The following is a 56819-nucleotide window of genomic DNA, read 5'->3' on the forward strand; positions in this document are numbered from 1 at the left end:
CATCTTCTGCGAATAGCCGTTAAGCAATATTGCCGCACCGCTGGTACCGAAAGCTTTGTTGAGCGTGACCACCATTATGGTGTTCTCATTCAACGCCGGGCTGTGCGAGCGAACATAGCCGATCCCGCGCTCGCCATACGCGGAGATAGAGTGGGAATCATCGTAAAACACCATTAGGCCGTATTTGTCTTGTAGCTCGGCCAACTCTTTAACCGGCGCATATCCCCCCAGGCTATCGCTGCCATCAACCACGTAGCAGACCCGTTCGTATTTCTTGCAGCAGTCCTTGATGAAGTCGAGGTCATGGTAATTGCAGGTAACAACCTCGGTTTCATCGGCACAGGCAGGTTTAGCCGCAGCCAGCGACACATGAGCGTGCTTGTCGAAGATCATTAAAGGCCGCACACCGTTACCCAAATGCCCGGAGGCGATCAAAGGGAGCAGTCCCCCACTGATGCTGCTGGCCGACACGCCGCTGAGAACATCGGCCTGGAACAGTTCGCCGAGCGACTCCTCCAGCGCTTTCAGCACCGGGAGCTGAACCCGGCTACGGGCGATGCAGTGATCCAGCACGCCATAACGACGAATGGCATCGATGGCCCCCTCGATGACCTTCGGATGGGAATCCAGATTCAGGTAAGAACAACAGCTAAAGTTGATAAACTGATGGCCACTTTGGGTCGACAAAAGATCATTATCGAGCCCGGCAATAATCCCTGCGAGCCCATTCTGCTCTGACATATCCCAGAAAGGGTTACCAATACCGATAGCTTTGTCATTGTTGCGAAACTGGTTAGTTGGGACAATCCTCTTACGGCTGGTCATCAAGTTCCTTCCTTCTTGGTAGGTTCTGGTTGATAGTTGTAGATGCCTTTGAACTTGCGGTAGGCGGCAGTGTAGAGTGCGGAATACAAGACATAGGGACGGCGCAGGATTTTTAGATCCCACAACCAAAAATTCACGTTGATGTTTAGATCGTCTAAAGATTCAGCCTGATGCCACCATCCCAGCGGCAAATAGAGCATCTCGCCGGGCTCTAAAATAAAATCACGCTTTTGTGATATTTTCGCCGCCAGGCGGGGAAAACGTTGGGGGTCAATATTATTAAAATCGAAGACCTGTGACTTATCGCCAAACCCCTTGAGAATAGAACGCGGGTAGTAATCCCGGCGGCCGGGTGGAAAAAGAACGAATCGCTTTCTTCCCTGCAGAGAAATATTAAAATTCTCCAATTCGTCAAAGTGGCTCTGTGTGAAAACTCCGTGATAACTGATCCACAAATTAGCCGCATTCAACCCACGCCGAGAGGCTAACAACGAAAACGCGTCGAATCCGAGAATGGCATTAATATCTTCCGGACGGTGCATAATATTGGAAACCACGCGATACCACGTATTATTGTCTTTCTGATATTCTTCATTCCCCAAAAAACCACGCAGCTGTATTTTCATGGTTTTCCAACGCTCAGTATTTTCCTTATTACTGGCTTCCCGGAATAAGGTGACGTTATCATCACCCAAGCGCTGTGCGATAAGATCATTCGCGCTATGACTGATATCCAGGGGTAAATCTGTGATAATCACCGGGACATCGGCTCGAAATATGGCCTCAACGCCCATGGCAACAAATTCATTAAAGGTAATACGGGGAACGGGAATACCCGTTGTTAACTGGTTCACGATTGCCGTTTTCCTGTCTCGGTAATAATATTGAGATAGCCCATTAAATTGGGCTTGGCGTTGACTTCTCACTGAGTAATGACTGGCTGAACAGACTGGCTAACAAGGCGAGTACGCCGGCAGCAACGGCGATCCAGGCGACGTGAGCGGCTCCTGCCTGATCAGACAGTTGCCCGCCTACCGATACCCCTAAGGAAAACCCCAGCCATCCGGCACTGGACAACCAGGAGAACCCTTCAGACAGGCACCCTTTCGGGGTTAGGGATTCCAAAAGGTTACTGCAAGTGATTAATAGCGGCGCCACCGATATACCGGCTATAAACGCAGAGATGCCCATAATGATGGGGGCATTGGTGAACACGAGAGGAAGCGTCCCTGCACACAACGTAGCGGAAGTGATAAGCAGTAACCGTGGTTGCGGTATAGACCAGTTCATCGCACCATAACAGATGCCACCCACCAGACTACCCGCTGCACAAAGCGACAACAGCACGCCGGCCAGAGTGGGATTGCCCGCCTCTTTTGCAAAGGCAATCATCATGACGTCGATAGCACCGAGGAAGATGCCCACTGCGGCATAGGAAATCATCAGCCGACGAACCCACGCCATGCTAATGGCCTTGCGGGTATTTTTATCGGTTTTCTGCACAATAACGGGCTCTGAACGCCGATGCAGCACCAGTGCCATAGAACCACTGAACGTAAGTATGGCGCACAAGATCAAACCTGCGGCAGGGTGTAACACGGTTGCTAAAACAATGGCTATTAGCGGCCCCAATAAGAAAATAATTTCATCGAGAACCGTCTCTAATGCATACGCCGTTCGTAATGCCTCATCGGTAACCATCGACGCCCAACGCGTCCGAATAAATCCATCAACCGGTACGGATGAACAACCAATACAAATAGCCGCAGCCATGATCGCCCATAGATGTGCGTTGAATAGCACTAAGACGATAAGTAGCGCTATTGCAATGACATGACAGCAGCTGGTGGTAATAAGGACCTTTCGCTGACTTATTTGGTCAGCAAATCGACCCAAAACGGGACTGGCTAACGCTTGTGTAATCATTAGCGTTCCAGCGACAGTGCCTGCGATCCACAGCGAGTTAGTGGTTGCAGAAATTAACATGATGCAGCTAATAGAGCGCATCGCCACAGGAAATCGAACGAGCAGACCAAATAATGAAAGCGTAGCATGTCCAGGTCCGGACAGTAATCTAGTATAGGAAGCAAAACTGAATGTAGACTCAAGGTCTTTTGTTTCCATAAAGGACTCTCGTTAATAAAATTAGGTATACGCCAGCGACCAGATATATCAATTAAAATATATCCAATCACTTATCATAAGATGCGTACAACGCGGAAAATCATTAATTTATAAGATTCACATTACCGCTGGCGTGTAATTAGCACTCAGAATTAACCCCACTTTACCTACAGCGTAGGCAGCTTAGTATTTTTAATATTCACAGCATCGTGATTGATAATGATTCATGCCCCTCTTGGAAAATTAGAAAATCAAATAAGAACATTTAATAAGATGGGCATTAAGAATTAGCAACGCTAATCAATATTTACAAGAGCATTTTTGCATCACAATACTGCATTTATGCATTGTGATTAAAATACAATAGGTTACCTTATGATTCATGTGAAAATATAATTCCTGGTTAGCCTATAACACCATTTACTCCAAAATCTGTTGGGTGGCCTCGTTTGCATCACGGCACCGGAGAAAACTGTGCCGTAATCGACAGTTTTCTTATCTATTGAAGCCAAGTATTGGTACTGCGCTTTACTTATGATGAAGGTTTAGCATGCTGGGACATTGACCCAGATATTTCACATTTCACAAGGAGAAAAGCATGGCTACAGGCATTGGCGGTTGCACGCCGCAAGACGCCCTGGAACAGTTGCAACCGTTAACGGACAATCCGCCTGACATTGCCGCCAGTGAGTACCGACAACGCATTCAACAAGCACAACACCTGATGCGCCAAAACGGCATTGACGCCTGCTACATCAATGCGGGTAGCAATTTGCTCTATTTTACCGGGACCCATTGGTCGCCCAGCGAGCGCATGGTGGGCGCAGTGATCCCAGCTGAAGGGGAAGTCGCCTATATTGTGCCCTGGTTTGAAATCGGTACGTTCAAAGACGCGCAAGTTGTTGAGGCCGAGATATTCAGTTGGCACGAAGAGGAAGACCCCTATCAGCTGTTCTTCACTGTTCTGGCTTCTCGTGGGCTGGCTGGCCACGGTCGTCAGTACAAAATAGCCATTTGCGAAACCGCGTCAGTGACACTGTTCCTTGGTTTGCAGCAGCATGCAGGCAACATGAGCTTGATCAGCTCACAGCCTATCACCGGGCACTGCCGTAGCCGTAAATCGGCAACGGAAATCGCACTGATGCAGACGGCCAATAACATTACGTTGCGTGTACAGCAGGCCGCAGCAAGTATATTGCGTCCAGGTCTCACCGCCAGAGAGCTGGTCGATTTCGTCGATAAAGCCCATCGTAAAATGGGCACATCAGGGTCTTACTTTTGTATTGCGCTATTTGGATCGGATAGTGCGTTCCCGCACGGTGTGAAAGAGCCTAAGCCGTTGCAGCACAACGATGTCGTGCTGCTCGATACCGGTTGCCGCTACAAAGATTATTTGTCTGATATTACCCGCACCTATGTGTACGGTGACGCCAGCGAGCGGCAACGTTTCGCGTGGCAAGCCGAACATGAAGCGCAGGCCGCGGCGTTTGCGGTTATCGCACCGGGTGTGCCCTGCCATAAAGTGGATGATGCTGCGCGCGAAGTGCTGGTCTCTCATGGCTTCGGGCCAGATTATCAGTTGCCGGGCTTGCCACATCGTACCGGACACGGTATTGGGCTGGACATTCATGAAGCCCCCTATCTGATCCGTAAACACGCGCAGCCGCTCGATGTCGGCATGTGTGCCAGCATCGAACCCATGTTATGCCTGCCGGGTGAGTTCGGTATTCGCCTTGAGGACCATTTTTACGTCACTGAGAACGGAGCTCGCTGGTTTACCCCACCAGCAAAATCCATTGACGATCCTTTCGATATAGCCCCCTGAAAGCACATCCGGGCGGTGCTACCGCTCGGATTTATACATCGAGGAAAACAACCGATAAACACCGAACGTGGATAAGAGGTCACACATCCCCCTGGGGCCTCATTGCATCACCACAGATGCCCACGATCAAACTGCGGTTAATCGGTTGGCGTAAACGTGAAAATAGATTAGTTTTAAGCTCTGACTTTCTAATGCACCGGATGCTATGACTACCCAAACGCAACAACCTCAGGCTGTTTTCAGCCCTGTTACTCGCCATGCGATCTTCCTGGTCGCAACATTATCGACACAGCCAGCACACCCCGCGACAGTACGTGGTTGGTGCGCCGATATCAGTGGCGTGATCCGTTCCGTCGGTAAAAGATCCCCAGCAGGTAACTTAACCTGCGTCTGCGGATTTGGTTCTACAGCCTGGGATCGGCTATTTGGTCAGCCACGTCCGTCACAACTCCATCCTTTTCGCGAAATAGGCTCCGGTGCCCGCATTGCCGTTTCCACACCCGGCGATATTCTGTTGCATATCCGTGCCGATGAGATGGATCTGTGCTTTGAACTCGCAACCCAGTTAATGAACAAACTCGGCGATGCCGTAACGGTCATTGAGGAAGTTCACGGTTTCCGATATTTCGATCAACGGGCAATGATTGGCTTTGTCGACGGCACAGAAAACCCTGAGGGACATGAAGCCTTCGACTACACGGTGATTGGCAACGAAGACGCCGCGTTTTCTGGCGGTAGCTACGTGTTGGTACAAAAATACCTGCATGATATGAAGGGCTGGAATTCACTGACCGTTGAAACGCAAGAGAACATTATTGGTCGTCACAAACAATCCAATATTGAGCTGGATGAAGACGTCAAACCTTCATCATCTCACAGTTCGTTGACCACACTGGTGGATGAGAATGGCGATGAAGTCAAAATCTTGCGTGACAATATGCCCTTTGGTAAACCCGGCATGGGCGAGTTTGGCACTTACTTTATTGGCTACGCGCGTTCCCCTCAACCTATCGAACAAATGCTGGAAAACATGTTTGTTGGCCGCCCGGCAGGCAACTATGATCGCCTGCTTGATTTCAGCCACGCGGTCACCGGCAGCCTGTTCTTTGTACCCTCGGCGACCTTGCTAGAAGACTTGGCCGAACGCAATGCCCCAGAAGGAGTGCCTCAGTAACCGCCCCACGGCCTTATTTTGTTTACAGCAGCAGCGCCAGTTCCATTGCCGTGCGCTGCAACTGTGGCAATACCCGCTCACGCAATTCAGCCGACGATATTTGCGAGGCGTTGACGCCCACGTTCATCGCCGCCACGACCCCACCTTTACGTGAATGCATGGGCACCGCGATCGAACGCAAGCCTATCTCCAATTGCTGATCATTGATGGCATAACCCTGTCGGCGCACTTTCGCCAACTGTTCACGCAGTTGCTGTGCATTGGTCACGGTGAACTCGGTCAGCGGTTCGAAGTTCACTCGCGACAGATAATCTTCCAATTGCTCTTCATTCAGCGCGCTAAGAAGCACCAACCCCATGGACGTCGCGTAGGCGGGCAAACGGCTGCCCCGACCCAGATCGATTGTCATGATGCGCTTAACCGATGCACGGGCGATATAGAGGATATTGTCACCGTCCAGCGTCGCTACCGAGCAAGATTCGTTTAGCAGTTTACTGAGGTAATCCAACGAATTTTGCGCGGCTTTCGCCAATTCGGACGAGGAAAGATAGGCATGACCAATGGTCAGCACCCTTGGCAGCAGCCGGTAATGGCGGCCATCGGGGCAATGCACAAAACCCAAAGCACGCAGGGTGTACAGACATCGACGCACCGCTGCACGCGGAATACCGGTGATTTGACTGATTTGAGAAACAGACATTTGTGAATACTGTGGCTGAAAAGCCTGCAGTACCTCCAACCCTCTGGCCAATGAGGCCATAAAATTAGGGTCCCCTTTGTATTGATCGTTGCTTAAATCACTGATTTCCTGCAAACGACGCAATTCTCCAGCGCCAAATTCCGACACGTCACTCATCCTGATCTCCCATTCAATCAACCTGCCTATTATATACCCGTCGCCTTTCACGTTGCAGCGCTGTTACCGGCGTTCGTTCACTCCAGCCACTGACGAAAACCCCGAGCCCGGTGTCAGTGAGTGATTTAGCTACCTGCATCACAAAATTCATCGCCAACTTATCAATGTTTCGATAATCGCACAATGAACTGATATTCGCACTTGCTGCTTAATTTTTCATCCCATAAATTGATTTCAGACCCCTTAATACGGCGCTGACAGATTCTCAGCATACCGAGGAGAGCAAATGATCGATAAAAGTGTGGCATCCGCAGACGCCGCTGTCGCTGATATCCCTGACGGCACAACCATTATGGTCGGTGGTTTTGGCCCTGCCGGTCAGCCTTATGCGCTGTTGGATGCGCTGATTCGTCATCGTCCGCGCGATCTGACGTTGATCAGCAATAACGCCGGCAACGGGGATTTTGGCCTGGCAGCGCTGCTGAAGGCCGGCTGCGTCCGTAAGGTGATCTGCTCATTCCCACGTCAGTCCGACTCTTGGGTATTTGACGATTTATACCGCCGTGGCGAATTGGAGCTCGAGTTGATCCCTCAGGGTAATCTGGCGGCACGCATTCAGGCTGCCGGCGCTGGGCTCGGTGGTTTTTATACCCCAACAGGCTATGGCACCGAACTGGCACAGGGTAAGGAAACCCGCGAAATTGACGGTCGGCACTATGTATTTGAACTGCCGCTGAAGGCCGACTTTGCGCTGATCAAGGCTGACAGGGCCGATCGTTGGGGCAACCTGCTGTACTACAAAACCGGGCGAAACTTCGGGCCGATTATGGCGATGGCCGCCGCCTGCACAATTGCCGAGGTCAATCGGATGGTGCCACTGGGTGAATTGGATCCCGAAAACATTATTACGCCAGGGATTTTCGTCCAGCGCCTGGTGACCACACCTGACCACTCTGCGCAGTTGTCGGCTTAAGGAACACTCCCATGAACAAACTCACTCATCAGCAATTGGCCGAACGCATTGCCCGTGACATTCCTGAAGGTGCCTATGTGAACCTTGGCATCGGTATTCCGACGCAAATCGCCAACTACCTGCCCGCAGACAAGGAGATCTTCCTGCACAGCGAAAACGGCATTCTCGGTATGGGTCCGGCCCCAGCGGAGGGCCAGGAGGATCCCGAGCTGATCAACGCCGGTAAACAACCCGTCACTCTTTTGAAAGGTGGCTGTTTTTTCCATCACGGTGATTCTTTCGCCATGATGCGTGGCGGTCATCTGGACATCTGCGTGCTAGGTGCTTATCAGGTTTCTGAACGTGGCGATTTGGCTAACTGGAGCACCGGCGCTCCGGGCGCTATCCCAGCGGTCGGCGGTGCGATGGATTTGGCAATTGGCGCGCGTCAGGTGTTTGTGATGACCGAACACCTGACTAAAAAAGGCGAATGCAAAATTGTCCGTCATTGTACCTATCCCCTCACCGGTGTCGGTTGCATCGATCGCATCTACAGCGATCTGGCGGTGATTGACGTCACGCCTCAGGGTCTGGTGGTGCGCGAAATTTTCGGCGGGTTAAGCCCGCGTCAATTACAGGACGTCACCCCGGTCGAATTGACCTTTGATTTGCAGCACGGAGAACAACCACATGCATCCAGCCTATCTGTGTGACGCGGTTCGCACGCCTTTTGGCCGATTGAATGGCAGCCTGGCCACCGTCCGCGCTGACGATCTGGCCGCCTTGCCGTTGAAAGCACTGCTGGCGCGTCACCCCCAGCTTGACTGGACCGCCGTGGACGACGTTCTGCTCGGTTGCGCCAATCAGGCAGGAGAAGACAACCGCAACGTAGCGCGTATGGCGTTGTTGCTGGCAGGCCTGCCGGTACAAATACCTGGCTGTACTCTGAACCGTTTGTGCGGTTCCAGTCTGGATGCGGTCGCGATGGCGGCTCGCGCGATCAAAACCGGTGAAAGCGAACTGATGATCGCCGGTGGTGTGGAGAGTATGTCCCGCGCCCCTTACGTGATGGGCAAGGCAGAAAGCGCCTTCAGCCGGGCGATGAAAATAGAAGACACCACTATGGGGTGGCGATTTATCAACCCGCAGATGCAAGCGCTGTACGGCGTAGATTCCATGCCGCAAACCGCCGAAAACGTCGCCCGGCAGTTCAGTGTCAACCGCGCAGACCAAGATGCCTTTGCACTACGCAGTCAGCAGCGTACCGCTGCCGCGCAGGAGAGTGGTTTTTACGCCGACCAACTCATCGAGGTCAGCATCGCACAGAAGAAAGGCGAGCCACTGCTGTTTTGCCAAGACGAACATCCACGTGCCACGACGCCAGAGGCGTTAGCAAAACTGAAACCCGTGGTAAATCCACAAGGCACGGTCACTGCCGGTAATGCCTCTGGGTTGAACGACGGCGCATGCGCCCTGCTGTTGGCTAGCGAAAACGCACTGGTTCGCCACAGTCTGCAACCGATGGCACGTATTGTCGCCAGCGCAGTGACCGGCATTGAGCCGTCGATCATGGGCTTTGCGCCAGCCGAGGCTGTACGCAAAGTGCTGAAAATTTCCGGACTCCGTCTTGATCACATGGACGTGATTGAACTTAACGAAGCCTTTGCGGCGCAAGCGCTGGCGGTGACCCGCGAACTGGGGTTGAGCGATGACGCTGCACAGGTGAATCCCAACGGCGGCGCGATCGCCCTCGGACACCCGCTGGGTGCCTCCGGCGGCAGATTGGTGATGAACGCGGCCTGGCAATTACAAAAAACACGCGGTCGCTACGGGTTATGCACCATGTGCATCGGCGTCGGCCAGGGTATCGCCCTCATCATCGAACGGGTGTGAAACGGGGAAAGAACATGGATATCGATTATCGCCTCGATGGCCGCGCCGATGCGCCGTTGTTAGTACTGTCCAACTCGCTCGGCACGACCTTTGACATGTGGCAGGCACAGTTGCCCGTGCTGAGCGAACATTTTCAGGTATTGCGCTATAACCAGCGCGGACACGGCGCCACACCGCTGCCGGCAACGTCGCTGCAACTTGCAACGCTGGGCCAGGATGTGATCGCTCTTCTCGACCATTTAGGGATCAAAAAAGCCCACTTTTGTGGCATTTCGATGGGTGGCCTGACCGGGTTATGGCTCAACCGTTATCACCCGCAACGCATCAACCGATTAGTGGTTGCCAATACTGCCGCGCGTATTGGCAGCCCCGAAGGCTGGCAGCAGCGAGCACAGCAAGTGCGTAACGCAGGGCTCGCGCCGATCGCGGCGGCATCGCCGGCTCGCTGGTTCAGCGAGGCCTTTTTACAGCAACAGCCCGAACAGGTTGCCCCGCTGGTCGCCGGGCTAGCAGCCGGTAATGCCGAGGGTTACACCGCCTGCTGTGATGCATTGGCGCTAGCAGATCTACGCACCGAAGTCGCCTTGATGACACGGCCAATGCGGGTGATTGCCGGCGAACAAGATCCGGTCACTACGGTTGCGGACGCCGAATTTTTAGTGGTTAACGCCCCACGGGCTGAACTGCACTGTCTGCCAGCATCACACATTTCCAATATTGCCTGCCCGGACCTCTTCAACCGCAGCGTTGTCGAGTTCTTGACTGAGAAGGAATAGCGTATGGAACTTCATATTGAACGCATCGACAGTTGGCTAGTCGATATCCCGACCATCCGCCCACACAAGCTGTCCATGGCGACCATGGGTTGTCAGACGCTGACGCTACTGCGCCTCACCTGCGCCGATGGCCTGACCGGCTGGGGCGAAGCCACCACCATCGGCGGACTGAGCTATGGCCCAGAAAGCCCAGAAGGGATCAAGTCGGCGATCGACAGCTATCTGGCACCGTTGTTGCGCGGAAAAAGCTTCAATGGGCTAGCGCCGCTGGTCGCACTGATGAATGCCCACGTCAAGGGCAACACCTTTGCCAAATCAGCGCTGGAAACCGCCTTTCTCGATGCGCAGGGTAAACGCCTTGGCTTGCCCATCAGCACCCTGCTCGGTGGTGCGCTGAGCAACACTTTGCCGGTGTTGTGGACGCTGGCGAGTGGCGATACACAAAAGGACATCGCCGAAGGGCAAAAGCTATTGGCGGAAGGACGGCATAACGCCTTCAAGCTGAAGATCGGTGCCCGATCACTGGCGGATGATCTGCGGCACACCCAAGCGATTAAACAAGCCATGGGGCCCGAGGTCAGCATTCGCGTGGACGTTAATCAAGCCTGGGACGCGGGTACTGCAGTACGTGGGATGGCAGCACTGCAAGACATGGGGATCGATCTGGTTGAACAACCTGTGGCGCTGTGGGACCGAACCGCACTCACTCAACTTAGCCAGCGCTTTACTCTGCCGATTTTGGCCGATGAGGCAGTCGCCGACGCTCACGACGGCTATGCCTTGGCGGCCGGTGGTTTTACCGGTGCCTATGCGCTGAAAATCGCGAAAGCGGGCGGACCGGCACAGGCATTGAAGTTGGCGCAAGTGGCGCAGGCTGCCGGCATTACACTTTACGGCGGTACCATGCTGGAAGGCACGTTGGGCACCGTAGCGTCACTGCATGCCTGGTCAACGCTGAACCTGGACTGGGGCAGTGAGATGTTCGGCCCACTGCTGCTGAAAGACGACGTCGTTTCTACACCGCTCACCTTCGCTAACGGCCAGGTCCGCTTGCCGTCCGGCCCTGGATTGGGGATAGACGTTGATGAAGACAAGCTGCAATTTTACCTGCGTAAATAAACGGGGAACATCGCTATGCTATTTAAAGTAGAAATGATCGTGAAACTGCCCATCGATATGCCAAAAAGTGTTGCCGATGACATTAAGTCGCGTGAAAAAATATATTCTCAGGAATTACAGTTATCCGGTAAATGGCGGCATATTTGGCGCATAGCCGGCAGTTACGCCAACATCAGTATTTTCGATGTGGAAAGTAACGCTGAGCTGCACGATATATTATCCGCCCTACCACTCTACCCTTATATGGATATTCGTGTTGATGCCTTGTGCAGGCATCCTTCATCTATTCGCGACAACGACAAATAAAAAACGGGACAACACCCAAATAAATTATCCGTTAACGGTGGTTATTCTCATACCCTACATAATAAGCAATGAGGAATTCGCAATGTCTATTTCCTTCGATCAGCATCAAGACGTCATTAAATTACTGGAAATCAGCAGCGGCTTTACCAGCGAAGGCGGCGATCCGCGCTTCAAAAAAATCATCCATCAATTGCTGGGCGACATCTGCCGGTTGATTGAGCAGTACGACATCACGCCAGAGGAGTTCTGGCAGGCGGTAAATTATCTGCATACGCTGGGTGGCCGTCAGGAAGCGGCGCTGCTGGCGGCAGGCTTGGGACTGGAACACTATCTTGACCTGCGTGATGATCAGCGTGAACAGGCACAAGGGTTAACGGGTGGCACACCGCGCACCATTGAAGGGCCTTTATACGTCGCCAATGCGCCACTGAGCGAAGGCTTTGCACGTATGGATGACGGGGCCGATGCTGGTGAAGTGATGTGGTTGCATGGCCAAGTCAATGACGCCAACGGCAAGCCGCTGGCTGATGCGGTAGTGGATATCTGGCACGCCAATACGCTGGGGAATTATTCATTCTTCGACAAGTCACAAAGCACCTTTAACCTGCGCCGCCGGGTAAAAACCGACGCCAAAGGGCGTTATGCCGTGCGCAGTATTTTGCCTTCCGGTTACGGCTGCCCACCCGATGGCCCAACGCAGGCGTTACTTAACAGGCTAGGACGCCACGGTAACCGCCCGGCGCATATTCACTTCTTCGTTTCTGCACCAGGTCACAAACACCTGACCACCCAAATCAACCTCAACGGCGACCGCTATCTGTGGGACGACTTTGCTTTCGCCACCCGTGATGAGTTGATTGCCGACCCTGTGAAGATCACCGATCCGGCAGTTGCGGCGCAACGTGATCTTCCCGGTGCACATACGGAAGTCAGTTTTAATTTTAGCCTGTACCCTAGCGCCGACGATGATAATCAACAGAAAATAAAGCGAGCCCGTGCGCTGCAAGATTAATTTATTAAGATAATAACAATAATAAAAATATCAATAGCGGGTAATGGAACCACATTACCCTCTCATTAACTCTGCCCATCCTATACGAGGTCATTATTATGAACTCACAAAGCAACACGCTTTTTTCAGACCTGAAAGCAAAAATAAATAATGCGCTGGTTATAGACAAAGAAAAAGGTATCTACCAATGCAATCGCGCGATTTTTACCGATGAGTCTCTGTTTGAGCTGGAAATCAAAGCGATATTCGAAGGCAACTGGGTCTATTTGGCCCATGAAAGTCAAATAGCTGAGCCAGGCGACTATTACACGCTAACTGTGGGCCGCCAGCCGATTATCATTACCCGCGATAAAGATAACCAGTTACACGCCATGATTAACAGTTGCTCCCACCGCGGCGCGATGCTGGCTAGCCGCAAGTCGGGCAACAAAACCTCCTTTACCTGTCCATTCCACGGCTGGACCTTCAATAACGCCGGCAATTTGCTGAAAGCCAAGGATGAAAAAACCGGCGCTTACCCGCCCTGCTTCAAGCAGGCAGGTTCGCACGATCTGAAGCAGATGCCACGCTTTGAATCTTACCGCGGCTTTCTGTTCGGTAGTCTGAGTGATGAGGTCTTGCCGCTGGCGGATTATCTGGGTGACACCCGACAGGTCATTGACCTTATCGTTGATCAGGCAGAGAACGGCCTGGAAGTGCTGAAAGGAGCATCCTCCTATACCTATGACGGTAACTGGAAACTGCAGATGGAAAACGGCGCTGATGGTTATCATGTCAGCGTCGTGCACTGGAACTACGCCTCAACTATGTCACGTCGCAACTATGAGGCTAACTGCACCCAAACCGTCGATGCCAACGGTTGGTCAAAAAGCACGGGTGGCGTGTACGGTTTCGACAATGGACACATGCTGTTGTGGACCCGGGCACTCAACCCCGAAGTCAGACCAGTGTTCAAGCATTTCAGCCGTCTGAATGATCGTTTTGGTGCAACCCGCGCCGACCTGATGGTGAATGAAACCCGTAACCTGTGTCTGTATCCCAATGTCTATTTGATGGATCAATTCTCTACACAAATCCGTGTGGTTCGCCCCCTTGCTGTCGACAAGACCGAAGTGACCATCTTCTGCTTCGCGCCCAAAGGTGAAAGTGCAGAGGATCGAACGCTGCGTATCCGTCAGTACGAGGATTTCTTCAACGTCAGCGGTATGGGGACACCAGACGATCTGGAGGAGTTCCGCGCCTGCCAGCAGGGTTATAACGCCGGTAACCTTCCCTGGAGCGATATGAGTCGTGGTGCCACCCGCTGGCTGGAGGGAGCCGACGAAAATGCCCGAGCCATGTCGATCAACCCGTTATTGAGCGGCCCGCGTTCCGAAGACGAAGCGCTCTACATCAGCCACCACCATCATTGGCAACAAGCACTTCTGCGCACACTGCAAAACAGCGAACAGGCCGAGGTACTGCCATGAACAGCCTGCAACAGCGTATTGAACAGTTTTTATATCGCGAAGCGCGCCTGCTGGATGACCGGCAGTGGGAAGACTGGCTACATTGCTACAGCCCAACGGTGGAATACTGGATGCCTGCCTGGGGAGATGACGACCAACTGACGCAGGACCCACAAACGGAGATCTCACTGATTTACTACCCCAACCGTGAAGGGTTGGAAGACCGGGTCTATCGCATAAAAACCGAGCGCTCAGCCGCCAGTACGCCAGAGCCACGTACCATACATCAGATCAGCAACGTTGAACTGCTGGACGAAACACCGCAACGCGTTGCGGTACGTTACAACTGGGCGACATTTAGCCACCGTTATCAGAAAACCGATGTGTTCTTCGGCACCAGCCGCTGCCTGATCGCCTTAGACGGTGAACAGCCGCAGATCTTGCGTAAAACCATACGGCTCAACAACGACTATATCAGTCAGGTTATTGATATTTACCATATTTAGCTGTCCTGTGAGGTGAGTATGTCTTTTACCCTAGCCCTTAACTTTGAAGATGGTGTCAGCCGTTTCATTCAATGTAACCCTAATGAAAAGGTGCTCGACGCCGCCTACCGGCAAAAAATCAACCTGCCGATGGACTGCTCAGACGGTGTGTGCGGTACATGTAAATGCCGCTGTGAACAGGGGGATTACAGCCTGGGCGATGACTATCTGGACGAAGCGCTGTCCGAACAAGAGGCGGCCCAGCGTCTGGTGCTGACCTGCCAAATGGTGCCGACTTCGGACTGTGTCATTGATGTCCCAATGGCATCAACACTGTGCAAAACCGGCAGTGAGGAATTCAATGCGACTGTCACCTCAGCCATTGCTTTATCAGACAGCGCCATCGAATTTTGCCTGACACTGAACGACGAGAACGGTATCGCTTTCCTACCTGGGCAGTACGTCAACATCGAGGTACCTGGCAGTGACGCCAGCCGTGCCTACTCATTCAGTTCACGCCCTGGCAGCCAGCAAATTTCCTTCCTCCTGCGTAACGTACCCGGCGGCATGATGAGTCGCTATCTGGCTGATAAAGCACAACCGGGTGATTCGATCCGCCTCCGCGGCCCACAGGGCAGTTTTTACCTGCGCACACCGGTCCGACCGATGCTGTTTTTGGCTGGCGGTACCGGATTAGCCCCCTTCCTATCAATGCTGGAACAGTTGGCAGCCAACGGCAACTCGCAACCTGTGCATCTGATCTACGGCGTCACCCATGATCATGATTTGGTGAAACTGGAACAGTTGGAAAGCTATCGTCAACGTTTACCGAACTTCAGCTATTTGAGCTGCGTCGCCAGCACAACCTCGCAGTGGCCGCATAAAGGGTATGTCACCCAGCATCTCGACCAAAGCCAGCTCAACAATGGCGATCTGGATGTTTACCTGTGCGGTCCACCGCCCATGGTGGAAGCAGTACTCAGCGACTTCCAACGTCGCGCCTTCACACCTGTCAGCTTTCACTATGAGAAGTTCGCCCCCAGCCAGGCCAGCTAAAGGAACTCAATATGCATAAATCACGTTTCAGCGGGAAGGTGATGGTCATCACCGGTGCCGCTCAGGGCATCGGAAAGGCTGTCGCGGAACGGGCCGCTCAGGAAGGTGCCAAGCTGGCGCTGATCGATCGTGCTCCTTACCTTACCGAGGTCGCCGCTACCCTGAGTGAACGCGGCACCGACGTCATCGCCTTACAGGCGGATCTGGAATGCTGGGAAGAAACCCGCGATGCACTGGAGCAGGTTAAACAGCATTTTGGTCAACTGGATATTCTGGTGAATAACGTTGGCGGTACCATTTGGGCACGCCCCTTTGCCGAGTATGAGCCACAGCAGATTACAGCGGAGATCCAGCGCTCGCTATTCCCGACGCTATGGGGATGCCGTGCGGCCTTGCCCCATATGTTGGCACAAGGGCATGGAGTCATTGTCAATGTCTCCTCGGTTGCAACCCGAGGCGTTAATCGCGTGCCTTACTCAGCAGCCAAAGGCGGTGTCAACGCCTTGACTCAATCGCTGGCGTTTGAATATGCCGGTGCCGGCATCCGTATCAACGCCACCGCACCAGGCGGCACCGAAGCCCCACCACGTTTAACGCCGCGCAACCACGAACCGCCGACGCCACAGGAAGAAACCTGGTATCAACAGGTGGTTGATCAGACGCTAAGCAGTAGCCTGATGCATCGCTATGGCAATGTGAGCGAACAAGCCGACGCTATCTTGTTCCTCGCCAGTGAGGAAGCCAGCTATATCAACGGCACCGTGCTACCTGTGGCCGGCGGGGATTTAGGCTAGGTATTGACTGCCCACCGGAACCGACCACATGGCTCGTCGTTGCGAGCCATGTGGTTATTTTGCTGCGATTCGTTGTCCCTGCGCATCAATGACCGGTTCGCCATCTTCTTTACTGAATGGGCCTTGCTGCGCATCCGGCAGGATATCCAGGACCACTTCCGACGGGCGACACAGCCGGGTACCGAGAGGCGTTACCACGATCGGCCGGTTAATCAGCACCGGCTGCTGTAACATAAAGTCGATCAACTGATCATCGTTCCACCCCACATCTTCCAGCTTCAACGTGTCGTAGGGTTCGACATTTTTACGCAACAAGGCGCGTACAGAAATGCCCATATCAGCAATCAGTTCAACCAGCTGTTCACGGCTGGGCGGTGTTTCCAGATATAAAATGACAACCGGTTCCACCCCACTGTTGCGGATCAGCGCTAGTGTATTGCGCGACGTGCCACAAGCCGGGTTGTGGTAAATCTTGATGTTGCTCATAACGTTCTCTCTTGGATTAAGACGAAAGCGACAGGCGCAGCGCCAAAGCGACCAACGCGACAAACAGCACCGGGAGCGTCATCACGATGCCCACGCGGAAGTAATACCCCCAGGTGATAACGATGTTTTTCTGCGACAGCACGTGCAACCACAGTAACGTAGCCAGGCTGCCAATCGGGGTGATTTTTGGCCCCAGATCGCTGCCTATCACGTTGGCATAAATCATCGCCTGTTTAATCACTCCCTCAGCGCTGCTGCCATCAATCGACAGTGCCCCCACCAACACCGTCGGCATGTTATTCATAATAGAAGACAGAAATGCGCTCAGGACACCCGTCCCCAACGTCGCTGCCCATATCCCTCGCTCTGCCAGCGCGTCAAGCACACTCGACAGCAAGTGGGTTAATCCTGCGTTGCGCAGACCGTAGACCACCAGATACATGCCCAGAGAAAAAACCACGATCTGCCAAGGAGCACCGCGCAAAACTTTTCCGGTGTCGATGACCTTCCCCCTTTTGGCTACAACCAACAGGATCAATGCGCCAATGGCGGCTACCGCGCTGACCGGCACGCCGAGCGGTTCCAGACCAAAGAAGCCAACCAACAACAATACCAATACACCCCAGCCGGCTTTAAAAGTTGGCAAATCGCGAATGGCCTCCCGCGGCCGCCTCAACAGCGCCAGGTCATAGTTCACGGGAATATCATGACGGAAGAACAGATGCAGCATCACCAACGTGGCCACGATAGCGGCAATGTTCACCGGCACCATTACAGCGGCATACTCAGTGAAACCCAGTTGGAAATAATCCGCAGAGACAATATTCACCAAATTGGATACCACCAGCGGCAAGCTTGCGGTATCGGCAATAAAGCCAGCGGCCATCACGAAGGCCAATGTGGCTCCCGGGCTGAACCCCAGCGCCAGCAGCATGGCAATCACAATCGGCGTCATAATCAGCGCCGCGCCGTCATTGGCGAACAACGCCGCCACCGCAGCCCCCAACAACACAATATAGGTGAATAACCACCGCCCTTTACCCTTACCCCAGCGTGCAACGTGCAGCGCCGCCCACTCGAAAAAACCGGATGCATCCAGCAGCAAACTGATCAGAATCACGGCGATAAAGGTAGCGGTCGCATTCCAGACAATCTGCCAGACCAGTGGAATATCACCGAGATGCACCACGCCAGTCAGCAATGCCAACACCGCCCCGAGTGAGGCGCTCCAGCCAATGCCTAACCCTTTGGGTTGCCAGATCACCAAAATGAGAGTCAGGATGAATATTGCCCCGGCCAGCACCATTACAACTCCTTAGTGGCTTACGCCAAACATATATGAAATTTCGTATATATAAAGTTAAAAAATTTTACGCTATCGACAAACAGCCCCATTCCCCGCCGCGCGTTGCACCCGTTCAGTCACCTGTTGCTGTTGGCTAAGATAAGCCTGTTCGATGATTGCTGCCGCCCATGCCGGCATATGCGGCGACAGTCGGTAATAAATCCATTTGCCTTCACGGCGATCAAGTAGCAAGCCACTTTCGCGCAACATAGCAAGGTGACGGGAAATTTTGGGTTGTGACTCAGCCAATGCACCAGACAACTCACACACGCACAGTTCACCTGCCTGGCGCAGCAAAAGCACCACAGTAAGGCGGGTTTCTTCCGACAGGTTTTTGAACAATTTCAGCGGCGTCAGTGATGTCATAAATGGGCTCCCAGAATAAGGATAATCATCATAATCCGCAGAGAAAGGATGTCAACAACACATATGAATTTTCATATGTAACTATATAGATTATTCCCTCCTTCGTATCCAGCGACAAAGCCAGGTTAAGTTTTAGCTATCGATTCTATACGCCAAAGCGACTGTTCATTATGTGCTATTCCCCTACAATCAACCTGTAACCAAAACACGTATTCTCAACGGAGGCACGATGTACAACTTCTCACGTTATCAGGCAAAAGAACTGGCGTTGGCTTATATGAGCGGCAAGAAACACGATTTATCTCCGCAGGAATTTCTGCAGCAGCTGAAAAGCAGTGAAAAATCGTTCGATTATCTGTTGAAGCACGGCAGCGAGCAGCCGCGTGAAGTGCTGGTAAAAAGTTTCTGAAAGCCAAGCCATAACCGTAATAACACGCTCCACGCCGGTGGCGAGCCATCAGGCCCGCGTATTCCCGGCTGAGCAGCAACTGGGTTATCGCTGAAGCGGGATATCCCAATAAGGTTGCTCTCCACCCAATTGCGCCAGTAGGAAGTCGACAAACGCCAATACTTTGGCTGGCAGGTATTTGCGCTGTGGGTACACGGCATAAATGGCATGCTCTGGTAGCCGGTAAGCAGGCATTAGCTCAATCAGTCGACCCTGTGCGATATCATCCCCGACAATAAAGGTCGGCATCTGGCAAATCCCCAAACCGGCGATCAACGCTTCGCGTAATGCCTCACTGTTATTCACCTGATAATTACCGCGCGGTTGAAAACGCACTGCTCCCGCAGGCCCCTCAAACTGCCATTCACTCCCGCCACGGAAATAGCTGTAAAACAAGCAATTATGCTGAGCCAACTGCTCCAGATCGGTCGGTGTGCCGCTGCGTGCCAGATAGGCGGGGGCGGCGCATAATACACTGCGGCAGGGCGCAATACGCCGGGCAATCAAGCTCGAATCAGCAAGTTGACCAATGCGAATAGCCAGATCAAATCCCCCATCGACCAGATCAACCACCTGATCATCCATCATCATATTGATCTCCATGTCCGGGCAAGCTGCCAGGAAATGGGGAATCAACGGCGCAACGTGCAAGCGGCCAAACACCATAGGCACACTGATCCGCAAACACCCTTGTGGCTGTCCTTGTAGACGGGTGACCACATCCTCTCCCTCCTGTGCCACAGCACAGGCATTACGGGCGTAGCCAAAATACTGCTCTCCCGCTTCGGTAAGGCTCAGGCTACGCGTGGTGCGCTGCAGCAATTGTACGCCCAGCGAACTCTCCAACTGGGCGATGCGTTTGCTGACCGCTGATTTTGTGATGCCTAACCGCCGGGCCGCCGCTGAAAAGCTTTCGCATTCGACAACCGCCACAAATATGGGGATCGCCGCAAAGTTATCATGCATTTATCGTCAACTTTTACTCAACAATGAGTTTCCATTTTAATAGATTATGCCAAAAACGAAAACAATATAGCCTATGTGTCAACCCAAGACAGGATTTGACACGATGATACGCGAACGTTTTTCCCACCCTCTGCTGGCACTGGCCGCTGGCGCATTATTGGCCCTAATGATTGGCATAAATAGCCTGTTAGCCAGCTATAACTCCCCACTGTTTGCTTCATGGGTGGCGCACGGCATTGGCGCGATCACCGCCTGGCTGCTATTGCTCCTGCTACGCCGTCGCACCCCGACATCTGCACCTTCAATGCTGCCTGCGAGTATTCCCCGTTGGGCTTATTTGGGGGGAATTCCCGGTGCCCTGACAGTGGTATTAGCCGCCATTACCGTCAATAGCCCTTTAGCACTCTCCGGCAGCCTTGCGCTTATGCTCACCGGCCAGGTTTTATTTGGCATGGTGTCCGACAGCTGTGGCTGGTTTGGCGTGATTAAACGCCGACTCAGCATTAACGATATTATTGCCACGCTGCTGATCCTCTCCGGCTGCGCCCTCCTCATCTTCCTGAGATAAATTTCATGTTAACCCTGGTCCTACTCGCACTGTTTAACGGCATTTGCATCAGCATCAGCCGTGCAATCAATGGTCGTCTGTCGTTAAGTCGCGGTGCTTTCCACGCTTCGCTCTGCAATCACATTGTCGGTTTTCTGTTCCTCAGCCTGCTGCTGGCAGTCATCGGCGGGTTCACTGCCAGTCCCTTTGGTCACGCACCTTGGGGCGCTTATCTTGGTGGAGTCATTGGGGCGTTGTTTGTGGCATTGAATAGCTACGTGCTACCTCGTCTCGGCACCCTACGTGCCGCATTACTGATCATTAGCGGCCAAATGCTAACGGGAGTGGTAATAGATCGTCTGCGCGACAACAGCGGCTCCGCCAGTGTGCAACTCCTTGCCATTAGCCTGATCATACTGGGCATCTATCTGGCACGAATGAAAAAACCTCTGACGACGTGGCTCTATGAATGTATGAGACCAGGCGATAAATTTCGCACCTAGGTACGAATAATTGCAATATTCGCATCTTGATACGAATTATTGACATATTCGTCTTTAGGTGCGAACTTTACTGACATCCTACCGCTTCCGAGCAAACTACATGCCCGCACAAATCAGCGTGATCACCGGCGATCTGGTCAACTCCCGGCAATTAGATACCACTAACTACATTACCGGCTTAAATGCCCTGCTTAGCCAACTGCAACAGGCTAAGCTTATTCAAGCGTTTGAAGTTTTCCGCGGTGATGCCTTTCAAGCCGTGGCTGAACCTCAGTCCGGTTTACTGCTGGCGGTCTATATCCGCATCGCACTCAAAGCAATGGATACCCGGCATTGGGACGCCCGTATCGCCGTAGGCTTGGGCGCGGGGCAGGCAAAAAATGCCGGCTATGGTAGCGCCTTTGTGAATTCGGGACAGGCGCTGGATGGCCTGATGAAAAATTGCCGGTTAGCTCTGAAAAATGACAATGACCAAACAAATGCCATTGTCAGCGATCTATTGCCAATGTTAGATCATGTTGTTAGCCGCCTTTCCCAGACCGAAGCGCGGATAGTCCAAGCACGTATATTTGCTACCACCAATCAGGAAGTGGCAGAAAAGCTGCAAAAAGCCGCCTCTACGGTCTCAGCAACGCTCAAACGCGCGGCCTACGAGGAAATCATGCGGTTTATTCACGCGATTAACAGGATCACCTGAATATGGATTTGAGTTACGTACCCTTGCTGACCTGGTTGCTGATCGCCCACGTGCTTGCAGACTTTCCGCTGCAGCCACACAGTTGGGTTGAAGATAAAATCGTTCACCGTGGGCGTTCCCGTTTCCTGTTGCTACACGCCTTACTGCACGGCGTGCTCGCTGCTTGGGTGGTTGCCGGGTTTGCGCTGCTGCATGGTGGTTTGTCTTCCCTCCAGGTCCTCACTGCATTGTTGGTTGTCGCCACCAGTCACTGGCTCATTGACCTACTGAAAGTCACCTTATTGGCACGCCTCAGTCAGGCAAGTGGGTTCCTCCTCGACCAATGTCTGCATCTGACGGTAATTGTTCTGCTGTGGCTATTCTTGGCACCCAACACGTACGGCCTGTTCACCGCACTCGGCTCTGCCCTTATCAGTTGGCAGTCTGGCCTGGTTGTATTGGCTTACCTCTTGATTTATATGCCGCTGGGTATTTTGATTGGCCAATTGCTGGCGCACTGGACACCGCAAATGCCGTCTTCTGCCAAAGCCGATAATGACTCCCTTTTACGTGCAGGCAAACAAATCGGTTATCTGGAAAGAACGCTGATCCTGACCTTTGTATTGATTGGGCAGATTCCGGCAATCGGCTTTTTGTTGGCGGCCAAATCAATTTTTCGCTTTGGCGATTTGCGGCAAAGTGATGACAAAATGCGTACTGAGTATGTACTGCTCGGTACGCTGTTTTCCTTTACGCTGACCATTATGCTCGGCCTGCTGGTGAAAAAATTGTTTTAGGGGCGCAGTGGCTGCGCCCGCGTGAATCGCGGCGAATAACTTCGCCGCGACAGAAACATCCGAGAAAAATTACAACCACTCACCGAAGCGGCGAATATAGAAACGCTTCATCATCTGCGCCACCACACAGTAGCTGATCAAGGTCCCCGCCAACCACGGGAAGTATTCCCACGGCAGTGGCTGCAATCCGACCAACGCGCCAAGTGGTGAGAATGGCAGATAGATACCCAACCCCATCACCAAAATCGTGGTCAACAGAACAGGCAATGCTGCGGTGCTTTGAATAAACGGAATCTTCTGGGTACGCAGCATATGCACGACCAGCGTTTGCGACAACAGCCCCTCGATAAACCAACCGGACTGGAACAAGGCCTGATGCTCTACGCTGTTGGCGGCGAAGACAAACCACATCAATGCGTAAGTGGTGATGTCGAATATTGACGACGTTGGCCCTATCCACAGCATAAAACGACCAATGTTTTTCGCATCCCACTTCCGTGGTTTACGCAGAAACTCTTTGTCCATCTTGTCCCACGGCAGAGACAATTGAGAAATATCGTACATCAAGTTCTGGATTAACAAATGGATCGCCAGCATCGGCAGGAACGGGATAAATGCGCTGGCCACCAACACGGAAAATACGTTACCGAAGTTGGAACTGGCGGTCATGTTCAAGTACTTGATGATATTCCCGAAGGTTTCACGTCCCTTGATCACGCCCTCTTCCAACACCATCAGGTTTTTTTCCAGCAAAATGATATCCGCCGACTCTTTGGCGATATCAGTACCGGTATCCACCGAGATGCCCACGTCTGCATCGCGCAACGCTGGCGCATCATTGATGCCGTCACCGAGAAAACCGACAGTATGACCATTCGCCTGCAACATCTTCAGCACCCGTGACTTCTGTAGTGGCGTCAGTTTCGTAAAGACGGTGCGCTGCTCCACTTCACGCGCTAACGTTGCATCATCCATTTCGGCAATTTGTGGACCGGAAAGCGGCTCACCCGGCTCCAACCCAACATCACGACAGATTTTGCAGGTGATCACCGGGTTATCACCGGTCAGTACTTTCACTGCCACGCCGTTTTCCTGCAGTGCGGCTATTGCTTCCTGCGCACTTTCTTTCGGTGGATCGAGGAAGGTCAAGAGTCCCTGGATCACCATATCGCGTTCATCGGCCACGCTCAGTGGCAAGGCGTTTTTCTGCTCACCCAGTTCCCGCGTGGCCAAGACCAGCACGCGGAACCCATCCTCGTTATATTGGGCCGCAAGCGCCTGCAACGCTTCACGTCGAGCCTGATCCAGCGGTAAAATCTGCTGCCCTTCACGCACGTGGGTAGCGATTTCCAGCATTTCCTCCACTGCCCCTTTGCAAATCAGGCGCTGTTGGTGGTTTTCATCCGCGACCACGATCGACAGGCGGCGACGCACAAAATCAAACGGCAGCTCGTCAACCTTGCTGAAACGCCCCAGAGCTTCAATACCCGGCTTGCCGCGGCCAAAGCGGATCACCGCTTGATCCATCAAGTTTTTCATTCCACTCTGGTGGAAGCTGTTCAGCCACGCCAGATGCAACACCTCATTATCTCTGGCCCCGCTAACGTCCAGATGATGTTCGAGGATGATGCGATCTTGGGTCAACGTGCCGGTTTTGTCGGTGCAGAGCACGTCCATCGCGCCAAAGTTCTGGATGGCGTTCAGGCGTTTGACCACCACTTTGCGGCGTGACATCGCTATGGCACCCTTCGCCAGGTTAGAACTGACGATCATCGGCAGCATTTCTGGCGTCAGCCCAACGGCCACCGCCAAGGCAAACAACGCCGCTTCGCTCCAGTCGCCTTTGGTGAAACCATTGATCAACAACACGATCGGTACCATCACCAGCATAAAGCGGATCAGCAACCAACTGACGCTGTTCACACCGCGGTCAAACGCCGTTTGCGAACGAGAGCCGACAATCGATTTGGCCAATGAACCAAAGTAGGTACGTCCCCCCGTCGCCACCACAACCGCCGTGGCCGTGCCGCTGGCGACGTTGGTACCCATCAGGCAAATATTCGACAGTTCCAACAACGCATGTTCACTGGAAACCTCATCCTCGCTCGATTTTTGGCTGACGTTACCCATCGCATCGTATTTCTCGATCGGGATTGCCTCTCCGGTCAGGATCGCCTGGCTGATAAACAGATCGCGTGAGGCCAACAGGCGCACATCAGCCGGAATCATATCCCCGGCGGACAGCTTAATAATATCGCCCGGTACCAGTTCACGGATGGGGACTTCCAGCGTCAATGGCTGCGCACTGTAACTGCTGCGACGCAGTACCGTTGCGGTAGTACGCACCATCGACTTCAACGTTTCCGCCGCCTTGTTGGTACGGTATTCCTGCCAGAAACGCAGCAATCCACTGAGTGAAACCATTACCAATATGATGATCACGCCAGTGAGATCGGTTTCTTCACCGCGCCGGGCAGGCAACCAGTAGTCGGTAAAGAAACTGATCGCAGCCAGCACCATCAGCACAAAGATAAACGGGTTATTGAACGCGGCGATTAACTGTACCAGCGCGTGCGGCGCCTTCTCATGGGCAACCTGGTTAACGCCGAACTGCTCGAGACGTTCAACCGCATCGTCCTGAGTTAAGCCATTGCGGTTACATTTTAAATTAGCCAGCGTCTGCTCAACGCTGTTTTTCGCCTCTTGTGCGATGGCGTAAGGCGCCTTTATTTTATCGCGACGGCGAGCTGTTTCATTAATATAGGTCATAACACTATTCTCTTATTTTACTCTGCGCACAGGGATACCCCGCCCGATTAACAGGTGAATAAACACAGAGTGGAATTTATTTAGTTAGCGTAATTAACGCGATTCATCACCGCGCCATACACGCTGAGCAATTAACGTTTCGGGGTCACCGTCCATGACGCCTCCTTATCACTGAGCACAGTGAATATTTATCAATAATTAAACAGGTAATTCAGATGCGATACGCCAGCGTACGGCGCTAACACTTTTCTCGAGACTGACTCGGCAGACAATACCTTCAATTTCTTTTTGCACCGAAGGATTCGCCGTTATTTCTGCACAAACCTCAAGTTGACCAGGAATGGAAATATCGGCACTACGTAATGATTGCAGCCTTAATGCCACGCCATTGAGCGCCTGCAATATCAAGGTACGTACCAATATTTCATCTTGCTCGCCGCAGGTAACCTGAATGCGGTAGCACACCTCGAGATCGGTTGCCTGCTGCTGAGGTTGCAGATTGATGCGCTGAGCGGCTTCACGCAACAAGATGTTGGCACACAGGATCACCAGTGTTGCCAGCACGGCATTCCAATATTGCCCCAGGCCGCACAACACACCAATCGCCGCTGAACACCACAGCGTAGCGGCAGTATTCAAACCGCGGATATTCAGCCCTTCACGCATGATCACGCCCGCCCCCAGGAAACCAATCCCTGAGACAATCTGTGCGGCAACCCGCCCGGCACTGGATGGATCGGTCGACATCGAGCTGAGAATAAATACGGCTGCACCGGTCGCGACTAATGCATTGGTGCGCAAGCCAGCCATACGTTGGCGCCATTGCCGTTCGGCGCCAATAATAGCGCCCAGGCTCATCGCCAGTAATAAATTTAAAACAAAAGGAGTCATAGCCATGACTTTCCCCTTAAATAACTGCAGGAGATAAAATCATGTGCTTTTTAGCACACGCAAAATTGCGCCGATAATAAGTCAGCGATTGAGCGTATTAGTGCCTGGAGGGAAAAGGCTGTGGCTGAAAGTGGCCATAATAACGTCCAAATCAATTCACCCGATGCCAATAGGCAGCAGGAACAACTATAAGATTCGGGTTTGCACAGCTCGGAATAACGTGAGAGGGGTGCTGCCCGCCGTTTTCGGCAAGCAACAAATCAAAAGAGGATTGGTCAGCTTGCCTTGTTTATATCACTGCAACTAAAACTGTCCAATTGTGTTTCCTCATTGAAATTTTGGCTGAGTATAGTGACGCTGAGTGATGATGTAAAGGCGAATTTATTAAACGAAAATTAAACTCAATAATTACTCCTATTTGATGCGTCACACAATTATAACGGATTAACATTGGGCAAGTGAGTGATTACCGATAAACTTCCCCCCTAACAGGACAATCATCCCTAAGGACATCCCGCTTGATGAGCATGCTTCGACTTTCCATTAGCCTCGCCCTGCTTGCCGCTTTTCCTACTAAGGCTCTCATTTTGGAGCAGGGTGCACTCCGTTTCGATATCGATCCGGCCACGTTGCAGATCACGGTAAACAAAACTCAAGTCAACCAGGCTCAGGCCATACAAACCGTGACTGCGCTGCAAAGCACCACCACACAGGCAAGCTGGCAATGGCCAAACAGTGCGATAAACGTTAGCGCCCGGCTGGACGGTAGCGATCTGCGGCTGAGCTTCAGCAGCAACCGGGCACAGACAATGACGTGGTTCACCCTGCCACCGCAGGCAACCACCCTGCTGCTGCCCATTGGCGAAGGCAGCCGCATACCGCTGGATAATCCCGTTTGGCAACATTATCTGGTCAAGGAAATGACGCCGCTGGATACCAACTGGGATCTGAAGCTGCCACTGTGGAGCCAGCAGCAACAGGGTAAGGTTTATAGTTGGCTATTGTTGACCCCCTTCAGCAATCAGGTCAGCTTCGCCAGTGGGAAAGACGCCCTCACTATGCGAGGCAGCCATCAGTTCAACCGTTTTAATCAACAGCAATCTTTCGACGTCTTACTGCACGTGGGGGACACCCTGTTGTCCGGTGCACATCGCTACCGTGAGTATTTGCAACAAAACGGTCAGTTTAGCACTTTGCACGATAAAATCCGCACCGCGCCGGAAGGCGAAAAGTTGATTGGCGCTACGCATATTTATTTATGGGGTGACAAACTGTTGGCGCCGGCTGACGTGAAAAATTGGTCGGGCATGTTGTCCTGGCTGGTCTCTCCCGCAGGGGAAGCGTTGTGGAAAAAAATGGATGCCGATAGCCAGAAAACCGTACGAAAACTGGCAGGAAAAAGCCCGGAAGGCTGGCAGCAGCAAGCCTTGGTTGATGCTCTAAACCAAGCACTGCTGGCGCAGGTGCCGCTTAACGCGACGCCAGATGAAACGGGGTTCCTGCAAGCACAACATCAGCAAGCTGCTCACGTCAGGGCGTTGGCGCAACGCCAGCTTGGGGCCTATCTCGCACCGGCGGACAGCTGGGGCCAGGGGCTGGCGAAACCGCTGATCGACACACTGCACCAAGCCGGACTCCCCCGTCTGTGGCTAGGGACAGATAACTGGACCGCCGAATTCCTGCATCCGCAGGCGGTAGAAAGCGCCAAAAAATCGGGATACCTGATTGCCAGTTACGACTCTTACGACACCGCCATTCCCCGCGGGGTCAACGACAGTTGGCTGACAGCTCAACTGCCGGCATCACTGCGTGAAGAGTGCGCCATCGTACGCGCTGACGGAAGTAAAAAACCCGGCTTTGGCAAACAGGGTTATTACCTGAATCCAGGCTGTGTGCTGCCCTACTCACAGCAGCGCATGCGTGACCTGGTACAACTGGCCGGTCTGAACAGCCTGTTCCTCGACGTTGACGGTACCGGGATGGTGTCCGATGACTATCAGCCCAATCATCCAACTGGCGCAGAACAAATGGCACAGGCCCGCAATGCGCGACTGGCCTGGTTCAGCAATACCCTCCGATTGCCTCTCGGCTCCGAGGATGGCAATGCGGTAACCGCCCGCCACATTATGTTTGCCCACGGCATGGAAACCTGGGGTTTTGGCTGGGGCGATAAGCAAATGAACCAGGATAAATCCTCTCCTTATTATCTCGGCGCATGGTGGCCCAATGCCCAACCGGCCTTCTTCTTCAGCCCGGCCAAGGTGAAGGAACCCTATCGCACCCTAGAGTTCGATCCACGTTATCGCCTGCCAATGTACCAGGCCGTGTTTCATGACGCAGTGATCAGCAGCCATCACTGGAATTACGACAATCTGAAATTTAGCGATGTTAAAACCACGCGTAGCCTACTTAGCCAGTTATATAACACGGCCCCCATGTTCCACCTCAGCCGTGCGACGTTGCAGGCACGCTTGCCACAAATCAAACAAGCCGATGCTGCTTTTCGTCTACTGCACCAAGCGTTGTGGGATAAGGCATTAATCGATTTCCGCTGGCTGGATAACGCAGGTTGGGTGCAGCAAACCACGTTCAGCGATGGCTCAACGCTGACTGCCAACTTTGGTGAGCAGCCATTCAATGGCATCGCCGCCCAAAGCCTGCGTGCCAAACTGGCGGACGGCCGTATCCTGGACTATACCCCGTAATTGAGCGCCAATGGCACTCACAAGCAATGATGAAAGATGGCTCAACTGCTCCGCCGTCATGTCGGTCGGAGTGCACAACACGTGACACAGGCCCCGACCAGCAACCTGGAGTTGATGATGGATACCCTTACGCAAACGCTGCTCTCAGAGATCAGGCAACATCTGGGAGGGCATACTGCCCCAGCGGGGCCGTTGACAGTCAGTGGTGAAGGCGCACTGAGCAGCGCATTCCCCGTCACCGAACTGGCAACTGCCTGCTGGAGTGCTGCGGGGTTAGCCTGCGCTGAACTGCTGAAACACAATCAGGCTGATGCACCACGCGTCTTTGTCGATCGCCGGTTGGCGTCGTTGTGGTTCGGGTGGACATTGCGGCCGTTGGGGTGGACATTACCCGCGGCCTGGGACGCACTGGCAGGTGACTACGCGACCTGCGACGGTTGGATCCGTCTGCATACCAATGCACCGCATCACCGCCGCGCGGTAGAGCACGTGCTCGGTCCACATCAGGATAAAAATGCGCTGGCGCAAAAGGTGCTTACGTGGAAAAAAGGCGATCTGGAACAGGCGGTAATTGAAGCCGGCGGCTGCGCGGCAGAGATGCGTTCGACAGAGGCATGGCGGCAACACGTGCAGGGCAAGAGCGTTGCACTGGAGCCACTGATTCATCAAGCGCAACAAGCAGAAGCCCCGTTGCCAAACTGGGGCCTCCCTACTGCCAGACCACTGTACGGCGTACGGATACTGGACCTGACACGGATTATCGCCGGGCCCGTTGCCACCCGCTTTCTCGCCGGGTTGGGGGCGGACGTATTGCGTATCGATCCTTACGGATGGGATGAGCCCAGCGTTGAACATGACGTGATTCTCGGCAAGCGCTGTGCACGAGTGAACCTGACAAATGCCCACGATCGTCACACCTTCGAACATCTATTGAAAAACGCCGACGTCATCGTCCACGGCTACCGCGCCGGGGCGCTGGAAAAACTGGGGTATGGCGCTGAACAGCGTCGAGCCCTGTCGCCTGGGTTGATCGACGTGTGCCTGAACGCCTATGGCTGGACAGGTCCATGGCGTGGAAGACGTGGTTTCGACAGTTTGGTGCAAATGAGTTGTGGCCTGGCAGAATCAGGTATGGCCTGGAAGGCTGCCGCGGTGCCTGTGCCGCTGCCGGTACAGGCGCTGGATCATGCAACGGGTTACCTGATGGCGGCAGCGGTACTGCACGGCATGCGTCAACGACGACAACAGGGCACTGGCTATAGCGCGCGTTTGTCTCTGGCACGGACAGCACAACTGCTGCTTGACCATCCTTACCCACAGCAACATTCGGTGACACCGCTGGCCCCTGTCGAGACCTCGGATGAAAACCCTGAAACTGAACTTACGCATTGGGGCGCTGCACAACGCCTTATCGCTCCGCTACGGCTGAACGGTACCGCACTGCTCTGGGCACTGCCCGCAACTACCTTGGGCAGTTCACAGCCGGAATGGCTACGACGCTAACTTCCGGTTAGCTGGTGCTGCAACCAGTGCAATAAGGCTTCGACTGCCGGCGTCAACCCGGCGGTCTGTGGCCAAACCAAATAGAAGTCCACCTGATCCAGACGTTGCGCGGGTGCCAGTGCCACCAGTAGCCCTTCTGCCAGCACATCACTCACCAGCCGTTTTTTGACCAGCGCGATACCGAACCCTTGTTCGGCTGCACGGATCAATAACCCCGCATCATTGAACAGGGCCAATGGTCGTTCACATGCCATGTGCTGATGTGCGACAAACCAACTACGCCACGGTGTGACGTCATGCTCTAACAGTGGCATGCCTGGCGCTCCATTATCGAATGCGGTCTGCCACTGTTGCGCCAGAGCGGGAGTGGCAACTGGTACCACTTCGCCAGAGGCAATGCGCTGCGCTTGCATATCGGCCCATTGCCCATTGCCAAGCCGTATAGCCGCATCGAACCCTTTGCGCGATAGATCCTGCACGGCCAACGATGCATCAATATCCAGTGCAATGTCGGCATAAGTCGCGTGGAAAGATGGCAGGCGCGGCATTAACCAATAATGTGCAAAAGAAGGCAGCACGCTGATACGAAGCGCCTGGCTTTGCGCAAGGCGTCTGACCCGGCCTATTCCCTGTTGCAATGCCAACAGTGCCGGCTCGGCAACCGCCAACAACTCACGGCCGGCAGCATTTAGACGCAGACCCCGCCCTTGTCGTTCAAACAATGGACAACCGATCGCTTGCTCGAGCTGTTGAATCTGCTGGCTGATTGCGCCGTGGGTAAGATGCACCTGCTGGGCAGTTGCGCGCAGATTTTCTAACCGCGCGGCAACCACAAAGGTTGGCAGAAGATGCAGTGGAATACGCTCACTTGACATTGGTTAGCTCTGCTATCCAAAAAGGTTATTTTTCATCGATTTTCGCCACAAAGCAAATGGTCTAGGGTATCCCTCTAGCCTCTTCACATCCGGATCCCCCATGCACCCACGTTTACAGCAAGATCTTAACCAGTTTCCTAAGATACTCGAGCACACCCGTCAATTAGCTGACAGCTTCCTGGCGGGCGTGAAACAACGCCCGGTTTGCCCGCCGTTGGCTGCACAACAATTGCAGCAAGGGGATGATCGGCTGGCAGAAAATGGCGACGGCGCGTTGGCGGCGTTGGACGGCTTCTGGCAGCGTTATGCTGATGGCCTTTCTGGCAGTGCCGGGCCACGTTACTTTGGCTTTGTCACGGGTGGCGCGACTCCAGCCGCGTTGGCCGCGGATTGGCTGGTTAGCACCATCGACCAAAATAGCCAACTGAGCCACGACACTGTTGCTGCTGCGATTGAATTGGCAACCATTGTGCAGTTAAAAACCTTGCTTGGCCTGCCCGAGGCATTCAACGGCAGTTTTGTCAGCGGCGCGACCATGGCGAACTTTGTCGGTATTGCCATCGGCCGTCAGTGGTTGGGACAACAACGTGGGATTGATGTTGCCGAACAAGGGCTGGCGGCGTTAGGGCCCATTCAGGTGCTATCGGCAAATGCACACTCAAGCAGTGTGAAAGCACTCAGTATGCTCGGTATCGGTCGTGACGCGCTTAATATTATCGACAGCCAGCCCAATTCTGAGGCTATCGACCCAGAAGCGCTGGAGCGCCATCTGGTTGCCAGTAGCGGTGTGCCAACCATCGTGTTAGCCAGCGCCGGAACTGTCAATACCGTGGCCTTCGACAATCTGCCACGCCTGTTGGCACTGCGTGAACGCTATCCATTCTGGCTGCATGTTGATGCTGCCTTTGGCGGTGTCGCGGCCAGCTCACCCCAATATGCCCCTCGGCTTGCGGGCTGGGAGCAGGCGGACTCCATCACCGTCGATGCACATAAATGGTTAAATGTACCCTACGACAGCGCGATTCAATTCAGCCGTCATTTAGCGTTACAGATGCAAGTCTTCCAAAACCACTCTGCCTATCTGGAAGCACCAACGCTGCGGCCGGACAACTACCTGCATCTGACACCAGAAAACTCACGACGTTTCCGTGCGCTGCCGCTGTGGATGGCGCTAAAAGCCTATGGCCGCAGTGGCATGCAAGATATGGTTGAACGTAATGTGCAACTGGCGCAGCTATTGGGCACAGAGCTGGATGCCAGCGAGGGCTTCCAACTGCTGGCACCGGTTAATCTTAACGTTGTGTGCTTTGCACTTAACAACGTCGAGGGAGATGCCACTGCCGCCCGCGATCGCTTTATCGCCCAACTCGATCGCCAGGGTATCGTACGCTGTACCCCCACCCGCTATAACGGGCAACCGGGGATCCGCGCGGCGCTGGTCAATTGGATGACTCAAGAGGCCGACATTCATCTTGCGTTGGAATCCATGCAACACTGCCGGCAAGCATTGGTCTGAAAACTCAAATTAGCGGTGCGCAGATGCGCTCCGCTCTATTATTACTGCCAGAACCTGCCCTTTCCTGCACTGGATAAGCGACTCACCCTCGATGAAACGAAAAATAGTTCAGCAAAACAAATTAATCACTCGCTGACATTTTTCACATTTGCCTAAATAGCACGAATGGTCACATCAACTCTTTGTTATATCGCCAGTTTTCGTAACAAAAAAATGAGCTAATGTTAACTCAATGTGATTATTGAATATCATAAGTGATAAAGAATGAAAGAATTATCATTATCAAAAACAAAAGAATTAATCATAATATTATGATAATATTATTAAAAATAAAAACACGCATAGTCGACGGAATGTGATTTGCCCAGGAAGTAAGCTAGAAAATGTTAAAAAAACAACACATGAATTTTTTTTAAGAATTTTCCTAGCAATCTAAAATTTCGTTTCGTGACATGATGGGCAGATTCAATGATAAAGATACCAGCAGGCAAGCGGCTCAAGCACAAATTGAGGTCGCAGCCTCACAGCGCTTCCACCAGCAGATTATTCTGACTTAAGCTAAACTTATAGGTTCACAGTGTTAATTAGTTTAGAAAGAAAATATCGTTGAGAACCGTCGAGTTTATTGATAGAACACTGCTTATACGTGATTTTTTTGTTCCTTTTTTTTTGCCTTTTAGGCTTCAGGCTTTTTCTTTTGTTACCGCGGTAAAACGGATTTAAGTGGGGGTGCGATATGCCAACGATCATTATGGATTCATGCAGCTATACCAGATTAGGTTTAACAGACTACCTGACAACACACGGAGTAAAAAAACGCCAGATTAATGCGATTGGCAATATTGACGACCTGCATGAAAAATGCAGCAAGTTGAAACCCAGTCTGGTCTTTATTAACGAAGACTGCTTCATACACGAAGCCAATGCTACCGAACGTATAAAAGGGGTGATTTCACTGCACCCTGATACTTTATTTTTCATTTTTATGGCTATCACCAACGTACATTTTGACGATTATTTATATGTTCGTAAAAATGTCATCATCTCGTCAAAATCCATCAAACCAGAGACTATGAATCAACTACTTAGTCACTATCTGGAGAGAAAAGCCCCCCGTGCGGAAAAAAGCTCATTTGACCAAACACCTGTGACACTGAGCCAGACTGAGTCAAATATGTTACGCATGTGGATGTCAGGTCAGGGAACTATCCAGATATCCGACCAGATGCAAATTAAAGCCAAGACCGTCTCTTCCCACAAGGGAAATATCAAAAGAAAAATTAAAACGCACAACAAGCAGATTATCTACCATGTTGTTCGTTTGACCGACACACTGACCAGTGGAATATTTGTCAATAGCCGCTAGTTAAAAAGGTTGTCGTATACTGTGCCAAACGTTGGTTTTAAATGTCGTTCAGACCGTCGTACTGAAAATTTCGCATTTAAATAACCTAAATACCTGCTCGCGACGACACGCTCGGCCGCGACGGGTATTCCCGCAGTAAAAACCCGCTTATTAATACCACCCCGGAATCATTACCACGCATAACCCTTGCGAATTAAATTAATGCACTGAGAAGTATCGCATTTTGCGAAACAATTACTTGGGTACAGCCTGCCGTAATTCAACGAAGGTACCATCGCGGCTGTCAATCTCGTTAAAGAACCACACGCCCGCAGGATAGTCCTCCAAAGAAACCAGATACATTACCCCTTCATTAAACTCCTCTACCGCCAGGATCACACCTTCACGCCGCTGTTTACCATCCGTTTTTACCGTGACCAGATCGTTAACTTTCATGCCTTACCCCATCATTTATCATTGATGTCAGTGTATTACAGAATGAGGTGTGAAAAATACCGTACACAGTCAGTTAATCTGCAGCTCATCTGCATAGTGCTTTCCTAAAGCGTAGCAGGCGACCGTGCTAGCGGCTTTTCACTTTCTTAACGTTTTGTCCGCAGAATCTTAAGTCCGCAACAGGTAGTCTGTTCATCGGTGCTTCCCCCCAGAGAAGTACCAGCAAATGAAGAAGTAACAAGGAACTTTTGCCCGCAGACTTGCGGGCTTTTTTTTGCCTGCGATAAATTACAGACACAAAAAAACCCGCCTTGGCGGGTTTTTATTAATCAGCAGAAGCCGATTAGATAGCGGTAACGTTAGCCGCTGACGGACCTTTAGCACCGTTCTCGATAGAGAACTGTACGTTCTGGCCTTCAGCCAGGGTCTTGAAGCCTTGATCCTGGATAGCAGAGAAGTGTACGAACACGTCTTTGCTGCCGTCTGCTGGAGTGATGAAACCAAAACCTTTAGACTCGTTGAACCACTTCACTTGACCTTTGATCATGTTAGACATGTCTAATTCCTTCAATATTAAATTTACGCCACCATGGGCAAGATATAGCCGGTCATCAGTTACTTATGGAGGCACTAGAAAGGAAATTCGTCAGAGAAGAGCTATCTAGGATAACGCTTTAAATTTGAACTACTTTACTCAAAATGTCGTGCATAAATAGGTCTGTACCACAGGCCGAGAAGCATTAACTCATGATGGGACTTTAATAGCAACTCTTTTTGTTAGCCCCTTTGTGGAAACGGGGCTAAACGCACAGGATTCAATCCATTTTGCTCAATTTATCGTCATTTCTGGCGGTGTTTTCCGGATAACGGAGGCAATGCAAAGCCACAATACTTGCAAAATAAGGCTTCTGTTTCGTGGCCACCCCGTTGACATTGTTCACAATTTCGCCTTTCACGGTTACGTTGCAGCTCCTGTGACATATAGGCCGTCAGGATGCCGGTCGGTACCGCGATGATCGAATAGCCCAACAGGATGAGTACCGAAGTCAATAAGCGCCCCACCGGCGTATGAGGAACGATATCACCGTATCCCACCGTGGTCAGCGTCACCACAGCCCAATACACTGATGCCGCCAGGCTGGTAAAACCGCCGGTCCCTCCCTCAACGGCATACATTAGACCACCGAACACACACAGCACCACGGCGACAAAACCAAAAAACATCGCCAACTTATGGCGCGCCAGCTTAATGCTGCGCCAAATCATCCCCATCTCACTCATATAACGCAGAAGCTTCAGGACCCGTAGCACACGCAGTATTCGCAAAACGCGCAACAGCATCACAAACTCTACCGTCATATGTGGGAACAGCCAGATGATGTAGAGCGGCAGCACCGTCAGCAAGTCAACTACGCCAAAAAAACTGAAGGCATAGTGTTGCTCGCGTGGTGTACACCACAGTCGCAACAGATACTCGAGAGTGAAAATGACGGTAAAAACCACCTCCGCCCAGAAGAAAAGATAAATAGCTTCCTGGCCCGGAAAATACAAAGCGCTACCACCCGGCTCAAGAAACAACAGAACAACGCTGAGTAACGCCGTACTGACCCAAAACGTTTCCATTCGTCGGCCAGACCGGAAATGATTGTCGAAGAGCAGCCGATAGCTGCGTTGGCGCCAGCCGAGCACCGCGGTGTTAATGGTCATAGCCTGATGTCTTATAAAGAGAAGTTGCTCATATACTAGCCCTGAACATGAGCGCAGCCAAATCCCCAATCCCAACAGGTGTTACACATGATAGTAATTCTCGTCTCTCTGTTTTATAGTTGCGCTGCGTAACTATAAAGGGAGATCGACCATGCTGAGATGGCATACGCTCGCAGCCTCTTGCTGCACCGCTCTGTTGATGCTGAGCACCCCAGCCCTGGCGCTGGACCTGTCTTACACCGCTCCGGAGCCTAGCATCACACCAGCACCTGCCCCGCAAAAGGCACTCGGCCCGACGAAGAAAACAGGCAAACCTCCTGTGGTCTGGTCAGAGTCAGAAGACAAAACCGGTTTTCGCGTTGATATGGAGTGTGATCACCCTGGCTGCAGCCGCCAACGCTCCAACATGTATTCAGGCATTAACGGCCCGGTAAAAAAAACCGATCGTCGTCGCCAGTCAGATCCTTACTCCACCAATCAGGATCCTGAGTACAGTGTGAACATGGGATATCAATGGTAGCCGCTCTTTAAGAGTTATCCCTATATCGGTGACGGCGTACGGTTCATACAATGAGGTTCTGTTCACCACTTCTCCTGGTGCTGAGCACAACAAGCTGTGTTGCAATTTTTTATGCGCCTCCCTATAGGCGCTTTTTTTATGCTTAAATATCAGTCACCTGCCGCCTTACAGAATGGTCTCATTGCGCCATAACGTGATTACTGTCACAAATAGCCGCTCCTTAGCCACGCTATATCGGAGGTTGGCCAGATGGCGACTGAATATGTATCTTTGCTGGTGGTGTTAGCCGGCATCGCAGGGTTTGCACTGTATAAACACTTTAAATCACAGAAGAAAAACACCCTGCTGCGTCCGCACGATCGTTGACGGAAGCATTTCTGAGGCAGGATCTTCACACCCTGCCTCAGGCCACAAAATTGCACCCTGTCATTTTTTTATCACAAAATTGTCACAATACAGCCATATCATGGTCGCGACTATCCGCACTGGCTTAACACCAAGGATTTCGTTATGACCACCATAAAAGCAACAAACCACCAGGAAGCAGAAAAGCTGATCCGTTACGGCACAGCAAAAAAAATTGAACTGGCTTACGACATCGACAGTGATGACTTTTTCCAGCTCGCCAGCCTATGGTGTGATAGAGGCGCCAAAATCTCCAAAGGGAAAGAACATTTTATCGTGTCGTTGAAAGGTTTTCGCATCCCTCCGAACGATTAATACCCTGCCGCCCCTGCGGCGGCGCCCCCTTCCCCTGTATTAAACCGCTCAATGATCTACATTCCCCCTTCGGCATTTCTGTAAGATAAACATGAATTACAGCAGGCGGTTACCTACACTGGTTACTGCGCCTGAACGCCAACTGAGGAGAATCACCATGTCAGCCAGCCCACTGCTGCCCAGCACCATGAAAGCCATCGAAATCAGCCAACCAGGTGAACCCGAGGTTTTAGTTGCCGTCCAACGCCCCTTGCCGACCCTGCAACAAGGGGAGATCCTGGTGAAAGTCGCCGCCGCCGGGGTTAACCGTCCTGACGTCATGCAACGCCGCGGCCAATACGCACCACCGCCCGGCGCATCTGATATTCCTGGTTTGGAGATCGCAGGTACTGTGGTTGCCACCGGCGTTGGAGTGCAAAATTACGCCATCGGCGATAACGTTTGTGCTCTGATTGCCGGCGGTGGATATGCAGAATACTGCAAAGTACATGAAACCAACGCGCTACCGGTACCGCAGGGCTTTAGCCTGATAGAGGCTGCGGCCATCCCCGAAACCTTCTTTACCGTTTGGGTCAATGTGTTCCAACGCGGTCACCTGAAAGCCGGTGAAACCGTATTGATCCATGGCGGTACGTCAGGCATTGGCACTGTTGCGACCCTGCTGGCGAAAGCTTTCTGCGCCCATGTGATCACCACCGTCGGCTCTGAAGAGAAACGCCAGGCCAGTCTGGCACTGGGTGCTGATGTGTCGATCAACTACCGCAGCGAAGATTTTGTTGAACAAACGCGGCATGCCACCAACGGCAAGGGAGCAGACGTCATTGTCGATCTGATTGCAGGGGACTATGTGGCGAAAAACTACCAAGCGGCGGCGATGGATGGCCGCATTGTGCAAATCGGCACCCAGAATGGCGTGGTAAAAGAACTGAATCTGATGCCGCTGCTGATCAAGCGCCTGACCCACACGGGCTCAACCCTGCGCGCGCGTAGCGTAGAGGACAAAGCGCAAATTGCCGCCGATTTACAGCAAAAAGTGTGGCCACTGTTGGAGCGCGGTGCGTTGAAACCGCAAATCTTCAAAACATTCCCATTGGAACAGGCGGCAGAAGCTCATGCCCTGATGGAATCCAGCCAGCATATTGGGAAAATCATGCTGACTCTCTAACTCGCGCAAAGCCCCCGCAGCCAACGCTGCGGGGAAACCTCTAAGCACCAGGCGTATGTACGTCTTCAGGTGTAGAGCCTGTATTAGCTAATTTCTCTTGCGCCAGCGCTTCATCTTCACTGTCTTTCTCCAGGCTTTCCTGCTGTGCCCCCTGTTTTGGTGAATACACCAGTTCCACCAAAATAGGGAAATGATCCGACCCTACGCTGGGTAAACGGCGCAGCGCACCCAGCACAAAATCATCACTGTGGAACACATGATCCAATGGCCAGCGCAAGAACGGATAGCCAGCATGAAAGGTACTGAACATGCCACGTCCACGGCGCGGGTCCAACAAACCACTGACTTTGAGGAACAGTCGCGTGGTGGTCGACCACGCCACATCGTTCAGATCGCCGGTCACAATGACTGGGTACTTCGATTTAGCCACACTCTTACCAACCATCACCAACTCGGCATCGCGATCTTCTGATTCTTCATTCTCCGTCGGGCTTGGTGGCATCGGATGCACACAGTGCAAGCGCACCTGCGGCCCTTGCGGTAAATGCACCATCATATGCATCGACGGGATCTGCTCATCCACCAGGTATTGAATTTGAGCATCGCTAAGTTTCAGCCTTGAATAGACATGCATACCGTACAGATTATCCAGCGGACACTTCAGCGTGTGGGGATAGTCCTGTTCCAGCACCGACAGTTGTTGCTCCCACCAGCTGTCGGTTTCTACAGCGACCAGCACGTCCGGTCGCTCGGTGGCCACCAACGCCAGCAGTTTATCCGCCTGGCGGTTAGGGGTTAACACGTTGGACACCAAAATGCGGATACGTGGTTTCTTCTGGTAACCGGTAAAGTCCAGTACCTGGGGTTTGCTCAGCCGGGTATAAGGGTAAATCCACGCGGCCTGATACACAGCACAAGCCAGATTTACTGCCATCATGCCCCAGACCCAAGGTGACAAGGGCACGAACAGCAGATTAAGCAACAACACCAATAGGGAAAGCACCAGTATTTGCAGGCGGGGGAAATCCCACACCCGAATCCACCAGGCTGCCTGCTTCGACAATGGCGCAATGGTCACTAGCGCCAGCAAAAGCGTCAGTATGGCGGTAATCCCTGTCACGTTTAATTCCTCATTATCGGCGTGGCCTGTCGGAATGACGGCCTCCTGACTGCCGTATCAAACGGCAGCCAAAGATTGCCATAAAAAATGCCTGCCCCGCCAGCAAGCTTAAGGAATAATCTTGCGACGGCGGAATTCATCAAACAGCGTAAACAGCATCGCCTCCGTCTCAATAAAGGTGTGGAAGCCAAAACGGCGCGCCTTACTGCCATCCGCGAACATGTCGTAATCCCACGAAAAAACAAAGTCGGCAAAGCGCCAGCTCGCTACCGCGCCATAGTTCGTTTCAGCCAAATCATGCTGTTGTACGAGGTGTTGCCACAGCGCGCTTTTATCCGCCATCACCGAGTCCAGTACCATCGGTAACGGCGGAGCTACCTCCATGTCAAAATAGGCGGCAATTTTGGGCCACAGCTCGCTCCAACGGAACAGATCGCCATTATTGATGTTAAACGCCTGATTGGCCGCCGTCGGTTCTGTTGCCGCCCAGAGCGTAGCGCGCGCCAGTAGTCCGGCATCGGTCATTTCCAACAGGCTGTGGTAAGCCCCCGGTTTACCGGGAAAACGCAACGGTATCCCCAATGCCTTGCTAATAGAGGCATAAACGGCGATGGTCAGTGCCAGGTTCATCGGATTACCCAATGAGAAGCCCCCCACCACGCTCGGGCGGATTGCACTCCAGCGCCAGTTTTTTCCCTGCTGACGCCGTTCCAGATAACCTTGCTGCTCAAGATTAAACTCCGGCGGCATGTGTCCGGCATCACTCTCCCGCGCCGGTGTTTTAAAGGGGCCCAGATGGGCACCATAGACTTTATAGCCCTGCATTAGGCTGATGTGTTCCAGTCCTGATGCAACCGGCTCCAATGCTTCCACAACATGGGTTAACATCGCCAGATTCGGTGCAACCAACCCCGCCCAGTCAGGCGCATCCTGATAGGCCGCGTAAAAAATGTGACTCACCTGAGTCAACGAACGCAAAGCGTCCTCCGTTGCCTGTGCATCCAACAGATCGACAGCCAGATAACGCACCTGCGGTCGATCAACGCCCCCACGCCTGGACAGACCAATCACTTGCCAGCCCTGTTGTTCCAGCTCATCAATCAGCTTGCCGCCAATAACGCCGTTAGCGCCGACCACCAGTGCCAATTTGTCGTTTTGCATATATGCCCCACTCAGTATGAATTGATGTATTCACTGTGAGTGATAAGCAAAGCTTGCGGTATAGGGCTTTTCTTACTAACACTTATAAGTAAATTCTATAGGTGGGGTATCAATGGACACACTGAGCGCCATGAAAACCTTCGTCCGCGTCGCCGAACTCGGCAATCTCTCTGCGGCGGCCCGCGATCTCGGCCTGACCCAACCGGCTGTCAGCCAACAAATCGCCGGTTTGGAGCAACAACTTGGTGCTAAGTTGTTATTTCGCAGCACGCGGGCCGTAACGCTGACCGACGCAGGAGCCGGTTATTACCAACAGATCAAACCGATTCTTGCGGCGGTAAACGACGCTGAAGAAGCGTTACACGGATTGAACCAGAAATTGCATGGCCCATTGCGTATTCACGCGCCAACGGGATTCGGCCAACAGCACCTGACACCGCTGGTCATTGCCTTTCAGCAACAACATCCGGCGCTGAATATCGAGCTGCTACTGGATGACCGCCGCGCCGATGTGATAAGTGAAGGCGTCGACGTGGCGATTCGTTTTGGCGAACTGAATGCACCGGGCATCGTCTCGCGGCGATTAGGGGGATTGCAACGGCTCTTGGTGGCATCACCGGAATACCTGGCACGGCATGGCACACCGCAAACACTGGCAGAACTGGCAACACATTCGCATGTGCGCTACAGCGGTTTGACCGACGGTGACTCACTGACATTAATCGGCCCTCAGGGTGCCGAGATGGTCAATCTGCGCCCGGTTTTTCGCGCGAACAATACCTTTTCACTGCTGGCAGCCATCGAGGCAGGGTTGGGGATTGGTGGTGCACAGCGGCCGCTGATTGGTCGACAACTGTCGACCGGTACGCTAGTGCCTGTTTTACCGGCCTGGCACTATCCGCCAATGGCATTGCATGCGGTGTATCCGACCGCGCGGTTTATTCCCCGCAAAGTACGGGCTTGGGTGGATTACTTGCAGGAAGCGTTAGGAGACATTGAAGGGATAAGTGTGAATCATGCCCCCGACAATGCGCCGAGGGCATAAGCATTATTTGAACAGTTTACCGACCATATCGCCCAGTTCGTTACTGTCTTGCTGCACTTCGCCATTTGGCGATGCCGCGTCAGCGACCGTTGGCAGGAACTGCGCAATCGTGGCTGATGCCTGAGCCGGGTCGATCCCCAACTTTTCGGCCAACTGATTAATCGCATCGCTGCCCAGCGCCTGCTGCACGTGATCGCCGTTAATCTGCTGGTTTTCACCGTTGCCCAGCCATGAACCGACCACATCGCCGAATTGCCCCTGACGGAATTTGTCCAGAATCGCCTGCAGGCCACCCTGTTGCTCAACCCATTGCATGATAGCAACGTAATCCAGGCCTTTACCGTTACTGCCGCCCAGAATGTTGCCCAATACGCTATCAAACAGACCCATGGTAATCTCCTTCAGGCTGGCGGCATAAGCCGCCGGCCCCTGTGACTTAACGAAAAAGGGCCGCCGTAGCGACCCTATTGATCAGCACCGAATCAGCTTCTGATCTTTCTGTAGACAAAAAGTACTACCAGAGCACCAATTACCGCGACAACAAAGCTGCCCAGGTTGAAGCCGTCAACACGACCCATACCGAAGAAGGTACTGATATAGCCGCCGACAACTGCACCGATGATCCCCAGGATGACGGTCATGATAAATCCGCCACCGTCTTTGCCCGGCATGATCCATTTAGCCAGGATACCGGCGATTAAACCAAAAATGATCCAGGAAATGATGCCCATTTTTACTCTCCCTATTACCTTTTGCCTAAAAGAAACCCTATCACCAGACCCAAGACGGCGCCTGCTCCAACCCTGATCGATATTTTCGCACTGGTGTTCCCTGTGCTTGCCGTGACCGGCAGCGCGATACAGGGTGAATCGCGCTAAACACGCATCTTCACACTGTTACTATAGACAAATATCAGCAGTTTACACATTTCCGTGTGTCTGAATTTGTCTGTACATAAAACAACCACATTCACCTAACTGTCATTTCTGCGCGCTATAATTAAGATGAATCTTCCCGCAGGAGACAGACCATGACCAATGCACCATTTTTGCTGATACTGACCGCGCTCTACGCCCTGGCAGCTGTCTGGAATGGCTCTGCCATTCTCCTGCTGATGTAATGTTACACATCTTTTGTCACTTTATTGTCGGCTTTAAATGTGTCTTATTTTTTCAGCACATTTAATTGGCTGAAAATGAATAACAAATCTCACTACGTTTAGATAAAAATCCCATAAGCCACCAGGCCTCAGGTTTCGCAAAACGGCTTGATTAAGTGGCTAAACCACTCGGCAAACGCGATGAAACGTGCCGAACGCTGGCGGCGATGCGGGTAAAGCAACGCAATACCCATCGCTGGCGGTCGAGCCTGCGGCAAGATCTCGCACAGGCTGCCGTTATCCAGATGATGCTGAACATCAAACCGGGGTATCTGCATCAACCCCAGCCCTGCCAAACAACACCCGATATAGTTTTCTGCATTGTTAACCGTCACCCGACTGCGCAGCGTTTTTTCACCGTACTGATCGCCCTGTTGCCACGACCAGGTATCTGCGCCCACCAGTGTGGGCTGCGCATACCCCACCACCCAATGATCGTCCAATTGCGCAGTCGTATCGGGGACACCGTAGCGTTGTAGGTAAGCCGGGCTGGCGCAGTTAATCATGCTGAGTCGCCCCAGCGGTTGGCTGACCAGACTGCTGTCGCTGAGGCTACCAACGCGAACCACGCAGTCGATCCCCTCCTGAATCAAATCGATTGAGCGGTCGCTGGCACTGAGAAACAGCTGAATGTCGGGGTACTGAGAAAAGAAGTCAGGCAACGCCGGCACAATCATCCGCCGGGCAATACGGCTGGGGACATCGACGGTCAGACGACCATCAATTGGGCCATTTTGGCGGTGAAAAAGGCTTTCCAATTCCTCCACGTCACCCAGCAGGTTACGTGCTTTCTCGAGCAATAGCTCGCCGTCACTGGTCAGTTGCACCCGACGAGTGGTGCGATGAAACAGACGAGCGCCCATTTCATGTTCCAGTTGCTGTATTGCCGCCGACACCGTGGTTTTTGGCATCATCAAGATTTGCGAGGCACGAATGAAACTGCCCACCTCGGCAACCTGGATAAACACCCGTAATCTCCCTATTTTATCCACCGATTGTCCATCCTGATAAACAGGCTGCGGCACGCGCCGCAGCAGAACTGAGATTAACGGGTAGTATAGCCACCGTTGGCAAACAACGTCTGCCCGGTGATCCACCAGCCATCGGTGACCAAAAATTTGACGATAGGCGCAATGTCCTCAATGTCGGTCAGGCCGGTTTTCGAGAACTTACTCAGTGCCGCAGCACTGCTGTGATATTCCACCGCTTCCTTACTTTCCTGGCCGTAGAAAAATGGCGTATCCATTGGCCCCGGGCCGATAGCATTTACACTGATCCCCCGTTCGCCAAACTCTTTGGATGCAGCGCGGGTGAAGTGTTCTACTGGCGCCTTGCTGCCTGGATACACCGCATAAAACGGCGTATAGGCAGCCAGCAATGAACTGACGATAGTCACAATGCGCCCGTTGTCGGCCAGATGTTTACCTGCCTGCTGGATAAAGAAAAACGCCGCCTTGGCGTTGATGTCAAAACTGCTGTCGTAATCTGCTTCGGTCACGTCGGCAATCGGTTTTTTGATCACCAGACCGGCCGTATTGATCGCAATATCCACTTTGCCGAACGCCTTGACCGCCTCTTCAAACAGGCGCGCCACGTTACCAGGCTGAGTCAGATCGCCCTGCACCGCTATCGCCTGCGCACCCGCTGCTTTCACTGCCTTCAGCGTGTCTTCCGCTGCCGCTCGAGTCGCATCGCTGTTGTAATGCACCACTACGGCTGCCGCACCGCTAGCCGCCAGATCACGTGCCACCAGGCCACCCAAGTTCTTCGCACCACCAGCGATCAAGACGACTTTTCCATTCAAAGATTGCTTGCTCATTACAGTAACTCCGTTAGTGAAGGTTGCAACGAGTATAGGAACTGTGACCGCCCAGATAATCTGTCCAAATTGGGATGAACTATCCCAATTTTCTGACCAATAGGCCCCTACACTGCAAGAAATCTTTACCGCGTGATCGCTCGCCGGGCATTCAGCGCAAATCGCACTACACTTGTAAGTTGCCAACGGCAATAGTCGCAAATAGAAACTATTGCTTCCCGCCCGTGGGCAGCCAAACGTCCTGACGGGCCATAACAGAGGTCAATGTCATGTTGATTCAACCCTATCTATTTTTTAGCGGTAACTGCGAACAGGCGGTTAATTTCTACGTGGCGCAGCTGGGCGCTAAACTTGAGATGATGATGCGTTATAAAGAGATGCCGGAAGAAGCCAAACAAGGTAACCCACAGGATGTCAATCCAGAGTCCATCATGCATGCACGGTTATTGATTGGTGAAACGGCCTTGATGGCCTCCGACGGCTGTCCACAAGATGGCGCTGACGCATCACATAAAGGATTTGCACTGTCTCTCAACCCGAGCAACGTCGATCAAGGTCGCGAGCTATTTGAAAAGCTCTCACAGGGCGGTCAAGTGACTATGCCTTTCCAGCCCACCTTTTGGGCCAAGGGTTTTGGCATGTTGACCGATCAGTTTGGTGTTAATTGGATGGTTAACGTTGAATAATTTGTCATCTCGGTGCGGTGTCCGCCGCTCATAGCAGCCATCGCACCGCCAGCCATCAGTTGTAGTGATACCAGTCGTATGCCGCCATGGCGAATAACACAAACATTGCAGCCAACAGCACCAACCCTAAACGCCAGTAGGGCGATTTACGTCGCCGCCAGGCAAACACAATCATTAATGCCAGCACCCCCAACGTCACCGGATAATAAACAACCAACGTCAACAAACTAATAATGATGTAATCAGACATGCCAGGTTCCCTTATTATTCTTCTGTCCGGTTTTATGGCGAATTGTATACCGATGAATTTCGCGTTGTCTCTAGACTAACACTGCTCATCACCGTGTTTGGATGAGACACGGCATACGACCCACGCACGATTCAGGGCGGTTATATTCGTTAGGCATTTTACTCATTTTGCGCAAGGGAGTAGTGGTCTGCGGGATTAACGAATAAGATGTAGGATTGTTCTTAACACGATTTGAAGATTGTACAGCAAGGGTGACATGACACAGCAGCAACCTCAGGATGCCGAACAGCCACGCAACGGTAAAAATTCCCCGTTATTATTCCAGGCCGGCGTATTTGTCGTCATCGTTGCCGCCACGTTGATCCTGTTTAACGCCTGGCAAATTTGGAATGCGCACCAGCGTGACCTGCAAAGTGCCGACCATGAATCTGCTAATCTGGCCCGCTCCTTGGCACAGCATGCTGATGACACCTTTATGCAGACAGACAGTACGCTGTCCGATCTGACCGAACGCATTCAAAGCGATGGACTGGGCCAAAAGCAGCAGTTGCGCCTGCAAAAAGTCATGCAATCCCAGGTCGGTAACCTGCCTCAACTGCACGGCCTGTTTGTCTACGATGCGCAGGGAAATTGGATCGTCACCTCATCGGGAAGGTTCGTACAAAACGCCAACAATGCCGATCGCGAGTATTTTAAGTATCACCTCGATCATAACAGCAATACGATCTACATCGGTAAAGTGGTACGTAGCCGTTCTACCGGCGATTTAATCATTCCGGTGTCACGACGCTTCAATAACCCGGACGGCAGTTTTGCCGGAGTGGTATTGGCCACGCTGTATGTCGACTATTTCCGTCAGTTTTACGATACCTTTGCGCTGAACAGCGATGCGTCGCTCAACTTGCTATTGGCGGACGGCACCATCCTCTACCGCCGCCCTTATTCCATTGCCGCGATCGGCAAGAACATCTCTGACGGCGTGCTGTTTCGCGAAATCCTGCCGCACTCGGAATTCGGTAATGCCACCATCATCTCACGTTACGACAAAGTGGAACGGATCTATGGTTATTCGCGGGTCAACCGTTACCCATTAGTGATTGCGGCGGGCTTATCGAAAGAGGATGCTCTGGCCGACTGGCGCAACGACTCTGGCGTGTTTGCCCTGGGTGGGTTCACTCTACTGGCGATTCTGTTGGCGTTGGGCCTCGTACTGATGCGCCAAATCAACCACAGCGTACGAACCGAAGCAGAACTCATGCGCACCCGAGATCAGCTCACCAGCATCAATCGCACGCTGGAAGAACTGGCACTGCTGGATGGTCTGACTGGCCTGGCCAACCGCCGTCAGTTTGATATCGCGTTAAAAAATGAGCTGATGCGTGCTTCACGCAATTATCGCAGCGTGGCGCTGTTGATGCTGGATATCGACTATTTCAAGCAGTACAACGACATCTACGGTCATGTCGCCGGAGACCAGTGCCTACAGCAGATCGGGCAGATGCTCAAAGGGTTAGCCAGCCGCAGCAATGACATCATGGCCCGTTACGGTGGTGAAGAAATGGGCATTATTCTGCCGGATACCGACGCTCAGGGAGCCTTAATCTTCGCTGAGCGCGTCATCGAAGCGGTACGTGATCTGAAAATACCGCATAGGGGCAACCCGCACGGCATCGTCACCATCAGCATCGGTATCTATGCCAAGGTGCCGCATATGTATAACGACACACCTATTGGTTTTATCAATCAGGCAGACAGCGCGCTGTACCAAGCCAAAGAACAGGGTAAAAACTGCATTTACACTGCTTAACATTCTGGGCCACCTCCGCAGGAGGTGGCCCAGCGATAAAATAACCGCTTAGCTCAAAAAAAAAATCCAACCCACTGATTAAAAACAAAAAATATAATTAACTCATTAATTTATTCTCATCGAGAATTAATTAACGTTCAACAAATCTATTTTTACCTATTCGTGCGCTTAGCACCTTCGTTTAATGTCTGTTTACTATTTACCGCATTTTAATAGTGCTACGCTTGAAAGCGAGTTCCTATTAATAATAATTAATAAAACCCAATGAAATAATCCCCCTTGGTTATAAATACCTTTCAAATTAAAAATATTACACCCTAAATAATTCGAGTTGCAGAAAGGCAGCAAGAGTGTGAGTCCCTATGCGTTTACTCGAGAAACTAACTCGGTTGAGCGCTCGCAGTTAACACACCTGCAGCTTGAAGTATGACGGGTATAAAGCATCAACCTTCGCAAGGAGATATTATGCGTGCGGATAACCTAACGCCTGAACAGGCGGTGATGAATTTGCCACAACGGCAGTGGGATGCGGTTCCTTCGTCCCTTCCACTCTCCGCCGTCGAGGCACTGGAACAAGGTAAGATACTGTTTTTACCAGAGCTGGCTTTTTCATTATCGACAGAGGAACTAACGCTATTAGATCCATCACTGGTCGATGCCAAACGTAAAAACATCAGCTATTGGCCGGAAATGAATAAACTATCCGGCGTGGCGGTCGCAGGACAACAGCCACAAGTCCAGGCACTGCTGGCACGCTATTACCAGTCCTGCCGTCAGTTGATCTCCGGGTTATTACCGCACTATCAGCAAACGCTGCATTCCCCCACCAATAGCCTGCGCCTGCATCCAGTATCGGCCTGGCGTGCAACCAGCTCATGGCGTAAAGACGACAGCCGACTGCACGTAGATGCCTTCCCTTCTCGTCCAAATCACGGGGAACGCATCCTGCGAATCTTTACCAACATCAATCCTAACGGAGAGCATCGCCAATGGCGTATTGGTGAGCCTTTCCCTGAATTAGCGCAACGTTTTATACCCCGTCTGTCGCGCTATTCCCCGTTGAGTAGTTGGTTGCAACATAAAGTCGGCATTACCAAGCGCCGCCGCAGCCATTACGACCACCTGATGCTGCAACTGCATGACGCAATGAAAGCCGATCAACACTATCAGCAGCAGGGCCCGCAACTGGCGCTGGATTTGCCACCGGGCAGCAGTTGGATCTGTTTTTCCGATCAGACGCCGCACGCGGCAATGGCCGGTCAATTTATGTTGGAACAGACCTTCCTGCTGCCGGTCAACGCCATGAAAAATCCACAACAATCGCCGCTGAAAGTGTTGGAAACACTGCTGCACCAGCCATTGCTTTAGTCCAGTTCCGTCAGCAGGGTTTCCCCCTGCTGCTGCATCAATTGATAATGTGTGACCTCGCTGTGGCGACCAATCAATTCAGCCAGTTGAGGGGAATGGCTGGTGATCCACAGCTGGCTGTAGCGGCTAGCTTCAGCAATCAGGAGCGCCAATGCCGGCAGCAATTGCGGATGCAGGCTATTTTCAGGTTCATTGAATGCCATAAAGGCCGGAGGTCTCGGACTAAGCATCGCGACCGCCAGGCAGAGAAAACGCAGTGTGCCGTCGGAAAGTTCCGCGCTGTCCAAAGGCCGTAAAATACCTGCACGGTGCATCAAGAGTTGGAAACGCCCTTGTGGCGCCTGTATTTCAAACTCACTGTCAGGAAAAGCTTGCGCCAATATGTCGCGCAGCAACTCTCCGTTTCCAATTTCACAAATGGTTTCGAAGGCAGCAGCCAGATTGCTCCCGTCGTGTGCCAGGATAGGCGCACGGATCCCCACTTGCGGCGTACGCAGCGGCGAACCCGGCCATACGGCAAACTCATGATAGAAACGCCAGTGTCGCAAATTTTCACGCACCTGTGATACTTCCGGATACAAATGCGGATCGGCAAGCTGACCAAACACCGACTCTTCTGCATGCAGGCTGGCGGGATAAGTGGCACGCTCACCCTGTAGGTTCGTCAGGAACGCACTTTGGTTACGTCGTTCAAGCACCCGGGCTGAAGGCCGGCGGTCGTGACCGCTAACCCACAGTGATTCCTCTTTAACCAGTGGATCGAGCTGGAACAAACTCTCTGTCGGATCAGGGAAACCCAGCTGTAACTGGTAGTCGAAGTCATCCAGCGTCGCTGACAGCAACATTCGTTTTGGATCACCCCGTCTGTCACCCGGGCGTAGCCCTCCTGCCCACATCGCTTTTTGAATGCCGCCCTCTTCTGCCAACGCCGCAGACAGCCGACCAGATGCAGCCTCGTGTATCAACCGCACCGCTTTATACAGGTTGGATTTTCCACAGCCGTTCGGGCCGCTGATCACATTCAGACGGCCCAATTGCAGTTGCAGGTTGCGTATAGAGCGAAAACCGCTCAGTTGAAGTTGTTGGATCGTCATCGGCGCAATCTTTGCTCAAGGGTATGGCGCATCTTAACATAGGCACCCTACCCCCGCCGCCATCAGCTTGCCGGTGCGATATCCCCTTCCTGACGCGCCACCAACGTGAGGATGCTGTACAACGCAACCGCTTGTTGATGCTGATTGAGCACCTGGACGTCCCATACCACCACGCCATGCGGGCGATCTTCTGCAGTCTTCTGCGGCTTACGGATTTTTTTCTTGCAGGTCAGTCGTACCTGAATGGTATCGCCAATCTTCACGGGTTCGATAAAGCGCAAGTTTTCCATGCCGTAGTTAGCAATCACCGGTCCCACACCTGGGTCAACAAACAGCCCGGCCGCGGCGGAAACCACAAAGTAGCCATGGGCGACTCGCTCGCCAAACAGTGACTCGGCAGCGCCGATCTTATCCATATGCGCATAGAAATGGTCACCGCTCAGGCAGGCAAAGTTAACAATATCGGCTTCGGTAACGGTACGACGTGCAGTCAGCAGGCTTTCACCCAGTCGCAGTTGTTCAAAATATTTACGGAATGGATGAACCGGATCCTCAATCACCGTAGCACCACGCACCCACTCACGTCCGATTGCCGCCAGCATCGCCGGACTGCCCTGGATAGCGGTACGTTGCATATAGTGTTTCACCGCCCGCAACCCACCCAATTCCTCACCACCGCCGGCGCGTCCTGGCCCGCCGTGTACCAGCATCGGCAGCGGCGAACCGTGACCGGTGGATTCCGTCGCTGCATGTTGATCCAGAATCAGCATACGACCATGGGCGCAGGCAGTGGCGCGAATGAACCGCGTCGCCAACGCTTCATCAGCAGTGACCAACGATCCCGCCAGGCTCCCTTGGCCCATCAAAGCCAGTTCAATCGCCTGTTCGGTGTGTTGATAAGGCATCAGCGTTGCCACTGGGCCAAACGCCTCAGTACCGTGCACGGCCTGATGAGTAAAGGGATCGGCGCAATACAACAGGGTAACCGGGTAAAATGCGCCGTTTTTCGCACCGTCCCCCATCACGTCCAGTTTATCTGCCACCGCGCCGCACAGGGGTTCGCAACCGTTATGCAGCAGGAAATCAACCTTTTGTTGCACGTCATCGCGTTGCTCGTGGCTGACCAGCGCCCCCATGCGTACCTGTTCCAATTTTGGATCACCTATCGTCACGCCAGCCAACCGCTGCAACAATGCCTGCTGCACGTCCGCCACCCGCTTCGCCGGTACGATAATCCGCCGAATGGCCGTACATTTCTGCCCGGCCTTGGCGGTCATCTCACGACATACCTCTTTGATAAACAGCGCAAACTCTGGCATCTGTGGCGTAACGTCTTCACCCAACACACAACAGTTGAGTGAGTCAGCTTCCATGGTGAAAGCAATAGATTTCTCCAACAGACGCGGATGTGCACGCAGCTTCTGACCGGTCTGCGCCGAACCGGTAAAAGTCACCGCGTCTTGGTAATCCAGATGTTCAAACATGTCACCTACACCGCCACACACCAACTGCAATGCACCTTCAGGCACCAGGCCACTGTCGATAATCAGCCTGACCATCGCCTGCGTTAATTGGGCCGTGGCCGTTGCCGGCTTAATGATCGCCGGCATGCCCGCCAGCCAGGTGGGCGCCAGTTTTTCCAGCATCCCCCAGCAAGGGAAGTTAAAGGCATTAATGTGTAACGCGACACCGGGCCGCGATGTCAGTACGTGGCGGGCGGCAAACTGAGACTGCTTGGACAGGGGAATCAGTTCATCCTCCGGCCACAGGGTATCGTCCGGCAGTTCGCGTCCCGCCAACCCGGCATAGGCGAATAGCGTCGCTATACCGCCCTCAATATCGACCCAACCATCACTGCGCGTCGCGCCGGTCTGGTATGAAATCTCATACAGCGACTCTTTATGCGCCAGCAGGTGTTTCGCCACCGCTTTCATCATTTGTGCACGCTGCTGGAAGGTCATTTGTGCCAGCGCCCTGCCGCCCCGGTTACGTGCATACTCCAGGCTGGCCGCCAGTGGTAACCCGTCGGAACAAACCTGATACAGCGGCTCGCCGGTGACAGCATGATGGATTTCGCGGGCGGCACCCTGACCGAACACCCAACCGCCAGAAAGGTAACTGTGTAACTGCTGCATTTGCTCCTCCGGAATTCATAAATTTACACAACAAGGATTAATTACGTATCACATATTGTCCAGCTCCCGCCAAGGTAAAATTTAACAAAGTTAAAACACAACGCATAAAAACCTCGCTAAAAAGAGGTTCTGGTGTGACTTGTTGATTTTAAATATCTATATATAACAATAATATAAAAATACTCATTGTGAGTGCCATCGCAAAACCACACAAATGTCATTTGATCTTTTTGTTATCAGTTTGTAGCCTTAAGGTTAGTTAACGTGATTCACATTTTTATATTTAATGTGAAAAATACGAATCACCAAGAGGCAAGCATGACAACTGACGCGCAACAACAGCAGCACTTCGACGACAAAATTGCGGCGGATACCTCCATTGAAGCCAAAGATTGGATGCCGGATGCCTACCGCCAAAACCTGATCCGCCAGATTGGTCAGCATGCCCATTCCGAAGTGGTCGGCATGCTGCCTGAAGCCAACTGGCTCACCCGGGCGCCCACCCTGCGTCGCAAAGCGGTATTGCTGGCGAAAGTACAAGACGAAGCCGGACACGGCCTGTACCTCTACAGCGCAGCCGAAACCCTGGGTTGCTCGCGTCAGGACATCTACCAAAAGATGCTCGACGGCAAGATGAAATACTCCTCAATCTTCAATTATCCGACGCTCAACTGGGCGGATATTGGGGTGATTGGCTGGTTGGTGGACGGCGCGGCTATCGTCAATCAGGTTGCCCTGTGCCGCGCGTCTTACGGCCCTTATGCACGCGCCATGGTGAAGATCTGCAAAGAAGAAAGCTTCCACCAGCGTCAGGGGTACGAAGCAGTAATGGCAATGGCCAACGGTAACGAACACCAGAAAGCGATGCTGCAGGATGCGATTAATCGTTTCTGGTGGCCGGTGCTGATGATGTTTGGTCCAAGTGATACCGACTCTCCCCACAGCGCACAAAGCATGGCCTGGAAGATCAAACGCCACAGCAACGATGAACTGCGGCAGAAATTTGTCGACAACACCGTTCCACAATTGGAAGCCCTGGGGATGAGCGCGCCGGATGCTGACTTGGCATGGGACGAAGCCGCCGGTCACTACCGTTTCGGCGACATTGATTGGAGTGAACTGCACGAGGTGATCAAAGGGCGTGGGCAATGCAATCACGAACGCCTGCAGGCCAAACGTCGCGCCTGGGAAGACGGTGCCTGGGTGCGTGAAGGCGCTCTGATCCACGCGTCAAAAAACACCTCAACCGCTGCATAAAAGGAATCGATGATGACACACGTTGAATGGCCGCTGTATGAAGTGTTTATCCGCAGCAAACAAGGGTTGGCACACCGCCACGTCGGCAGCCTGCACGCCGCTGATGATCAGATGGCGCTGGAAAATGCCCGCGATGCCTATACCCGCCGTAACGAAGGCTGCTCAATCTGGGTGGTGCAGTCCAGCCACCTGATCGCCTCACAGCCTGAGGATCGTGAAGCTTTCTTCGATCCGTCTGATGACAAAATTTACCGTCATCCGACGTTCTATACCATTCCCGACGGCATCAAGAACATGTAGAGGCGGTTATGACCCTTAACGATCCGCGAATCACTTATATCCTGCGTCAAGGCGATACGCCACTGATCCTCGCCCAACGGTTGTGCGCCTGGTGTGGGCACGCACCGGAGTTGGAGATCGACCTCGCACTGGCGAATATTGGCCTGGATCTGCTTGGTCAGGCACGCAACTTTCTCGGTTATGCCGCCGAGCTGGCGGGGCCGCAATACAGCGAAGACCGTTTGGCTTTCGGTCGTGACGAACGCGAGTTCCACAACCTGCTGCTGGCAGAGCAACCCAATGGCGGTTTCAACGACACCCTGGTACGCCAGTTCTTGATCGATGCCTATCACGTACAACTGCATCAGGCCCTGAGCAACAGCCGTGATACTCAACTTGCCGCTATCGCCGCCAAGTCGCTAAAAGAAGCGCATTACCACCTGCGTTTCAGCCGCGGCTGGATGATTCGTCTGGGTGACGGTAGCCCGCTCAGCCACCAAAAAATCCAGCAGTCGCTGGACAACCTGTGGCGCTTTACCGCCGAACTGTTCCACGCCGATGACCTGGAGCAACAATTAGCCGAACAAGGTATCGCCGCCGATCCTCGTCAGCTGGAGGCACCGTGGCTGGCACTCGTGAATGACACGTTACAACAGGCCACTCTGACGTTACCGACAGAGCAGGCGTTCCGCCATGGCGGCAAACAAGGGCAGCATAGCGAGCACCTCGGTCCACTCCTGGCGGAGATGCAATTTCTGCAACGCGCCTATCCGAACGCGAACTGGTAGGAGGCCGTTATGAACATCACCCGGCTACAGGCCGCTGAGATCCCGCAAATTTGGCACTGCCTGCAACAGATCAGCGATCCGGAACTGCCGGTGCTGTCGATTACCGATCTGGGCATGGTGCGCGACGTTGAAGCTGAGGGGACCGGCTGGCGCATTACCTTTACGCCGACCTACTCCGGCTGCCCCGCCACCGAGTTCCTGCTTGAGGCAATCGAACAACGCCTGGCAGAGGCCGGGTTCAGCCCAGTAAAAGTGACGATCCAACTCAGCCCAGCCTGGACCACCGACTGGATGAACGCCGCTGCACGCGCACGGTTGCGGGAATATGGCGTTGCGCCGCCACAGGGACACACCTGCGACAAGCCGCAATTGCACGGCCCGGTCCCTTGCCCGCGTTGCGGCAGCACCCACAGCGAGAAAATCAGCGAATTTGGTTCCACCGCTTGCAAGGCGCTGTACCGCTGCTGCGATTGCCGTGAACCCTTCGATTACTTCAAATGTATTTAGGAAACGCCATGACGGTCTTCCATCGCCTGAACGTCGCTGCCATCGAGCGCGAAACGCCGGACGCCGTAGCCATCACACTGCGGGTGCCCGAAGAACTGAAAGGTCACTATCGCTACACGCCAGGTCAACATTTGACGCTGAAGGCGCAGATCGACGGTGAAGAGTTGCGCCGCTGCTATTCCATATGCAGTTCGCCACAGGAAGGGCTGCTACAGATTGGCGTAAAAGCCATTCACCAGGGGCGATTCTCCTCATTCGTTAACCGCATGCTGAAGGTCGGTGACGCGCTGGAGGTGATGGTGCCACAAGGGCGTTTCGGCTATCAGCCACAGGCAGAAAATAGCGGTAACTATCTGGCCATTGCCGCTGGATCCGGTATTACGCCGATGCTGTCGATCATCAAAGCTACGCTGCAACTCGAGCCACACAGCAGCTTCACGTTAATTTACGGTAATCGCAGCAGCCGTTCGATGATGTTCAAAGAGGCGCTGTCCGATCTGAAAAACCGCTACCCACAGCGCTTTCAGCCGCTCTACATGTTCAGCCAGGAAAACCTGGACAGCCCATTGCTCAGTGGCCGTATTGACCGCGATCACCTGTTGGCTATCGGCAATACCCTGCTGGATTACCGCGACTATGACCACGCCTTTATCTGCGGGCCTGAAGCCATGATGGACGATGCTCAAAGCGTGCTGGAACAGGCTGGCGTACCCACTGGGCACATTCATAGCGAACGTTTCAACACCAGCGGCATTGCCGCTCGCCCGATGAATGATGGCAACCGTAATGCCACCCAAGTGGAAATCTTGCTCGATGGCCGTCGCCTGAATATCGAAGTTGGTGCACAGGATGACAGCATTCTGGATGCGGCGCTGCGTCAGGGCGCCGATCTGCCCTACGCGTGCAAAGGTGGGGTGTGCGCCACCTGTAAATGCCGATTAAAGGCCGGCCAGGTGGATATGGCCGTCAATTACAGCCTGGAACCGGATCAGTTAGCCGCAGGTTACGTATTGAGCTGCCAGTCGTGGCCTCGCGGCGACGGTGTGGTCTTGGACTTTGACGTATAGGAGCCACCAATGGAAACCCCTTTGATCCTGCGGCAGCAACACCAACGCGTAGTGACACTGACACTGCACCGCCCAGAGGCCCGCAATGCCCTGAATACTCCGTGCCTGGAACAGCTGGTTTACTTGTTGGAACACGCCGACGCCGATGCCAGCGTTGGCGCAGTGGTGATTACCGGTGCCCCTCGTTTCTTTGCGGCTGGCGCCGATTTGCATGAACTGCAACAGCAAGACCTGCCCGCTGCGCTGACAGATCGCCGTCCACTGTTGTGGCAACGGCTGGCGCAATTTAGCAAACCCATGCTGGCGGCGGTCAACGGCTATGCACT

Annotated in this window: 59 protein-coding genes (2 of these 59 running past the window's edge); 36 read left to right on the plus strand and 23 right to left on the minus strand. The window is 52.9% G+C overall.

Annotated elements, in window-relative coordinates; all coding sequences use genetic code 11:
- The 3 genes in view from SGR01S_RS03685 to SGR01S_RS03695 are tightly spaced (at most 43 nt apart) and all read right to left on the minus strand, a layout consistent with a single transcriptional unit that may run on beyond the window.
- Window positions 1-825 carry the 5' portion of an 8-amino-7-oxononanoate synthase family protein gene (locus SGR01S_RS03685; protein WP_061806555.1) on the minus strand. Its footprint begins 399 nt before the window's first position, so 825 of the gene's 1224 nt are visible here — the first part of the coding sequence; it begins with the start codon at window positions 823-825; its stop codon lies off the left edge, out of view.
- The gene (locus SGR01S_RS03690) at window positions 825-1679 is read right to left on the minus strand and encodes a cupin-like domain-containing protein (protein ID WP_200875976.1); all 855 of its coding nucleotides are present in this window, start codon (window positions 1677-1679) and stop codon (window positions 825-827) included. Before SGR01S_RS03690 ends, SGR01S_RS03685 begins: the two co-directional genes overlap by 1 nt.
- A 43-nt stretch (window positions 1680-1722) precedes the next feature.
- Window positions 1723-2949, minus strand: coding sequence for an MFS transporter (locus SGR01S_RS03695; RefSeq protein WP_061806556.1), 1227 nt, complete (start codon window positions 2947-2949; stop codon window positions 1723-1725).
- A gap of 598 nt (window positions 2950-3547) precedes the next feature.
- Between SGR01S_RS03695 and SGR01S_RS03700 the strand changes: the two genes are divergently transcribed.
- Both SGR01S_RS03700 and SGR01S_RS03705 read left to right on the plus strand, forming a co-directional pair.
- A complete protein-coding gene (locus tag SGR01S_RS03700) occupies window positions 3548-4774 on the plus strand; it encodes a M24 family metallopeptidase (protein WP_061806557.1) in 1227 nt (408 codons plus the stop codon).
- 205 nt (window positions 4775-4979) lie between these two features.
- On the plus strand, window positions 4980-5948 hold the full coding sequence (locus tag SGR01S_RS03705) for a Dyp-type peroxidase (RefSeq protein ID WP_061806558.1): 969 nt from the start codon (window positions 4980-4982) through the stop codon (window positions 5946-5948).
- Between the two features lie 22 nt (window positions 5949-5970).
- Here SGR01S_RS03705 and SGR01S_RS03710 read toward each other — a convergent pair whose 3' ends face one another.
- Entirely contained in the window at window positions 5971-6804 is an 834-nt protein-coding gene (locus SGR01S_RS03710; RefSeq protein ID WP_037417363.1) for an IclR family transcriptional regulator domain-containing protein, read from the minus strand.
- A gap of 286 nt (window positions 6805-7090) precedes the next feature.
- Between SGR01S_RS03710 and SGR01S_RS03715 the strand changes: the two genes are divergently transcribed.
- The 11 genes from SGR01S_RS03715 to benD all read left to right on the plus strand — a co-directional run bounded on the left by SGR01S_RS03715 (window position 7091) and on the right by benD (window position 16645).
- Window positions 7091-7777 carry a 3-oxoacid CoA-transferase subunit A gene (locus tag SGR01S_RS03715; protein ID WP_061806559.1) on the plus strand — a complete coding sequence of 229 codons (687 nt, stop codon included), beginning with the start codon at window positions 7091-7093 and terminating at the stop codon, window positions 7775-7777.
- An 11-nt stretch (window positions 7778-7788) separates the two neighbouring features.
- On the plus strand, window positions 7789-8469 hold the full coding sequence (locus SGR01S_RS03720; protein ID WP_037417360.1) for a 3-oxoacid CoA-transferase subunit B: 681 nt from the start codon (window positions 7789-7791) through the stop codon (window positions 8467-8469).
- Entirely contained in the window at window positions 8447-9649 is a 1203-nt protein-coding gene (gene pcaF, locus SGR01S_RS03725; protein WP_061806560.1) for a 3-oxoadipyl-CoA thiolase, read from the plus strand. The genes SGR01S_RS03720 and pcaF overlap by 23 nt, the downstream gene beginning before the upstream one ends.
- A 14-nt stretch (window positions 9650-9663) precedes the next feature.
- Window positions 9664-10425 (plus strand): 3-oxoadipate enol-lactonase, encoded by a 762-nt coding sequence (gene pcaD / locus SGR01S_RS03730; RefSeq protein ID WP_061806561.1) that lies wholly within the window; start codon window positions 9664-9666, stop codon window positions 10423-10425.
- Between the two features lie 3 nt (window positions 10426-10428).
- Window positions 10429-11544: a muconate cycloisomerase family protein gene (locus SGR01S_RS03735; RefSeq protein WP_061806562.1), complete on the plus strand. Its 1116-nt coding sequence runs from the start codon at window positions 10429-10431 to the stop codon at window positions 11542-11544.
- A gap of 15 nt (window positions 11545-11559) precedes the next feature.
- On the plus strand, window positions 11560-11850 hold the full coding sequence (catC, locus tag SGR01S_RS03740; RefSeq protein ID WP_061806563.1) for a muconolactone Delta-isomerase: 291 nt from the start codon (window positions 11560-11562) through the stop codon (window positions 11848-11850).
- Window positions 11851-11932: 82 nt separating this feature from the next.
- A complete protein-coding gene (catA, locus tag SGR01S_RS03745; RefSeq protein WP_037417347.1) occupies window positions 11933-12862 on the plus strand; it encodes a catechol 1,2-dioxygenase in 930 nt (309 codons plus the stop codon).
- Between the two features lie 98 nt (window positions 12863-12960).
- A complete protein-coding gene (locus tag SGR01S_RS03750; protein ID WP_061806564.1) occupies window positions 12961-14331 on the plus strand; it encodes a Rieske 2Fe-2S domain-containing protein in 1371 nt (456 codons plus the stop codon).
- Window positions 14328-14816: a benzoate 1,2-dioxygenase small subunit gene (benB, locus tag SGR01S_RS03755; RefSeq protein ID WP_061806565.1), complete on the plus strand. Its 489-nt coding sequence runs from the start codon at window positions 14328-14330 to the stop codon at window positions 14814-14816. The genes SGR01S_RS03750 and benB overlap by 4 nt, the downstream gene beginning before the upstream one ends.
- An 18-nt stretch (window positions 14817-14834) precedes the next feature.
- On the plus strand, window positions 14835-15851 hold the full coding sequence (benC, locus tag SGR01S_RS03760; protein ID WP_061806566.1) for a benzoate 1,2-dioxygenase electron transfer component BenC: 1017 nt from the start codon (window positions 14835-14837) through the stop codon (window positions 15849-15851).
- Window positions 15852-15862: 11 nt separating this feature from the next.
- Window positions 15863-16645, plus strand: a complete 783-nt coding sequence (gene benD, locus SGR01S_RS03765; RefSeq protein ID WP_061806567.1) for a benzoate diol dehydrogenase BenD — start codon at window positions 15863-15865, stop codon at window positions 16643-16645.
- Between the two features lie 54 nt (window positions 16646-16699).
- On the opposite strand, the gene arsC is transcribed toward benD, so the two are convergent.
- From arsC to SGR01S_RS03780, 3 genes are all read right to left on the minus strand, one after another.
- A complete protein-coding gene (arsC, locus tag SGR01S_RS03770) occupies window positions 16700-17131 on the minus strand; it encodes a glutaredoxin-dependent arsenate reductase (RefSeq protein WP_061806568.1) in 432 nt (143 codons plus the stop codon).
- Window positions 17132-17147: 16 nt separating this feature from the next.
- Window positions 17148-18437 carry an arsenic transporter gene (locus SGR01S_RS03775; RefSeq protein WP_061806569.1) on the minus strand — a complete coding sequence of 430 codons (1290 nt, stop codon included), beginning with the start codon at window positions 18435-18437 and terminating at the stop codon, window positions 17148-17150.
- 69 nt (window positions 18438-18506) lie between these two features.
- On the minus strand, window positions 18507-18842 hold the full coding sequence (locus SGR01S_RS03780) for a metalloregulator ArsR/SmtB family transcription factor (protein WP_037417332.1): 336 nt from the start codon (window positions 18840-18842) through the stop codon (window positions 18507-18509).
- Window positions 18843-19071: 229 nt separating this feature from the next.
- Here SGR01S_RS03780 and SGR01S_RS03785 point away from each other — a divergent pair, with 229 nt between their 5' ends.
- Window positions 19072-19251, plus strand: coding sequence for a hypothetical protein (locus SGR01S_RS03785; protein ID WP_037417329.1), 180 nt, complete (start codon window positions 19072-19074; stop codon window positions 19249-19251).
- 84 nt (window positions 19252-19335) lie between these two features.
- Here the strand turns inward: SGR01S_RS03785 and SGR01S_RS03790 are convergent, their stop codons facing one another.
- Window positions 19336-20256 carry a LysR family transcriptional regulator gene (locus tag SGR01S_RS03790; protein WP_061806570.1) on the minus strand — a complete coding sequence of 307 codons (921 nt, stop codon included), beginning with the start codon at window positions 20254-20256 and terminating at the stop codon, window positions 19336-19338.
- A 103-nt stretch (window positions 20257-20359) separates the two neighbouring features.
- Between SGR01S_RS03790 and SGR01S_RS03795 the strand changes: the two genes are divergently transcribed.
- The 4 genes from SGR01S_RS03795 (at window position 20360) to SGR01S_RS03810 (ending at window position 22779) form a co-directional block, all read left to right on the plus strand.
- Window positions 20360-20824, plus strand: a complete 465-nt coding sequence (locus tag SGR01S_RS03795; protein ID WP_082797597.1) for a DMT family transporter — start codon at window positions 20360-20362, stop codon at window positions 20822-20824.
- Window positions 20825-20829: 5 nt separating this feature from the next.
- A complete protein-coding gene (locus SGR01S_RS03800) occupies window positions 20830-21306 on the plus strand; it encodes a DMT family transporter (RefSeq protein WP_037417323.1) in 477 nt (158 codons plus the stop codon).
- A gap of 100 nt (window positions 21307-21406) precedes the next feature.
- Window positions 21407-22003 (plus strand): hypothetical protein, encoded by a 597-nt coding sequence (locus tag SGR01S_RS03805; RefSeq protein WP_037417320.1) that lies wholly within the window; start codon window positions 21407-21409, stop codon window positions 22001-22003.
- Between the two features lie 2 nt (window positions 22004-22005).
- Window positions 22006-22779, plus strand: a complete 774-nt coding sequence (locus tag SGR01S_RS03810; protein ID WP_061806571.1) for a DUF3307 domain-containing protein — start codon at window positions 22006-22008, stop codon at window positions 22777-22779.
- Window positions 22780-22848: 69 nt separating this feature from the next.
- On the opposite strand, the gene mgtA is transcribed toward SGR01S_RS03810, so the two are convergent.
- Window positions 22849-25548, minus strand: a complete 2700-nt coding sequence (mgtA, locus tag SGR01S_RS03815; RefSeq protein WP_061806572.1) for a magnesium-translocating P-type ATPase — start codon at window positions 25546-25548, stop codon at window positions 22849-22851.
- Between the two features lie 198 nt (window positions 25549-25746).
- Complete coding sequence (locus SGR01S_RS03820; RefSeq protein ID WP_037417310.1) at window positions 25747-26445, minus strand: MgtC family protein; 699 nt, start codon at window positions 26443-26445, stop codon at window positions 25747-25749.
- Between the two features lie 515 nt (window positions 26446-26960).
- Between SGR01S_RS03820 and SGR01S_RS03825 the strand changes: the two genes are divergently transcribed.
- A complete protein-coding gene (locus SGR01S_RS03825) occupies window positions 26961-29144 on the plus strand; it encodes a glycoside hydrolase (protein ID WP_061806573.1) in 2184 nt (727 codons plus the stop codon).
- 117 nt (window positions 29145-29261) lie between these two features.
- Complete coding sequence (locus SGR01S_RS03830; protein ID WP_061806671.1) at window positions 29262-30647, plus strand: CoA transferase; 1386 nt, start codon at window positions 29262-29264, stop codon at window positions 30645-30647.
- Here SGR01S_RS03830 and SGR01S_RS03835 read toward each other — a convergent pair.
- A complete protein-coding gene (locus tag SGR01S_RS03835; RefSeq protein ID WP_037417304.1) occupies window positions 30644-31522 on the minus strand; it encodes a LysR substrate-binding domain-containing protein in 879 nt (292 codons plus the stop codon). The two genes, SGR01S_RS03830 and SGR01S_RS03835, sit on opposite strands and share 4 nt — an antisense overlap.
- 100 nt (window positions 31523-31622) lie before the next feature.
- Here SGR01S_RS03835 and SGR01S_RS03840 point away from each other — a divergent pair, with 100 nt between their 5' ends.
- On the plus strand, window positions 31623-33038 hold the full coding sequence (locus SGR01S_RS03840; RefSeq protein WP_061806574.1) for a pyridoxal phosphate-dependent decarboxylase family protein: 1416 nt from the start codon (window positions 31623-31625) through the stop codon (window positions 33036-33038).
- A gap of 736 nt (window positions 33039-33774) precedes the next feature.
- Entirely contained in the window at window positions 33775-34404 is a 630-nt protein-coding gene (rcsA, locus tag SGR01S_RS03845; protein WP_061806575.1) for a transcriptional regulator RcsA, read from the plus strand.
- A gap of 234 nt (window positions 34405-34638) precedes the next feature.
- Here rcsA and dsrB read toward each other — a convergent pair whose 3' ends face one another.
- From dsrB to SGR01S_RS03860, 3 genes are all read right to left on the minus strand, one after another.
- A complete protein-coding gene (gene dsrB / locus SGR01S_RS03850) occupies window positions 34639-34839 on the minus strand; it encodes a protein DsrB (RefSeq protein WP_037417297.1) in 201 nt (66 codons plus the stop codon).
- Window positions 34840-35182: 343 nt separating this feature from the next.
- Window positions 35183-35395, minus strand: coding sequence for a transcription antiterminator/RNA stability regulator CspE (gene cspE, locus SGR01S_RS03855; protein ID WP_004946278.1), 213 nt, complete (start codon window positions 35393-35395; stop codon window positions 35183-35185).
- Window positions 35396-35679: 284 nt separating this feature from the next.
- Complete coding sequence (locus tag SGR01S_RS03860) at window positions 35680-36546, minus strand: ion transporter (protein WP_061806576.1); 867 nt, start codon at window positions 36544-36546, stop codon at window positions 35680-35682.
- Window positions 36547-36697: 151 nt separating this feature from the next.
- On the opposite strand from SGR01S_RS03860, the gene SGR01S_RS03865 reads away from it, so the two are divergent.
- From SGR01S_RS03865 to SGR01S_RS03875, 4 genes are all read left to right on the plus strand, one after another.
- Complete coding sequence (locus tag SGR01S_RS03865) at window positions 36698-37066, plus strand: hypothetical protein (RefSeq protein ID WP_037417294.1); 369 nt, start codon at window positions 36698-36700, stop codon at window positions 37064-37066.
- A gap of 249 nt (window positions 37067-37315) precedes the next feature.
- Entirely contained in the window at window positions 37316-37432 is a 117-nt protein-coding gene (locus SGR01S_RS24425) for a FeoB-associated Cys-rich membrane protein (RefSeq protein WP_172479785.1), read from the plus strand.
- Between the two features lie 144 nt (window positions 37433-37576).
- Complete coding sequence (locus SGR01S_RS03870; protein ID WP_061806577.1) at window positions 37577-37786, plus strand: hypothetical protein; 210 nt, start codon at window positions 37577-37579, stop codon at window positions 37784-37786.
- Window positions 37787-37943: 157 nt separating this feature from the next.
- Window positions 37944-38951: an NAD(P)H-quinone oxidoreductase gene (locus tag SGR01S_RS03875; RefSeq protein WP_061806578.1), complete on the plus strand. Its 1008-nt coding sequence runs from the start codon at window positions 37944-37946 to the stop codon at window positions 38949-38951.
- Window positions 38952-38991: 40 nt separating this feature from the next.
- Here the strand turns inward: SGR01S_RS03875 and SGR01S_RS03880 are convergent, their stop codons facing one another.
- Together SGR01S_RS03880 and SGR01S_RS03885 are read right to left on the minus strand one after the other, a co-directional pair.
- Window positions 38992-40071 carry an endonuclease/exonuclease/phosphatase family protein gene (locus tag SGR01S_RS03880; protein ID WP_061806579.1) on the minus strand — a complete coding sequence of 360 codons (1080 nt, stop codon included), beginning with the start codon at window positions 40069-40071 and terminating at the stop codon, window positions 38992-38994.
- Window positions 40072-40179: 108 nt separating this feature from the next.
- Window positions 40180-41232, minus strand: a complete 1053-nt coding sequence (locus SGR01S_RS03885; protein WP_061806580.1) for an SDR family oxidoreductase — start codon at window positions 41230-41232, stop codon at window positions 40180-40182.
- 112 nt (window positions 41233-41344) lie between these two features.
- On the opposite strand from SGR01S_RS03885, the gene SGR01S_RS03890 reads away from it, so the two are divergent.
- Entirely contained in the window at window positions 41345-42277 is a 933-nt protein-coding gene (locus SGR01S_RS03890) for a LysR family transcriptional regulator (RefSeq protein ID WP_061806581.1), read from the plus strand.
- A 3-nt stretch (window positions 42278-42280) separates the two neighbouring features.
- Here the strand turns inward: SGR01S_RS03890 and SGR01S_RS03895 are convergent, their stop codons facing one another.
- From SGR01S_RS03895 to SGR01S_RS03910, 4 genes are all read right to left on the minus strand, one after another.
- The gene (locus SGR01S_RS03895) at window positions 42281-42667 is read right to left on the minus strand and encodes a YidB family protein (protein ID WP_037417280.1); all 387 of its coding nucleotides are present in this window, start codon (window positions 42665-42667) and stop codon (window positions 42281-42283) included.
- Window positions 42668-42759: 92 nt separating this feature from the next.
- On the minus strand, window positions 42760-43008 hold the full coding sequence (locus SGR01S_RS03900) for a GlsB/YeaQ/YmgE family stress response membrane protein (RefSeq protein ID WP_037417275.1): 249 nt from the start codon (window positions 43006-43008) through the stop codon (window positions 42760-42762).
- A gap of 517 nt (window positions 43009-43525) precedes the next feature.
- A complete protein-coding gene (locus SGR01S_RS03905) occupies window positions 43526-44428 on the minus strand; it encodes a LysR family transcriptional regulator (protein ID WP_037417273.1) in 903 nt (300 codons plus the stop codon).
- Window positions 44429-44481: 53 nt separating this feature from the next.
- Window positions 44482-45255: an SDR family oxidoreductase gene (locus SGR01S_RS03910; protein WP_037417271.1), complete on the minus strand. Its 774-nt coding sequence runs from the start codon at window positions 45253-45255 to the stop codon at window positions 44482-44484.
- A gap of 269 nt (window positions 45256-45524) precedes the next feature.
- Here SGR01S_RS03910 and SGR01S_RS03915 point away from each other — a divergent pair, with 269 nt between their 5' ends.
- On the plus strand, window positions 45525-45941 hold the full coding sequence (locus tag SGR01S_RS03915; RefSeq protein WP_037417268.1) for a VOC family protein: 417 nt from the start codon (window positions 45525-45527) through the stop codon (window positions 45939-45941).
- 55 nt (window positions 45942-45996) lie between these two features.
- On the opposite strand, the gene SGR01S_RS03920 is transcribed toward SGR01S_RS03915, so the two are convergent.
- The gene (locus tag SGR01S_RS03920) at window positions 45997-46191 is read right to left on the minus strand and encodes a hypothetical protein (protein ID WP_061806582.1); all 195 of its coding nucleotides are present in this window, start codon (window positions 46189-46191) and stop codon (window positions 45997-45999) included.
- 256 nt (window positions 46192-46447) lie between these two features.
- Between SGR01S_RS03920 and SGR01S_RS03925 the strand changes: the two genes are divergently transcribed.
- Window positions 46448-47998, plus strand: a complete 1551-nt coding sequence (locus SGR01S_RS03925) for a sensor domain-containing diguanylate cyclase (protein ID WP_037417263.1) — start codon at window positions 46448-46450, stop codon at window positions 47996-47998.
- A gap of 465 nt (window positions 47999-48463) precedes the next feature.
- Window positions 48464-49366: a Kdo hydroxylase KdoO gene (gene kdoO / locus SGR01S_RS03930; RefSeq protein WP_037417260.1), complete on the plus strand. Its 903-nt coding sequence runs from the start codon at window positions 48464-48466 to the stop codon at window positions 49364-49366.
- Here the strand turns inward: kdoO and SGR01S_RS03935 are convergent.
- Window positions 49363-50460 carry an AAA family ATPase gene (locus tag SGR01S_RS03935; protein ID WP_061806583.1) on the minus strand — a complete coding sequence of 366 codons (1098 nt, stop codon included), beginning with the start codon at window positions 50458-50460 and terminating at the stop codon, window positions 49363-49365. The genes kdoO and SGR01S_RS03935 overlap by 4 nt on opposite strands.
- A 62-nt stretch (window positions 50461-50522) precedes the next feature.
- Window positions 50523-52595: a phenylacetic acid degradation bifunctional protein PaaZ gene (paaZ, locus tag SGR01S_RS03940; RefSeq protein WP_061806584.1), complete on the minus strand. Its 2073-nt coding sequence runs from the start codon at window positions 52593-52595 to the stop codon at window positions 50523-50525.
- A 318-nt stretch (window positions 52596-52913) separates the two neighbouring features.
- On the opposite strand from paaZ, the gene paaA reads away from it, so the two are divergent.
- The 6 genes in view from paaA to paaF are tightly spaced (at most 12 nt apart) and all read left to right on the plus strand, a layout consistent with a single transcriptional unit that may run on beyond the window.
- On the plus strand, window positions 52914-53852 hold the full coding sequence (paaA, locus tag SGR01S_RS03945; RefSeq protein WP_061806585.1) for a 1,2-phenylacetyl-CoA epoxidase subunit PaaA: 939 nt from the start codon (window positions 52914-52916) through the stop codon (window positions 53850-53852).
- 12 nt (window positions 53853-53864) lie between these two features.
- A complete protein-coding gene (gene paaB, locus SGR01S_RS03950; protein WP_017893307.1) occupies window positions 53865-54152 on the plus strand; it encodes a 1,2-phenylacetyl-CoA epoxidase subunit PaaB in 288 nt (95 codons plus the stop codon).
- Between the two features lie 8 nt (window positions 54153-54160).
- Complete coding sequence (gene paaC / locus SGR01S_RS03955) at window positions 54161-54919, plus strand: 1,2-phenylacetyl-CoA epoxidase subunit PaaC (RefSeq protein ID WP_061806586.1); 759 nt, start codon at window positions 54161-54163, stop codon at window positions 54917-54919.
- 9 nt (window positions 54920-54928) lie between these two features.
- The gene (paaD, locus tag SGR01S_RS03960; protein WP_037417244.1) at window positions 54929-55426 is read left to right on the plus strand and encodes a 1,2-phenylacetyl-CoA epoxidase subunit PaaD; all 498 of its coding nucleotides are present in this window, start codon (window positions 54929-54931) and stop codon (window positions 55424-55426) included.
- 8 nt (window positions 55427-55434) lie between these two features.
- Complete coding sequence (gene paaE, locus SGR01S_RS03965) at window positions 55435-56493, plus strand: 1,2-phenylacetyl-CoA epoxidase subunit PaaE (RefSeq protein WP_061806587.1); 1059 nt, start codon at window positions 55435-55437, stop codon at window positions 56491-56493.
- 9 nt (window positions 56494-56502) lie between these two features.
- Window positions 56503-56819 carry the 5' end (the start) of a 2,3-dehydroadipyl-CoA hydratase PaaF gene (paaF, locus tag SGR01S_RS03970; RefSeq protein ID WP_061806588.1) on the plus strand. It continues 457 nt past the right edge of the window, so only the first 317 of its 774 coding nucleotides appear in the window; its start codon is at window positions 56503-56505; the stop codon falls past the right edge of the window.

The sequence above is a fragment of the Serratia grimesii NBRC 13537 genome (assembly GCF_001590905.1).
Taxonomy (GTDB): domain Bacteria; phylum Pseudomonadota; class Gammaproteobacteria; order Enterobacterales; family Enterobacteriaceae; genus Serratia; species Serratia grimesii.

Excerpts from the sequence above, each read along its gene's own strand:
- SGR01S_RS03695 (WP_061806556.1), bottom strand. The coding sequence starts at position 2,949 with ATGGAAACAAAAGACCTTGAGTCTACATTCAGTTTTGCTTCCTATACT.
- SGR01S_RS03925 (WP_037417263.1), top strand. The coding sequence starts at position 46,448 with ATGACACAGCAGCAACCTCAGGATGCCGAACAGCCACGCAACGGTAAA.
- SGR01S_RS03795 (WP_082797597.1), top strand. The coding sequence starts at position 20,360 with ATGATACGCGAACGTTTTTCCCACCCTCTGCTGGCACTGGCCGCTGGC.
- SGR01S_RS03900 (WP_037417275.1), bottom strand. The coding sequence starts at position 43,008 with ATGGGCATCATTTCCTGGATCATTTTTGGTTTAATCGCCGGTATCCTG.
- SGR01S_RS03705 (WP_061806558.1), top strand. The coding sequence starts at position 4,980 with ATGACTACCCAAACGCAACAACCTCAGGCTGTTTTCAGCCCTGTTACT.
- SGR01S_RS03825 (WP_061806573.1), top strand. The coding sequence starts at position 26,961 with ATGAGCATGCTTCGACTTTCCATTAGCCTCGCCCTGCTTGCCGCTTTT.
- cspE (WP_004946278.1), bottom strand. The coding sequence starts at position 35,395 with ATGTCTAACATGATCAAAGGTCAAGTGAAGTGGTTCAACGAGTCTAAA.
- SGR01S_RS03830 (WP_061806671.1), top strand. The coding sequence starts at position 29,262 with ATGGATACCCTTACGCAAACGCTGCTCTCAGAGATCAGGCAACATCTG.
- dsrB (WP_037417297.1), bottom strand. The coding sequence starts at position 34,839 with ATGAAAGTTAACGATCTGGTCACGGTAAAAACGGATGGTAAACAGCGG.
- SGR01S_RS03780 (WP_037417332.1), bottom strand. The coding sequence starts at position 18,842 with ATGACATCACTGACGCCGCTGAAATTGTTCAAAAACCTGTCGGAAGAA.
- SGR01S_RS03790 (WP_061806570.1), bottom strand. The coding sequence starts at position 20,256 with ATGCATGATAACTTTGCGGCGATCCCCATATTTGTGGCGGTTGTCGAA.
- SGR01S_RS03750 (WP_061806564.1), top strand. The coding sequence starts at position 12,961 with ATGAACTCACAAAGCAACACGCTTTTTTCAGACCTGAAAGCAAAAATA.
- SGR01S_RS03735 (WP_061806562.1), top strand. The coding sequence starts at position 10,429 with ATGGAACTTCATATTGAACGCATCGACAGTTGGCTAGTCGATATCCCG.
- SGR01S_RS03840 (WP_061806574.1), top strand. The coding sequence starts at position 31,623 with ATGCACCCACGTTTACAGCAAGATCTTAACCAGTTTCCTAAGATACTC.
- SGR01S_RS24425 (WP_172479785.1), top strand. The coding sequence starts at position 37,316 with ATGGCGACTGAATATGTATCTTTGCTGGTGGTGTTAGCCGGCATCGCA.
- paaB (WP_017893307.1), top strand. The coding sequence starts at position 53,865 with ATGACACACGTTGAATGGCCGCTGTATGAAGTGTTTATCCGCAGCAAA.
- SGR01S_RS03910 (WP_037417271.1), bottom strand. The coding sequence starts at position 45,255 with ATGAGCAAGCAATCTTTGAATGGAAAAGTCGTCTTGATCGCTGGTGGT.
- catC (WP_061806563.1), top strand. The coding sequence starts at position 11,560 with ATGCTATTTAAAGTAGAAATGATCGTGAAACTGCCCATCGATATGCCA.
- pcaF (WP_061806560.1), top strand. The coding sequence starts at position 8,447 with ATGCATCCAGCCTATCTGTGTGACGCGGTTCGCACGCCTTTTGGCCGA.
- benB (WP_061806565.1), top strand. The coding sequence starts at position 14,328 with ATGAACAGCCTGCAACAGCGTATTGAACAGTTTTTATATCGCGAAGCG.
- mgtA (WP_061806572.1), bottom strand. The coding sequence starts at position 25,548 with ATGACCTATATTAATGAAACAGCTCGCCGTCGCGATAAAATAAAGGCG.
- SGR01S_RS03820 (WP_037417310.1), bottom strand. The coding sequence starts at position 26,445 with ATGGCTATGACTCCTTTTGTTTTAAATTTATTACTGGCGATGAGCCTG.
- arsC (WP_061806568.1), bottom strand. The coding sequence starts at position 17,131 with ATGAGCAACATCAAGATTTACCACAACCCGGCTTGTGGCACGTCGCGC.
- paaE (WP_061806587.1), top strand. The coding sequence starts at position 55,435 with ATGACGGTCTTCCATCGCCTGAACGTCGCTGCCATCGAGCGCGAAACG.
- SGR01S_RS03915 (WP_037417268.1), top strand. The coding sequence starts at position 45,525 with ATGTTGATTCAACCCTATCTATTTTTTAGCGGTAACTGCGAACAGGCG.
- SGR01S_RS03865 (WP_037417294.1), top strand. The coding sequence starts at position 36,698 with ATGCTGAGATGGCATACGCTCGCAGCCTCTTGCTGCACCGCTCTGTTG.
- SGR01S_RS03810 (WP_061806571.1), top strand. The coding sequence starts at position 22,006 with ATGGATTTGAGTTACGTACCCTTGCTGACCTGGTTGCTGATCGCCCAC.
- SGR01S_RS03870 (WP_061806577.1), top strand. The coding sequence starts at position 37,577 with ATGACCACCATAAAAGCAACAAACCACCAGGAAGCAGAAAAGCTGATC.
- SGR01S_RS03775 (WP_061806569.1), bottom strand. The coding sequence starts at position 18,437 with ATGGTGCTGGCCGGGGCAATATTCATCCTGACTCTCATTTTGGTGATC.
- SGR01S_RS03700 (WP_061806557.1), top strand. The coding sequence starts at position 3,548 with ATGGCTACAGGCATTGGCGGTTGCACGCCGCAAGACGCCCTGGAACAG.
- SGR01S_RS03800 (WP_037417323.1), top strand. The coding sequence starts at position 20,830 with ATGTTAACCCTGGTCCTACTCGCACTGTTTAACGGCATTTGCATCAGC.
- kdoO (WP_037417260.1), top strand. The coding sequence starts at position 48,464 with ATGCGTGCGGATAACCTAACGCCTGAACAGGCGGTGATGAATTTGCCA.
- SGR01S_RS03890 (WP_061806581.1), top strand. The coding sequence starts at position 41,345 with ATGGACACACTGAGCGCCATGAAAACCTTCGTCCGCGTCGCCGAACTC.
- SGR01S_RS03935 (WP_061806583.1), bottom strand. The coding sequence starts at position 50,460 with ATGACGATCCAACAACTTCAACTGAGCGGTTTTCGCTCTATACGCAAC.
- SGR01S_RS03710 (WP_037417363.1), bottom strand. The coding sequence starts at position 6,804 with ATGAGTGACGTGTCGGAATTTGGCGCTGGAGAATTGCGTCGTTTGCAG.
- SGR01S_RS03920 (WP_061806582.1), bottom strand. The coding sequence starts at position 46,191 with ATGTCTGATTACATCATTATTAGTTTGTTGACGTTGGTTGTTTATTAT.
- SGR01S_RS03720 (WP_037417360.1), top strand. The coding sequence starts at position 7,789 with ATGAACAAACTCACTCATCAGCAATTGGCCGAACGCATTGCCCGTGAC.
- catA (WP_037417347.1), top strand. The coding sequence starts at position 11,933 with ATGTCTATTTCCTTCGATCAGCATCAAGACGTCATTAAATTACTGGAA.
- benC (WP_061806566.1), top strand. The coding sequence starts at position 14,835 with ATGTCTTTTACCCTAGCCCTTAACTTTGAAGATGGTGTCAGCCGTTTC.
- SGR01S_RS03860 (WP_061806576.1), bottom strand. The coding sequence starts at position 36,546 with ATGACCATTAACACCGCGGTGCTCGGCTGGCGCCAACGCAGCTATCGG.
- paaC (WP_061806586.1), top strand. The coding sequence starts at position 54,161 with ATGACCCTTAACGATCCGCGAATCACTTATATCCTGCGTCAAGGCGAT.
- SGR01S_RS03785 (WP_037417329.1), top strand. The coding sequence starts at position 19,072 with ATGTACAACTTCTCACGTTATCAGGCAAAAGAACTGGCGTTGGCTTAT.
- SGR01S_RS03885 (WP_061806580.1), bottom strand. The coding sequence starts at position 41,232 with ATGCAAAACGACAAATTGGCACTGGTGGTCGGCGCTAACGGCGTTATT.
- paaA (WP_061806585.1), top strand. The coding sequence starts at position 52,914 with ATGACAACTGACGCGCAACAACAGCAGCACTTCGACGACAAAATTGCG.
- SGR01S_RS03835 (WP_037417304.1), bottom strand. The coding sequence starts at position 31,522 with ATGTCAAGTGAGCGTATTCCACTGCATCTTCTGCCAACCTTTGTGGTT.
- paaZ (WP_061806584.1), bottom strand. The coding sequence starts at position 52,595 with ATGCAGCAGTTACACAGTTACCTTTCTGGCGGTTGGGTGTTCGGTCAG.
- SGR01S_RS03895 (WP_037417280.1), bottom strand. The coding sequence starts at position 42,667 with ATGGGTCTGTTTGATAGCGTATTGGGCAACATTCTGGGCGGCAGTAAC.
- pcaD (WP_061806561.1), top strand. The coding sequence starts at position 9,664 with ATGGATATCGATTATCGCCTCGATGGCCGCGCCGATGCGCCGTTGTTA.
- rcsA (WP_061806575.1), top strand. The coding sequence starts at position 33,775 with ATGCCAACGATCATTATGGATTCATGCAGCTATACCAGATTAGGTTTA.
- benD (WP_061806567.1), top strand. The coding sequence starts at position 15,863 with ATGCATAAATCACGTTTCAGCGGGAAGGTGATGGTCATCACCGGTGCC.
- SGR01S_RS03805 (WP_037417320.1), top strand. The coding sequence starts at position 21,407 with ATGCCCGCACAAATCAGCGTGATCACCGGCGATCTGGTCAACTCCCGG.
- SGR01S_RS03715 (WP_061806559.1), top strand. The coding sequence starts at position 7,091 with ATGATCGATAAAAGTGTGGCATCCGCAGACGCCGCTGTCGCTGATATC.
- paaD (WP_037417244.1), top strand. The coding sequence starts at position 54,929 with ATGAACATCACCCGGCTACAGGCCGCTGAGATCCCGCAAATTTGGCAC.
- SGR01S_RS03875 (WP_061806578.1), top strand. The coding sequence starts at position 37,944 with ATGTCAGCCAGCCCACTGCTGCCCAGCACCATGAAAGCCATCGAAATC.